This window comes from Saccharibacillus brassicae (assembly GCF_006542275.1).
GTDB classification, from domain to species: domain Bacteria; phylum Bacillota; class Bacilli; order Paenibacillales; family Paenibacillaceae; genus Saccharibacillus; species Saccharibacillus brassicae.
The window spans coordinates 1378927-1436597 of the sequence record NZ_CP041217.1 but is presented as its reverse complement, the minus strand read 5'-3'; the positions used below and the strand labels follow the sequence as shown (position 1 = coordinate 1436597).

Annotated in this window: 47 protein-coding genes (2 of these 47 only partly in view); 32 read left to right on the top strand and 15 right to left on the bottom strand. The window is 58.9% G+C overall.

Features of this window, described 5'->3' with window-relative positions; all coding sequences use genetic code 11:
- The 3 genes in view from cydD to FFV09_RS05915 are tightly spaced (at most 14 nt apart) and all read right to left on the bottom strand, a layout consistent with a single transcriptional unit that may run on beyond the window.
- Nucleotides 1-134: the start of a thiol reductant ABC exporter subunit CydD gene (gene cydD, locus FFV09_RS05925; protein WP_141446939.1), read on the bottom strand. 1729 nt of this gene lie to the left of the window's left edge; 134 of the gene's 1863 nt are visible here — the first part of the coding sequence; the start codon lies at nucleotides 132-134; its stop codon lies beyond the left edge, outside the window.
- 14 nt (nucleotides 135-148) lie between these two features.
- On the bottom strand, nucleotides 149-1162 hold the full coding sequence (locus FFV09_RS05920; RefSeq protein ID WP_170314953.1) for a cytochrome d ubiquinol oxidase subunit II: 1014 nt from the start codon (nucleotides 1160-1162) through the stop codon (nucleotides 149-151).
- Nucleotides 1159-2541 (bottom strand): cytochrome ubiquinol oxidase subunit I, encoded by a 1383-nt coding sequence (locus FFV09_RS05915; protein WP_141446937.1) that lies wholly within the window; start codon nucleotides 2539-2541, stop codon nucleotides 1159-1161. The genes FFV09_RS05920 and FFV09_RS05915 overlap by 4 nt, the downstream gene beginning before the upstream one ends.
- Before the next feature lie 422 nt (nucleotides 2542-2963).
- On the opposite strand from FFV09_RS05915, the gene FFV09_RS05910 reads away from it, so the two are divergent.
- Both FFV09_RS05910 and FFV09_RS05905 read left to right on the top strand, forming a co-directional pair.
- The gene (locus FFV09_RS05910) at nucleotides 2964-3935 is read left to right on the top strand and encodes a tyrosine-type recombinase/integrase (protein WP_141446936.1); all 972 of its coding nucleotides are present in this window, start codon (nucleotides 2964-2966) and stop codon (nucleotides 3933-3935) included.
- A gap of 43 nt (nucleotides 3936-3978) precedes the next feature.
- A complete protein-coding gene (locus tag FFV09_RS05905) occupies nucleotides 3979-4992 on the top strand; it encodes a hypothetical protein (RefSeq protein ID WP_141446935.1) in 1014 nt (337 codons plus the stop codon).
- A 38-nt stretch (nucleotides 4993-5030) separates the two neighbouring features.
- Here FFV09_RS05905 and FFV09_RS05900 read toward each other — a convergent pair whose 3' ends face one another.
- Both FFV09_RS05900 and FFV09_RS05895 read right to left on the bottom strand, forming a co-directional pair.
- On the bottom strand, nucleotides 5031-5753 hold the full coding sequence (locus FFV09_RS05900; protein WP_141446934.1) for a methyltransferase domain-containing protein: 723 nt from the start codon (nucleotides 5751-5753) through the stop codon (nucleotides 5031-5033).
- A gap of 683 nt (nucleotides 5754-6436) precedes the next feature.
- Nucleotides 6437-8569, bottom strand: coding sequence for a S9 family peptidase (locus tag FFV09_RS05895; protein ID WP_141446933.1), 2133 nt, complete (start codon nucleotides 8567-8569; stop codon nucleotides 6437-6439).
- 353 nt (nucleotides 8570-8922) lie between these two features.
- On the opposite strand from FFV09_RS05895, the gene FFV09_RS05890 reads away from it, so the two are divergent.
- On the top strand, nucleotides 8923-9636 hold the full coding sequence (locus tag FFV09_RS05890; RefSeq protein WP_141446932.1) for a hypothetical protein: 714 nt from the start codon (nucleotides 8923-8925) through the stop codon (nucleotides 9634-9636).
- A 715-nt stretch (nucleotides 9637-10351) separates the two neighbouring features.
- Here FFV09_RS05890 and FFV09_RS05885 read toward each other — a convergent pair.
- The 4 genes from FFV09_RS05885 to FFV09_RS05870 form a co-directional block, all read right to left on the bottom strand.
- Nucleotides 10352-10918, bottom strand: a complete 567-nt coding sequence (locus FFV09_RS05885; protein ID WP_141446931.1) for a GNAT family N-acetyltransferase — start codon at nucleotides 10916-10918, stop codon at nucleotides 10352-10354.
- Nucleotides 10919-11014: 96 nt separating this feature from the next.
- A complete protein-coding gene (locus FFV09_RS05880) occupies nucleotides 11015-11767 on the bottom strand; it encodes a GNAT family N-acetyltransferase (RefSeq protein ID WP_141446930.1) in 753 nt (250 codons plus the stop codon).
- 62 nt (nucleotides 11768-11829) lie between these two features.
- Entirely contained in the window at nucleotides 11830-12708 is an 879-nt protein-coding gene (locus tag FFV09_RS05875; RefSeq protein WP_141446929.1) for a phosphotransferase, read from the bottom strand.
- A gap of 30 nt (nucleotides 12709-12738) precedes the next feature.
- On the bottom strand, nucleotides 12739-13731 hold the full coding sequence (locus FFV09_RS05870) for a GNAT family N-acetyltransferase (protein WP_170314952.1): 993 nt from the start codon (nucleotides 13729-13731) through the stop codon (nucleotides 12739-12741).
- 269 nt (nucleotides 13732-14000) lie between these two features.
- Between FFV09_RS05870 and FFV09_RS05865 the strand changes: the two genes are divergently transcribed.
- From FFV09_RS05865 to FFV09_RS05835, 7 genes are all read left to right on the top strand, one after another.
- Complete coding sequence (locus FFV09_RS05865) at nucleotides 14001-15155, top strand: AraC family transcriptional regulator (protein WP_141446927.1); 1155 nt, start codon at nucleotides 14001-14003, stop codon at nucleotides 15153-15155.
- 222 nt (nucleotides 15156-15377) lie between these two features.
- A complete protein-coding gene (locus FFV09_RS05860) occupies nucleotides 15378-15821 on the top strand; it encodes a DUF6376 family protein (protein ID WP_141446925.1) in 444 nt (147 codons plus the stop codon).
- Nucleotides 15822-16177: 356 nt separating this feature from the next.
- Entirely contained in the window at nucleotides 16178-17446 is a 1269-nt protein-coding gene (locus FFV09_RS05855) for an MFS transporter (protein ID WP_170314951.1), read from the top strand.
- A 174-nt stretch (nucleotides 17447-17620) separates the two neighbouring features.
- A complete protein-coding gene (locus tag FFV09_RS05850; RefSeq protein WP_141446921.1) occupies nucleotides 17621-18418 on the top strand; it encodes a formate/nitrite transporter family protein in 798 nt (265 codons plus the stop codon).
- 122 nt (nucleotides 18419-18540) lie between these two features.
- The gene (locus tag FFV09_RS05845; RefSeq protein WP_141446919.1) at nucleotides 18541-20022 is read left to right on the top strand and encodes a sensor histidine kinase; all 1482 of its coding nucleotides are present in this window, start codon (nucleotides 18541-18543) and stop codon (nucleotides 20020-20022) included.
- Complete coding sequence (locus FFV09_RS05840; protein ID WP_141446917.1) at nucleotides 20000-20692, top strand: response regulator transcription factor; 693 nt, start codon at nucleotides 20000-20002, stop codon at nucleotides 20690-20692. Before FFV09_RS05845 ends, FFV09_RS05840 begins: the two co-directional genes overlap by 23 nt.
- 119 nt (nucleotides 20693-20811) lie before the next feature.
- Complete coding sequence (locus FFV09_RS05835) at nucleotides 20812-23232, top strand: ABC transporter ATP-binding protein/permease (protein ID WP_141446915.1); 2421 nt, start codon at nucleotides 20812-20814, stop codon at nucleotides 23230-23232.
- A gap of 166 nt (nucleotides 23233-23398) precedes the next feature.
- On the opposite strand, the gene FFV09_RS05830 is transcribed toward FFV09_RS05835, so the two are convergent.
- Nucleotides 23399-25717: a S8 family peptidase gene (locus tag FFV09_RS05830; protein ID WP_141446914.1), complete on the bottom strand. Its 2319-nt coding sequence runs from the start codon at nucleotides 25715-25717 to the stop codon at nucleotides 23399-23401.
- A gap of 293 nt (nucleotides 25718-26010) precedes the next feature.
- Here FFV09_RS05830 and iolE point away from each other — a divergent pair, with 293 nt between their 5' ends.
- Nucleotides 26011-26931 carry a myo-inosose-2 dehydratase gene (gene iolE, locus FFV09_RS05825; protein WP_141446912.1) on the top strand — a complete coding sequence of 307 codons (921 nt, stop codon included), beginning with the start codon at nucleotides 26011-26013 and terminating at the stop codon, nucleotides 26929-26931.
- Complete coding sequence (iolG, locus tag FFV09_RS05820) at nucleotides 26928-27959, top strand: bifunctional inositol 2-dehydrogenase/D-chiro-inositol 1-dehydrogenase (RefSeq protein ID WP_141446910.1); 1032 nt, start codon at nucleotides 26928-26930, stop codon at nucleotides 27957-27959. The genes iolE and iolG overlap by 4 nt, the downstream gene beginning before the upstream one ends.
- A gap of 148 nt (nucleotides 27960-28107) precedes the next feature.
- Here iolG and FFV09_RS05815 read toward each other — a convergent pair whose 3' ends face one another.
- Nucleotides 28108-28857, bottom strand: coding sequence for a DeoR/GlpR family DNA-binding transcription regulator (locus tag FFV09_RS05815; RefSeq protein ID WP_141446909.1), 750 nt, complete (start codon nucleotides 28855-28857; stop codon nucleotides 28108-28110).
- Between the two features lie 345 nt (nucleotides 28858-29202).
- Between FFV09_RS05815 and iolA the strand changes: the two genes are divergently transcribed.
- From iolA to iolD, 4 genes are all read left to right on the top strand, one after another.
- Nucleotides 29203-30678, top strand: a complete 1476-nt coding sequence (gene iolA / locus FFV09_RS05810; protein ID WP_141446907.1) for a methylmalonate-semialdehyde dehydrogenase — start codon at nucleotides 29203-29205, stop codon at nucleotides 30676-30678.
- A 55-nt stretch (nucleotides 30679-30733) separates the two neighbouring features.
- The gene (iolB, locus tag FFV09_RS05805) at nucleotides 30734-31552 is read left to right on the top strand and encodes a 5-deoxy-glucuronate isomerase (protein WP_141446905.1); all 819 of its coding nucleotides are present in this window, start codon (nucleotides 30734-30736) and stop codon (nucleotides 31550-31552) included.
- Nucleotides 31553-31606: 54 nt separating this feature from the next.
- The gene (gene iolC, locus FFV09_RS05800; RefSeq protein WP_141446903.1) at nucleotides 31607-32593 is read left to right on the top strand and encodes a 5-dehydro-2-deoxygluconokinase; all 987 of its coding nucleotides are present in this window, start codon (nucleotides 31607-31609) and stop codon (nucleotides 32591-32593) included.
- A gap of 236 nt (nucleotides 32594-32829) precedes the next feature.
- Nucleotides 32830-34743, top strand: coding sequence for a 3D-(3,5/4)-trihydroxycyclohexane-1,2-dione acylhydrolase (decyclizing) (iolD, locus tag FFV09_RS05795; protein ID WP_141446901.1), 1914 nt, complete (start codon nucleotides 32830-32832; stop codon nucleotides 34741-34743).
- Between the two features lie 608 nt (nucleotides 34744-35351).
- Here the strand turns inward: iolD and FFV09_RS05790 are convergent.
- Nucleotides 35352-36104, bottom strand: a complete 753-nt coding sequence (locus FFV09_RS05790; protein ID WP_141446899.1) for a DeoR/GlpR family DNA-binding transcription regulator — start codon at nucleotides 36102-36104, stop codon at nucleotides 35352-35354.
- A 246-nt stretch (nucleotides 36105-36350) separates the two neighbouring features.
- Between FFV09_RS05790 and FFV09_RS05785 the strand changes: the two genes are divergently transcribed.
- From FFV09_RS05785 to FFV09_RS05775, 3 genes are read left to right on the top strand one after another with little or no spacing between them, the layout of a single operon-like run.
- Nucleotides 36351-37454, top strand: coding sequence for a leucine-rich repeat domain-containing protein (locus FFV09_RS05785; protein WP_141446898.1), 1104 nt, complete (start codon nucleotides 36351-36353; stop codon nucleotides 37452-37454).
- A gap of 13 nt (nucleotides 37455-37467) precedes the next feature.
- Nucleotides 37468-38505: a leucine-rich repeat domain-containing protein gene (locus FFV09_RS05780; protein WP_141446896.1), complete on the top strand. Its 1038-nt coding sequence runs from the start codon at nucleotides 37468-37470 to the stop codon at nucleotides 38503-38505.
- A gap of 36 nt (nucleotides 38506-38541) precedes the next feature.
- Nucleotides 38542-39537, top strand: a complete 996-nt coding sequence (locus FFV09_RS05775; RefSeq protein ID WP_141446894.1) for an arsenic resistance protein — start codon at nucleotides 38542-38544, stop codon at nucleotides 39535-39537.
- A gap of 592 nt (nucleotides 39538-40129) precedes the next feature.
- Here FFV09_RS05775 and FFV09_RS24540 read toward each other — a convergent pair.
- Together FFV09_RS24540 and ytxJ are read right to left on the bottom strand one after the other, a co-directional pair.
- A complete protein-coding gene (locus FFV09_RS24540; protein WP_141446892.1) occupies nucleotides 40130-40831 on the bottom strand; it encodes an MGMT family protein in 702 nt (233 codons plus the stop codon).
- 47 nt (nucleotides 40832-40878) lie between these two features.
- A complete protein-coding gene (gene ytxJ, locus FFV09_RS05765; protein WP_141446890.1) occupies nucleotides 40879-41238 on the bottom strand; it encodes a bacillithiol system redox-active protein YtxJ in 360 nt (119 codons plus the stop codon).
- A gap of 223 nt (nucleotides 41239-41461) precedes the next feature.
- Here ytxJ and FFV09_RS05760 point away from each other — a divergent pair, with 223 nt between their 5' ends.
- The 5 genes from FFV09_RS05760 to FFV09_RS05740 all read left to right on the top strand — a co-directional run bounded on the left by FFV09_RS05760 (nucleotide 41462) and on the right by FFV09_RS05740 (nucleotide 46941).
- The gene (locus FFV09_RS05760) at nucleotides 41462-42349 is read left to right on the top strand and encodes an S-layer homology domain-containing protein (RefSeq protein ID WP_141446888.1); all 888 of its coding nucleotides are present in this window, start codon (nucleotides 41462-41464) and stop codon (nucleotides 42347-42349) included.
- 318 nt (nucleotides 42350-42667) lie between these two features.
- Nucleotides 42668-43825 carry a YhgE/Pip domain-containing protein gene (locus tag FFV09_RS05755; RefSeq protein WP_141446886.1) on the top strand — a complete coding sequence of 386 codons (1158 nt, stop codon included), beginning with the start codon at nucleotides 42668-42670 and terminating at the stop codon, nucleotides 43823-43825.
- A gap of 145 nt (nucleotides 43826-43970) precedes the next feature.
- Complete coding sequence (locus tag FFV09_RS05750) at nucleotides 43971-44834, top strand: TetR family transcriptional regulator (RefSeq protein WP_141446884.1); 864 nt, start codon at nucleotides 43971-43973, stop codon at nucleotides 44832-44834.
- Nucleotides 44835-44842: 8 nt separating this feature from the next.
- Nucleotides 44843-45439 (top strand): restriction endonuclease, encoded by a 597-nt coding sequence (locus FFV09_RS05745; protein ID WP_141446882.1) that lies wholly within the window; start codon nucleotides 44843-44845, stop codon nucleotides 45437-45439.
- 761 nt (nucleotides 45440-46200) lie between these two features.
- Nucleotides 46201-46941, top strand: a complete 741-nt coding sequence (locus FFV09_RS05740) for a sulfite exporter TauE/SafE family protein (RefSeq protein WP_141446880.1) — start codon at nucleotides 46201-46203, stop codon at nucleotides 46939-46941.
- A 163-nt stretch (nucleotides 46942-47104) separates the two neighbouring features.
- Here the strand turns inward: FFV09_RS05740 and FFV09_RS05735 are convergent, their stop codons facing one another.
- The gene (locus FFV09_RS05735) at nucleotides 47105-47923 is read right to left on the bottom strand and encodes a class I SAM-dependent methyltransferase (protein ID WP_141446879.1); all 819 of its coding nucleotides are present in this window, start codon (nucleotides 47921-47923) and stop codon (nucleotides 47105-47107) included.
- A 292-nt stretch (nucleotides 47924-48215) separates the two neighbouring features.
- On the opposite strand from FFV09_RS05735, the gene FFV09_RS05730 reads away from it, so the two are divergent.
- From FFV09_RS05730 to FFV09_RS05690, 8 genes are all read left to right on the top strand, one after another.
- A complete protein-coding gene (locus FFV09_RS05730; RefSeq protein WP_141446877.1) occupies nucleotides 48216-48797 on the top strand; it encodes a hypothetical protein in 582 nt (193 codons plus the stop codon).
- 97 nt (nucleotides 48798-48894) lie between these two features.
- Nucleotides 48895-49467, top strand: a complete 573-nt coding sequence (locus FFV09_RS05725; protein ID WP_141446875.1) for an AAA family ATPase — start codon at nucleotides 48895-48897, stop codon at nucleotides 49465-49467.
- Nucleotides 49464-50102, top strand: a complete 639-nt coding sequence (locus FFV09_RS05720) for a class I SAM-dependent methyltransferase (RefSeq protein WP_141446873.1) — start codon at nucleotides 49464-49466, stop codon at nucleotides 50100-50102. The genes FFV09_RS05725 and FFV09_RS05720 overlap by 4 nt, the downstream gene beginning before the upstream one ends.
- Nucleotides 50095-50712 carry a hypothetical protein gene (locus FFV09_RS05715; RefSeq protein WP_141446871.1) on the top strand — a complete coding sequence of 206 codons (618 nt, stop codon included), beginning with the start codon at nucleotides 50095-50097 and terminating at the stop codon, nucleotides 50710-50712. The genes FFV09_RS05720 and FFV09_RS05715 overlap by 8 nt, the downstream gene beginning before the upstream one ends.
- A 79-nt stretch (nucleotides 50713-50791) precedes the next feature.
- On the top strand, nucleotides 50792-51535 hold the full coding sequence (locus FFV09_RS05710) for a hypothetical protein (protein WP_141446869.1): 744 nt from the start codon (nucleotides 50792-50794) through the stop codon (nucleotides 51533-51535).
- Between the two features lie 159 nt (nucleotides 51536-51694).
- Nucleotides 51695-53425 carry a response regulator transcription factor gene (locus tag FFV09_RS24075; protein ID WP_246098488.1) on the top strand — a complete coding sequence of 577 codons (1731 nt, stop codon included), beginning with the start codon at nucleotides 51695-51697 and terminating at the stop codon, nucleotides 53423-53425.
- A gap of 64 nt (nucleotides 53426-53489) precedes the next feature.
- Complete coding sequence (locus FFV09_RS05695; RefSeq protein WP_141446867.1) at nucleotides 53490-55298, top strand: sensor histidine kinase; 1809 nt, start codon at nucleotides 53490-53492, stop codon at nucleotides 55296-55298.
- A gap of 1869 nt (nucleotides 55299-57167) precedes the next feature.
- Nucleotides 57168-57671: the start of an ABC transporter substrate-binding protein gene (locus FFV09_RS05690; protein ID WP_141446865.1), read on the top strand. It continues 798 nt past the right edge of the window; only the first 504 of its 1302 coding nucleotides appear in the window; the start codon lies at nucleotides 57168-57170; the stop codon falls past the right edge of the window.

Sequence of the window (57671 nt, the reverse complement as noted above, 5' to 3'; positions counted from 1 at the left end):
GCCTGCCCGATCGTCGCGGCGCCGAGCACAAGCGAGACCAGCCGGATGAGCAGCGTCCGCTTGCGATGCGCCGCCATCAATTCGGGCAGCAGTCCGCTTTTTGCGCGTCCGCGTCGGGGTTTGCTTGTTTTCATGGCCGATCGCCTCCTTATTTTTTCCCTTTGACGTAATCCGCATCGAACAGGAACAGCCGGAACACGAGCGCAAGCGACGGAATGAGCAGCAGCAGCCCGGCGACGAAGACGACCACGAGCGCAATGCCCATCGCTTCCTGCGTCGCCCCGCCCTGAATCGTGATGTACGGATCGAGGATGTACGGATAATGTCCGATCCCGTAGGCGAAAAACGCGCACAGAAACTGCAGCATCAGCCCGATAAACGCCCAGCCGTAAGCACGGCCTTTGAACAGCAGCCACAGCACGATGAGGAAAAAGACGACAGACAGCCCGAGCAGCCACCACAGGTCCATCATGTTCTGGAAATGCCGTTCGTTATGCTGGCTCAGATACAGCACCGACGTAAATGCGGCGATGATCGTCGGCGTGCTCCAGAACAGGGCGTAGCCGCGCATCAGTTCAAGCGCCGGCTTGTCGTCCGCCCGCGACGCGTAGAACGCGAGGAACGACGCGCTGATGAACAGGACGGACGTGAGCGCCAGGCCGACGATGCTCCATGCCAGCGGGCTCGTGAACAGCGCCAGATAGTCCAGCGTCACAATTCCGTTCGTTTCAGTAATAAAGCCGCCTTCGGACAGCACGAGCGCCACGGACAGCGAAGCCGGAATAAGCAGGCCGGTCGCGCCGTAGAGAAACAGGAAGACGATATTTTTCTTCGAGCCGTAGTTCTCGAACGCATAGAACGAACCGCGGATCGCGAGCAGAATAATGGCGATGCTGCCCGGTACGAGCAGGGCCGAACCGTAATAATGCGCCGCGTCCGGGAAAAATCCGATCAGACCGACGAAGAAGAAGACGAAGAACACATTCGTGATTTCCCATACCGGCGACAGATAACGCGAGATCAACCGGTTGATCAGATGATCGTTGCCTGTCAGGCGCGCATAGAAAGCGAAGAACCCGGCGCCGAAATCGATCGAAGCGACGATCAGATAGCCGTACAGAAAGATCCACAAGACGGAAATGCCGACAATTTCGTAGCTCATGATACAGGATCACCCGCTTTCTTCGCCTGTTCGTCTTGCAGCGCCTGCTGCTTGGCGTGCGCCGCTTTCTCCAATTCGACTTCGGCCGGATTGTCGTGGAACAGCCGGCGCAGAACGACGGCGCACATCGTGCCGAGCAGGATGTACAGCGTCAGGAACACGAAGAACAGCGCCACGATGATCGGCGAAGTCGTCGCGGCCTCTTCGACCCGCATATAGCCGCGGATCATCCACGGCTGCCGCCCGATCTCGGCGTAGAACCAGCCCAGCTCCACGCCGAGGAACGCAAGCGGCCCGCCGAACACGATCACGCGCAGCATCCAGCGGTTGAGCTCGCCGCTCTTTTTGCGCAGCCGAAGCAGAAGGAATACGGCCGAGACGGCCAGCAGGGTGAAGCCGACGCCGACCATGGCGTCGAACAGATAATGCACGAGCAGCGGAGGCTGTTCGTCGAGCGGGAACTCGTCGAGTCCCGTCACTTCCGCGTTGAAGTCGCTGAACGCGAGGAAGCTGAGCGCATTCGGAATATGCAGCGCACCCATAATCTCGCGTTCGGCGTTCAGCCAGCCGAGGAAGATCAGGTCGGCGCCTTGCTCCGTCTTGAAATGCCATTCCGCGGCCGCCAGCTTCTCCGGCTGGTGCTCCGCGAGGTACTTGGCCGATACGTCGCCCGCAAGCGCCGTCAGGAAGCTGAACAGCAGCAGCACGCCCATCATGAGCTTCAGCCCTTTTTTGGCATAATCCGTCGCGCCTTTTTTGAGGATCGAAAACGCGGCGATAGCGGCCAGCAGCGCGGCTCCGGTCATGTAGGCGGAAGCCAGCACGTGGAACACTTTGGACGGCGTCGCTTCGTTGAACATCGCCTGCAGCGGATGCACCGCCGTGAACTGGCCCGCTTCGTACAGGAACCCGGCGGGCTGGTTCATGAAGCCGTTGACCGACGTGATGAAGAACGCCGACATGGCCGCTCCGAGCACGACGGGCACCGTCAGCAGCCAGTGCAGGTACGGATTGCGGAAGCGATCCCAGGTGTACAAATAAATACCGAGAAAGATCGCTTCGAAAAAGAACGCGAACACTTCCATAAACAGCGGCAGCGCGATGACGTTGCCCGCCATCTGCATAAAGTTCGGCCAGACGAGCGCCAACTGCAGCGCGATCGCGGTGCCCGTAACGACCCCGACCGCGACGGAGATCACGAAGCCCCGCGTCCAGCGTTTGGCCATAAGCGTGTAATGATTGTCTTTTTTGCGGATACCCACGAATTCGGCGATGGAGACCATCAGCGGAATCGCGACTCCGATCGTAGCGAAAATGACGTGGAACGACAGCGTTAACCCTGTAACGAGCCGGCTCCACAGCACCGTATCGACCATCATGCGACATCTCCCCTTTCCCGATTTGGCTTCTTTCATTTTTGCGCCAATGAATTGAGTTCAGTATATCGGGGGGATCCACGCGAGCGGAGGGATCGGCGAACAGTTTCAAGAAAGGGTCAAAGCTTTGCGTCGATTCCGTGAAAAAGAGCACAATGACCCGTTCGAGCCATTGTTTGCCGGAGAGAGGTGTGGTATTCGTAACTTTTTAACATAATCGTATTTGGATGCGCTGGCTATGAGATTGATCACGGGAGGGGGGAGGAGGGTTATGTGCGAGCGGTGATTTTTTGCCCAGTATTCTTAATAAAAGGCAATCTTGAAAATTATGAAGAATAGCCATTTATATAGGTTTGAGTGGGCTTCCGATTTCCTTTAAGATATTAAAAGCGTGCGATACGCAAGAAGGAAGTGGAAGGAATACAATGGAAAAAGAAGCGAACCTACTTATGGCACCGCCCGGATTGGAACTGGACGCCTTCAAGCAGTACATACTGAAATATACGCAGAACCTGATCGTCGAGAGGAACCTGTCCGATCCGACCGTGCGCGCCTATCACTACGATCTCAATCTGATCACCGCCTGGTGCGAGCACAATCGGCATTTTCACGTGGATCATCAGGTGCTGCATCTCTACTTCGCGGAGCTGATCGGCAAAGGCACCATGAAAGACACGACGCTCAAGCGCAAATACATCTCGGTCAAAACCTTTTTCAAATTTTTGGGCGAGCAGGATCTGCTGAACGGCATGTCCGAGTTCTCCCTCGGAGCCAAATTCAAAAAAGCCAAACGTATCCCCAAAACGCTGCCGATCGAAGAAATCCAGCGACTGCTGAGAAGTATCGAATACGATACGATCATGCTCAAGTCCGACTATCGCAAACTGATCGCGACGCGCAACCTGGCCATCATCGAACTGCTGTTTTCTACAGGCATTCGTATCGGCGAACTCGTGAACATCGATCTCCGGGATTTGAACGTGGGGGAGCACACCCTGCTGATCTTCGGAAAAGGGCGCAAAGAGCGGAATCTCTACCTGTCCAGCAAAGAAGTGGTCGGCAGCCTGAAAAGCTGGATGAAAGTCAGGCCGCAGCTGGCTCCGCAAGACAACGCGCTGTTCGTCAACAAGTATGGCAATCGCCTGACCATTTATTCGATCGAAGATATCTTCTCCAAATACCGCGACTCCGCGCGCATCACCCCAACCGCGACGCCGCACTCCCTGCGCCATACGTTCGCCACGCATTTGCTCGATAACGGCGCCGATCTTCGTTCGGTCCAGGAGATTCTGGGCCACTCCAGCGTCAGCACGACGGAGATTTATACCGAAGTTTCGATCAAGCGCAAGAAGAATGTTTTGTCCAAGTTTAACCCGAGAAACAAGCTGAATATGTAGAAAAAAACCTCCAAATAACTATGAATTATTTGGAGGTAAAAATATGGTTTTAACACTAGAAAATAAATATAAAATTAAATGGATTGTTAAAAGCGAAGATGAAGATTTTTCAAAAGCTTTAAAGATATACAGTCAAGAAACTTCGCCAGAAATGAAAACCAACACAAACGAGATCACTTATTGGATTGATAACGCTGATAATTCTAAGAATTTTAGTTTTATGTTATTTGTAATATATCTAGATGAAGAAATTATTGGATACATACAAGCTTCTTACTTTAAAAAAAATAAATTCATGTTGATTGATTATATGACTTTTAAAGATCCCTTTAGAATAAACGCAGTATTTTTTCCTTCTTTAAGTTTATTAAAAGAACTTGCTAAAAAGAATGATTGGGACATAAATTATTGGATTACAGAAATAGGGAATCAAGAGGACGGAAAAGTCTTAGATAAAGAAAGCTTGTTTTTAAAACAGCTAATCTCTTTTGAAAACTTTGGGGAAGTGAATATTGATTACTATCAGCCTTATTTAGGAAGTGATAATTTTGAGAGTTCTTTGCAAGCAAAACTTTATGTAAAAGCAAACGATCAAATTAAAAAATTATCTAAAGATACTGTGATCAATATTGTCAAAACAATTTACTTTTCTTATTATTTTGAATGGTATAAACCATTTATGAATCAACAAGAACTTCAGAACTATAAATTACATTTGGATAGCTTACTTTTAAGTGTTGAGAAAGGTGTAGGAAACACAGATCCTATTGTTATCAACCATATTCCAAGTAAGGATATTCTTACTCAACCAGAATTCCATTCGACAGCAGGCTCAGTACCAGCTAAAAAAATCAGATCGAAATTTTTCTACCCTACACTTATTTTCGCGCCGTTTATAGGTCCGGTAGCTTTCTTGATTTTGTTCCAGTTTGTTTTATCTAAATTCGACATTATGATTGAAGGTGGTGCAGTAGGAGCAGTATTTGGTGCCTTGATAAGCTCCTTTGCTTCTGTTGCTGTAATCGTTTGGACTAATTCCAAAAGTAAAAAAGAGTGAAGTTGATAAATAATACTGATTACACTCTTTTTAACTATTTAATTTTTAACACAAGTTAATATTACGTTGTGACTCCTTTTTTTTAGAAAAGGAAATTTACTCATCACAGGGTCCAATAAGCTAAAAAAAGAAGATAAGTTCTCATTTTTTGTGAATTTATATATCAAACTACTGACTAGGTGAAAATGCTTTATGTGCTTAATCTCAAAACCATAAACATTTAATAAACTAATAATATGTTGAGGTGAATAAACCCAAAGCATATGTTCTTCATCAAAGTATCTTGTTTTAACTACAGCAGCCATCTGTTTATGAGCATTTGAGTTCGAAAACTCCATGCTCCAACTGTTTTCGAACTCCAAAAAAAAATACGAATTTGATTTTAAAACTCTTGCTATTTCTTCAATACACTTAGCAGCGTCGCAATAATTAATAACACTCCCTACACAAATTGCAGACTCAAAACTTTGAGTTTTGAATGGCAGTTCTTCTGCATTAGCAACGGTGAAATTCTTATATTTTGAAATAAATTTTTCTGTTAAATCAACATGATGCATGTCGTTTGATAATCCGTAATTGCTTCCTCCGGATCCTATATTTAAAATTGTATGTGTAGTCCTCAAAGTTTTAATGTTTTTGTATTTAAATTGAAGATATTTTTCAATACTCTCTTTTGTAAACTGATGCCATTTATCTTTAGATGGCCAGATAGTCTCTTGGTTTTCATAAAACTCTTTTACCTTTTTAGGATCAATCTGCATGCAAAAAAACCTCCAAATAATTCATAGTTATTAGTACCTGATCGTCTCTAATTCTTTGACCCAATAAAAAGCCTGCTTTTCCTAAACGTATGTAGAATCATCCAGTAATTACTATCGACCAAGTCGCCAAAAAAATGAAGAATAAACGGTAAAATAGCAAATTGATTCTTCGCTTGAATCACTTGAGCCACCGAAAAATTAATTTATTGAAAAAGTTTGCCGCTCAGAACTTCCTTGAACGTACTGTCATTACCGTTCGACGATCAAACTGAACTTCTCCGCTCGGCCAACCGTATATTCTTTAGAGTAGCGAATCAGGTTTGCACGAATTTTTAACTGAACAGAGCATCGTTAAACGTCCGATTCAACCTCTTTTTCGCTCAAAACAAAAAGGATTCCATTTAAGAGTCGCCTGTTTCCGTTACGATTTCCTGCCTTCAGCGATCAGTTCCTTTGAAGCCTCGACTGCCCTTTTTTCGCGTATTTCTCTTCTGGCCAATCCCGATCGTCGCACTCTACATGCCTGGCTGCCTGTCGATCTTCCTCGTCGGCGCAACTTCATGCCGCTTAGGTCCCACACCACGCCAAAAACCCCGACCCGCCTACCGGCGGATCGGGTCTCTCTGCATGCCGGGCTTGAGGACAGCCTTGCCCTCAAGCCGCGCTCTTATTTCCCCCAAAACCTACACCAAATGATCGTCCATCCACCCCGCGATATGCGACAGCCTTGCTACCCGCAGCGAAGGGTGGCCGCCGCGGGACAGGTCGTGGCTGGCGCCCGGGAAGCGGACCAGGCGCGTTTTGCGGCCGAGGCGCTTGAGCGCGATGAACAGCTGCTCGCCCTGTTCGATCGGGCAGCGCAGATCCTGCTCGCCGTGCAGGATGAGCAGCGGCGTGCGCATCTGCTGCACGTAGGCGAGCGGCGAGTGTTTCCACAGCAGCTCGGTATCCTGCCACGGATCGCCGCCGATCTGGTCTTCGGTAAAGTACGGCCCGATATCGCTCACGCCGTAGAACGAAATCCAGTTCGAGATCGAGCGCTGCGTCACGGCGGACTTGAAGCGGTCCGTGTGGCCGATGATCCAGTTCGTCATGAAGCCGCCGTAGCTGCCGCCGGTCACGCCGAGACGCTTCTCGTCGATATAGGCGTAGTTCGCCAGCGCATAATCGACGGTCTCCATGAGGTCGCGGTAGTCGCCGCCGCCGTAATCGCCGCGGCAGGCGTCGACGAATTCCTGGCCGTAGCCGTGGCCGCCGCGCGGATTCGCGAAGATGACGGCATAGCCTTTGGCGGCGAGCAGCTGGAATTCGTGCATGAACGTATGGCCGTACATCATATGCGGGCCGCCGTGGATCTCCAGGATCGTCGGCACTTTCGGCGCTCCGGCCGAAGCGGCAGCCGCCGCGTCGAAGCCGACCGGCTGCATGATCCAGCCCTGCACGTTCCAGCCGTCTTCGGTCTGCACCCAGAACGATTCCGGCGCGCTCAGCTCGCGTTCGCCCAGCCATTCGCCGTTGGCGTCGGTCAAGCGCGTCTCCTGCTTCGTGCCCGGCGAGAACCGGTACAGGTCGCCCGGATTCAGCGCATCGGCGATCGCGACGACGAAGCCGCCTTCATGGTCCGGCGCCAGCTGATACACGTCGCGGTCGCCGACGATGACCTCTTCGTGGCCGGAGCCGTCCGCCGCGAAGCGGGCCAGCCCCGCGCTGCCGTGACGGGTGAACAGCGCGTAGACGGAGCTGCCGTCTTCGGAGAACAGCGGCGCCGGCGAAGGCAGCATCGAGCGCATATCGCCCACGACGAGGTTGCCGACAAGCAGGTCGCGGTCGTCGGTCAGGCAGAGAATGTCGCCGCCTTCGGCCGCGATGCTGTACAGCCGGTTCAGCGTCGCGTTGTGGTACGAACGGTCGCTCGCGAAGAACGCGATCTTCGAGCCGTCCGGCGACCAGGCCGGCTGGCCGATGCTCCAGTTCGAATCGGTCAGCTTGCGGCGGCTGCCGCCGTAAGCGTCCGCGACGTACAGGTCGCTGACCAGCAGCAGGTCCGGATCGGTCTCGTCTTCGCTGTCTGCCGGAATGTAGGCGGTGAAGGCGATCGTCGAACCGTCCGGCGACCAGGCGAAGCTGCCGACGTCGAACTCGCCCGACGTGACGGCCTGCGCCTCGCCGTCTGCCGCGTCGACGACGAACAGATGGCTCCGCTTGCCGTTCCACAGGCCCGAGCCGTCGCCTCTGTAGCGGATCCGGTCGACGACGAGTTCTTTGAGCGGCTTGTCTTTGGAAGGTGCGCCTCCCTCGCCGGTCTTCGCTTGGCCGGCGTTTTCTTGGCCGACCTTCGTTTCGCCGTCGATGCCCTTCTTGCGTTCGCCGCCCGGTTCACGGCCGTCTTCGTCCGAACCGTCTTCGCTATGGCCGCTGTCGTCCGGGTCGACCTGCGACGAGACGAGCAGCTTCGATCCGTCCGGGGACCAGGCAAAAGCGCCGGCGCCTTCGCTCAGATGCGTCAGCATGCGCGCTTCGCCGCCGGATGCTGGCAGCAGCCAGATCTGGCGCTTGTCGCCATGCTTGCGGGCAAAAGCCAGGCGGGTGCCGTCGGGCGACCACGCCGGAGACGCGTCCTGTTCGCCCGACGTGAACAGAATGTCCTGCGCGCCGTCGGCCGACAAAGCCCGAATACGGGTCATATAGCCGTCTTTGGCTTCGTTGACGGTCCGTTCCGTGTACGCGATGCGTCCATCCGCTTTGGATACGTCGGGTGCGCCCACCCAGACGAAGCGGTACAGATCTTCCGCGGTCAATCCGCGTTGTTCGCTCATTGCTTACGCCTCCTGTGTCGTGACTGCTTGGGTTGCTGGCTTGAAGCTTTCTTTTACGATTCCATGATACGGCAAGCGTTCCCGATCGGCAAACCGGACACGCAAAAGCAGCCTCTTTTGACGAAAGGGGGGCTTTTTATTGAGAGAAAGCGTATTCTGCGACCAGCGATTCATTGGCTAGTGGTTAAATATACCGTAGAATCTATAGTAATCGGCGCTAGAGACGCGGAATGCTACGCTTTCGGAGGACGAACGGCCGAGATCGGCGATCCGAAAGGGAAGGGTGAATCAAAACGCAAATGAGGGCGATGGGGAAAATTTTGCAAGTGTGGCGACGATTTGACGAATTTCCGATGGAAACGATCACGAAAGCCTGGCTGCACGCCAGAGGCGAACGGTTCGCGCCGAGAAGCGTCGATTTGATGCGCGAACAGCGCGAACGGTACGGAACGTCCGGCAACTGTTTCGACCTGGCGATGTGGCTGATGGACGAGCTGCGCGGCGAAGGGATCGAGTGTTACCCGGTCGGCCGGAAGCTGGGCACCGAAGACGCGCACTGCGCCGTGATCGCGATCGGGGAAGACGGCAGCCGCTATTTGTGCGATCTGGGCGACCAGTGGATTCAGCCGGTTCTGATCGATCCGCGGGCGGAAGGGTATACGGAGCAGCCGCTGCCCGGCTTTTTCCCGGGTGCGCGCATCGCCGTACATTCGGATGCGGCGCAGGCGAGCATTCGCTACATGCGGCCCGGCGGCAAAGAAAGCTGTTCCGTGTACGATCTCAACGCGGTCGACGAAGCGGAGTTTGTGCATGCGGCGGCGTATTCGCAGAGCCTGCTGTCGATCCCGCTCGTCGAGCGGCGCCTGCGCACCTGTACCGACGGCAGCATCGTGCATTGGGAATATGAGAGCGGGCAGTCGCAGATCAGCAGCGATCGCGGTCTGTTCCACGAGAGCGATCCGTTCGGCGAGGACACCTGGGCCCGGCGCATCTCGCGCCGCTCCGGGATCGACGAACAGGTCGTGCAGGCCGCGCTGGATCTGTATGCGGCGGAAGGTCTGCTGTAGGCGGACAGGCATAATCGATTTTCGGGAAAAAGAAAGGACGGACCGCGGCGCCGAGCCGCGTGTCCGTCCTTTTTTGCGTAGGGAGCCGAGCGGCCTGCGCCGCGTCTGACCGGGTGATCGTAGGCAGCCGGCCAACGGTGAACCGTGAACTGCCAACGTTCAACGGTCAGCCGCCAAAGTTCCATAGCCAACAGCCAATAGCCAACAGCCAGCAGCCAACAGCCAAAGCTCAATAGGCAGCCTTAATCGCCAACCCCCGGCCGCTAACGAATCGTCGTAACGCTAATTGCGCGTTTTCGGCGCTTCTGGCGACCTAACGAATCGTCGTAACGCTAATTGCATGTTTTCGGCGTTTTTGGCAAACTAACGAATCGAGGTAACGCTATTCGCCGAATTTGCCGCTTTTTAGCCGCTTTTCAGCCCATTAGCGTGCTGACGATTCGTTAGAAATCGAAAACGGCTCAAAAAGCCCGAATAGCGTGCTAACGATTCGTTTCTCTCACCGCCGCGTCTGCCCGCGCTTCCGCCTCGCGCTTGAGCCCCCGAGTCTGCTCGTGCTTCCGCGTCCACCTGCGTCCCCGCGTCCGACCGCACCGCCGAGCCCGCTCACGCCCCCGAGCCCCGCAGCTTGAGCGAAGTCGCCCAAGCATTCGCTACCGTTCGCTCCGTGCCGCGCCCACTTTCCGAGCCCGCACGAAATCACTCTTTTCCCGGATTACAGTTTCCGTACCAGATGAATATCCAGCGGCTCGCGGGCGAACAGTTCCGGGTCGGGTTCCGCCGCGATTTCGCTGCCGAAACTGCGGTAGAAGCCGACCGCCGAGCGGCTCTCGGTCGACGAGATGTACAGCGCCTTTGCGCCGCGCAGAGAAGCTTCCCGGCTCAGCAGTTCCATCAGCCGCCGGCCGATGCCGCGTCTGCGATAAGGGCGGCCGACGTACAGCAGGTCAACCTGCAGCATATCCCCTTCGGAGCCGAGCGGCCGATGGCCCAGCACGCCGAACCCCGCAAGCATGCCGCCGGAGTAAGCGCCGATCGCCGCGCCGCCGCGCTCCAGCTCCCCGATATAGCGGAGCCGAAGCTCGGCCAGCTGCGCTTCGTTCCAGGTTGGACACTCGTGTCCGGCGGGCGTCCAGATTTCTTGTCCGTTTTCGATGCGGCAGATCTGTTCGATCTTTTCGGAACGGTCGAGCTGTCCGAGATGGTCGGCATCGTCGGGATTCATTTTGCGAAAAATGAAGGCCGGGCATTTGGGCCGGCCTTCGTTTCTTTTGAGTGTCATGTAGGGTCCTCCGCATGATTGCATTTGTCTGGCGGTAGTCAAAGCTTCCGCTTCCGCCTATGCGCCAAGTGCGCCAAGCCGCGCGTAGACTCGCGTCTATTCCGCTTCGTCTTCCGCAATCACGTCCCAGGCCGCGAACAGCGACAATCCCGCTGCCGCCGCGAGGGCGTTGGACGGCGCGTTATCCGGTTGGCAGCGGTACTGCGGTTCGTACCCGAGAGCCAGCGCATGGGCGCAGGCCGCCCGAACCGTCTGCCTGCCATAGCCGCGGCCGCGGAATTCCGGCAGCGTCAAAATGCCGAGATCGGCAAACTTCGTGCCGCTCCACGGGATCAGGCTGGCCGCGGCCGCAAGCCGTCCGTCGACGAAGCAGCCGAAGACGAGCCAATGGTCCAGCTCGACAAACGCTTCGTCGAGGTCGTCGGCCGGCGACTGCGCGGCAAAATCGGCAAATAGGTCGGCGTCTTCCGCCGTGAGCTGCCGAACCGAATCGGGCTCCGGTTGTTCGCGAAGCGCCGTTTGGCCGGGGATCGCGAAATAAAACAGATGATCCGCGCCGTTCAGTCCGATCCCGGCCTGCCGCAGCGCGGCGTCCAGTTCGGGTGCGCCGATCTCGGACGTATCCGCCAAGCCCAACAGCCGGGCCTGCTCCGGCGACAGCGACAGCCAGCCGCCCGTATCGGGGAAATCGAGCCGCATGACGCTTCGGGAGAGAGGCAGTTCGGCATCCACGACGATCGCGTAGCGGCCCGGCGTAGAGAGGCTTCGCGGCGGTTCTTCCGCCCGGCCCAGCCAGTATCCGGTCACCAGCGGGGAGAAGAGAGGCAAGGGTTCTTTGCGTGCCGTCATGGGGATCGCTCCTTTTTTAGAAGTGAAACAGTTAGAATACTAACAATTAGAAGCATAACTTTTTAGAGGGATAACGTGTTCCAATAGTTCCACGCCTCCAGATAACCAGGCAGGTCGTGCGGATGATGCTTGACGCTGAGCCCGATCCGGCAGTAGAGCTGAATCCGTGTTTCTTCGATCAATCTCGACCGTTCGACCTGAACACGTTCCAGCAGATCGAAGGCGGCGAGCAGCGTCTCAAGATTCAGTTCGTCGGGCGAGGAGCAGAACGCGTACAGAAAATCGTACAGAATCGGCCCCGCCATCGGCGACGGATCGATCACGCCGACCAGCGCTTCTTCGCGATACACGAAATTGTGGACGCCGGTGTCTCCGTGCAGCCGGTATTTTTCGGTCGGCTCCGCCCCGGATCGTACCGCATGGGGAGCGAAGAGGCGCTCGGCCGTTTGCTTGACGCAGCGGTAATCGTCGTCCGTCAGTACGCTGCCGAGATTGCCGCGCGCTTCTTCGATCCCGATCTCGTTGAAGTGCTGCCAGCTTGCTCTCGGATATTCGGGCCGCCCCCAGTAATCGGCGTCTTCGCAGCGTACGTACCGGTTGAGCAGCTCCTGCGTCAGCCGGCGCATCCAGTCTTTTTTGGCGCCGCGGTTGAAATGGGTCGTGCCTTCGATGAACGCGTACGCCAGATAAGAATCGTCCGCGGCCGCCAGCAGCACGCCGGGCAGCAGCGGAGAATCCGCGTAGGTTTCAAGCAGCTGCCGGGCGGGCCCAAGCGAAGCGGGATCGTCGAATTTTAACAGATAGACGTTCGATTCCCGGGATTCCACCTTCAGCGCAAGCCCTTCGGTCGTACCGGACAAGGTGTGCATATGCACAATTTCTTCGTGAACGCCGTGCGACTTGAACAGCGCGTTCACGTGAAGCAGGGTCGATTCGAACATGGTGAACGGGACTCCTTTTCGGCGGCGTTTCTACAATTCTACCGCGTAACGCTGTTCTTCGGTCTCGATCTCGAAGCCTGCCGCCCGGTAGACGCGCAGCGCGTCTTCGTTGAGCGCTTCGACGTCCAGTTCCGCATCGGCGCAGCCGCGCGAGCGAATCTCGTGCAGCGCCCGGTTCAGCAGAGCCGAAGCGAGGCCGCGTCTGCGATGCTTGGAGAGCGTCAGCACTTCTTCGATCTCGCCTGTCTCGCCGTCCGATACCCAGTACATGAGGCTTGCGGCCGCGGTACCGTCTGCGTGAATCTGGAGCATCCGCCAGCCGCTGCGCGACGCCAGATCGGCCAGGCGATCGGCTCCGATCGGCGTTTCCGGCCAGATCTCCATATCCAGCGCGAGATAATCGTCGGCTTGTTCGCCGCTCAACGCGTCGAATTCGCGCCAGGCGTAACCGTCCGGCAGAGGGAAAGCCGATGCAGCTGCCTCATTTTCAACAGGTTCAACAGTTTCGACGTGTTCGACGGCGTCCAGCAAGTGCCGATCCGCGAACGTATGGCACATCCGGTACTGCCGCTTCAGCGGCGAGAACTCCGGACGCGCGGTGAAAAAGCCGGTATTGGCCGCTTCTTCCGCATAGTTGCCGAAGCCCAGCAGCGTGCCGTGCGTATCGGGAAGAAGAGCTTTGAGCTCCAGCGCACGGGCATGAAGAACGTCGTACATCGCGCCGAGCAGCTCCGTGTCGGTTTCGCGTTCGGGCAGCATTTTTAAATTGAAAAAGATACGGTGTTGGCTCGACGGTTTCGCCGTAGGCGGCATCGTGCTGAACACGTCCACCTGGCCTTTGGCGATCATCTTGCCGTCTTCAAACGCGCAGTAGACGTTCGTCCAGTTGTCCGGTTCGCCGACCCACCAGAAGGTGACGCGCCGGCCTTCGGCCGCTTGATTGTAGAAGACACCGAGTGCCGGGAAGTCGCTTTCTTCAAAAGGTCGGATCGAATATACGGAAGTATGGGGTTGCATAGGCATTACGTCCTCCTTGGGAATATCGGAATTTGCAGAATGATGGGGCATAAAAATAAAATCCTCCTTTCCGGCGGGCAGCCCGCCTGCTTCCAGTATGCTTCAGCATCGCGGAGAGAAATGAACCGTTCTTGCGGAGATGCGGTCAGGCGCAGACAAACAAAAAGGCCGCACGCCCAAATGTCGAAGCTGACGCCTGCGGCATTTTTTGTTAGGATGGAAACCGTAAGGGAGCCCGGCATGCAGCGGGACAGCAACGGAAAAGAGAACCGGATATGAACAAGAGATCGCAGCGCCGCGAACCCGGCGAACTGAATAAGAAGCCGGATCACCTACCGGAGTACCGGCCGGACAACCGGCCGCCTGAAGAGGCGGTTTCCGGGCAGCCGGGCGACCCGGATCGTTCGGGCGGCCCGACACTGGCCGGCGTGCCTGCATCGTCCGGGCAGCCGGCGCCCGGGTCTGCGGCGCCCGAGCCGCCCGTTTCGCCTAGCCCGCCCGCGTCTCCGCCAAGCCGCGAGAACTTCGGCCGGCCCGAGACGCTGGGCACGATCGAACGGGTACTGGACGAAGTGGAGCGCCGGCTGACGGACAAGGTTGTTCTCGACGAGCTGGCCGAGCACGCCTATCTGTCGAAGTTCCATCTGCACCGGCTGATGCGGGCGGCGACCGGCCTGCCGCTGATGGAATACATCCGCGCCCGCAAGCTGTCGGCCAGCGCGCACGCCCTGCTGGATACGGGAAGTTCGGGCACGGTGCTCGGTACGGCGCTTGCGTTCGGCTTCGAGCACGAGCAGTCGTATATCCGCGCGTTCAAGCGGCAGTTCGGCGTGACGCCGGCGCAGTTTCGCCGGGGCACCGCACAGATCCGGCTGGTTGAGCGCTACGACACGTCGGCGCTCAAGGAAATCCGCCGCGGCGTCGTGTTCGAGCCGACGTTCGTGATCAAGCCGCGCAGTTTGTACGCCGGACGCCGGGCCACCATTCCGCTCGCCGAAAATTTCGAACGCCATACGGCGAACGCGCAGGGAGTGTCTTTTTTCTATGGAGAGCATGCCCAAATTCCGCGCAAGCTGAAGCCGAGCGTGTATATCGGGCTGACGCTGTATCCGCCGGAGTACGGAGCGGAAGCGACGGATTACCTGACCTCGGCCGAAGTGTCTTCGCTGGAAGGGCTGGAAGCGCAGTGGGACACGGCGGAACTTCCGGCCGGCAAGTACGCGGTGTTCACCTATATCGGACGCTTCCACCCGGAACATCTGACGATTCATGAACTTAACGATATCTGGAACTACATGGACGAATGGCTGCTCAGATCGCCGTACGAGCAGGCGCACGGCCACCATTTCGAATATATCGATGCCGCGTTGGCGCGGGAAGATTACTGCGAAGCGGATTTGTACATCCCGATCCGGGATCTGCGAACGTAAGCGATAGCGCCGCGCACCCTGCCGGTCTTCGGCGGTCCGTACGCTTGAGCCTGCTTTGGCGGAGCGGCTTCGCCGGCCTTCTCATCAATTTCTAATGTGCCGAACCGAAACCTCACCCATTCGCGCGGAGTATGTAACGCAAACAGACGCGGAAGTCCCGGCGAAGTGCCTCGCGCACGCGCGGTCCGGAGACGTTCGCGCTACGAGGAGAGTGCATGTTCCATGAAGAAGATCATTTTGGCTCTGACCCTGTTCGCCCTTTCGCTCGCCGGCTGCTCGGCTGTCGAGGAAGTGAACCGTTCCGTCGGCTACACGAGCGACGCGGTGTCTTATATCAACGACGCTTCGCAGTGGGCGGAGCAGCTGCCGCAGCTGGCGCAGGACGCGGCGAACGATCCGCAGGCGCAGGAGAAGCTGTCGCAGGAGCTGGATCGGGTGCAGCAGAGCATCGCCGATTTCGGCCAGGTGGAAGTGCCGGGATTCGCCCAGGGGCTGCACAGCCAGCTGACCGGCTACAACGAAAGCCTGAACGCCCAGGTCGACCAGCTTCAGCAGCGAATCGAAGCGGGCGAATTCACGCCGGAGCTGCTCCAGAACTCCGAAGTGATGCAGTCGATCCAGAACATCCGCGGACTGATGGACCAGTTCCAGCAGTTGGGGCAGTAAAGCCGGCGAGGCTGCGCAAGCGCAGAGACAGCATCCGCAAAGGTCGTTCCGCAATAAGCGGGACGGCCTTTTTTACGTGCAAAAAAGGAACCTTTTTCTCCAAAAAATGCCTTATTCAGAAAAACCCAAACTTTTTTGAACGGTTTTCTTGAAAACCTCTGTACCGTTCATGAATTTTCGGTATAATCTTTCATGAGAAGCGGCCGCTCCGGAGATCTCCGAGTCGGCCGCTTCGGCATACGGAAGCTATGAACCGTTCATTCGGCAGTATCTGCTGCGTTGAATATAAACCGTTTTCGGCCAAAAGGCGTGATAACCCCGGTGTCTACAAAAACCGAAGGAGGACTGAATACCGTTTGAAAAAGCTCGTCTGGATGGGCAGTCTGTTCTATCTGCTCATGGGATTTATCAAAGTTACCGTCGCTTCGATCATTACCGTGCTGCTGCCGCTGTACGACCGCGTCTATACGGACGCGGGCGCGCTGATCTTTATCGAGTTCGGCGCCTCGATCTTCGGCATGCTGATCCAGCCGTGGCTGGCGAACCGCATGTCCAAAAAGACGATGCTGCATATCGGCGCGTGGGGCGTGGCGGCTTCGTATCTGCTGATCGCGTTCCTGCCGCCGTGGCCGCTGCTGCTGGCCGGGTTCGCGCTCGCCGGATTCCTCGGCGGCATTATCGAATCGGTCATCGCCGCCGTCATTCTCGACGGCCTGCAGTCCAACGCCGCGATCGCCATGAGCCGGCTCGAAGTCGCGTTCGGCGTCGGCTCGCTGATTCTGCCGCTCACGATCGGCATGCTGATCGTAAGCGGGCTGTGGAACTACGCCCTGTTCGGCATCGCCGCCTACTGCGTGTTCCTGTCGCTGTTCGTACGCTTTACCCGCTTCGGCGACGCGGAGCCGCTGTTCGTTCCGGCGCACCGGGCCGAAGTGCCAAGCGCCGTTCCGGCGGGCGCCGCTTCGTCGGGCCCGGTCGGGGCGGTCGTGGCCGCCGCCGCGACGCATCACCCTTCGGCCGGCAAGAAGCGCCTGCTGCGCACGTCCGGCGCGCTCATGCTGCCGGCGTTTATCCTGCTGTTCTTTTTCTACGGCGCGACGGATATCGGCCTGGTCAACTACCTGCCTTCGCTGATGCTGGAGACCGGCATGGCCGATGCCGCTACCGCCCCGATCAGCGTTACCGTGTTCTGGGCCGCGATGATCGCGGGACGGATGTTCGCGGGCTACGAAGCCGAGAAACTGGGCTACCGCAAATACCTGTTCATCCACTGGGGCGGCATGATCGTGCTGCTGTCGCTGTTCGCGCTTAACCGCAGCGCCGCGGTCGGCTACGTCCTGATCGTGCTGCTCGGCCTGACGCTGTCCGGCCTGTACGTCGTCACGCTCGTCTATGCCAAGACGCTGATGCCGCGCAACGTGGCGCGCAACACCAGCATCCTGATGGCGGGCTGCGCCGTCGGCGGCGGATTGTTCTCCGTCACGGCGGGCCGCATGCTCGACGCGCTGCCGCCTTCCTACGTGCAGTGGACGATGGCCGGCATCGCGCTGCTGAGTCTGCTCACTTACGTCGTTTACGCCAAGGAACAGCGTTCGGAGCGGGCGTCGGACATGGTACGGGCTTAAAAGTTAAATAAAATTTGGGATATTTCGCTCTTTCCGTAGGCGCCGACTCCGCGCTCCGGTACAATAGGGAAATGATTCAAAGGCAAACGGGCGTGTTAAGCATACAACAATTGCATCGGTGGAAAATTTTCCCGGTCCGTACCTACAAAATTCTGGGCGATAGCGGAGGTCGACATGGAAACGGAAGCTCTCAAAAACGTAGAATTACTGGCACTCAAAAAGCACAAGATTTTCAAGCAAAGCATCATCCGCTACATGCTGCGTTCCATTCTGGCCAGCATGTTTATCGGTTTCGGCGTCATCGTGGCTTTCCGCGCGGGCAGCTTTTTCTACCTGGTGGAGTCGCCGATGGCCTATCCGATGGCGGCGATCACGTTCGGCGCGGCGATCATCCTGATCTCTTACGGCGGCGGCGACCTGTTCACGGGCAACACGTTCTATTACACGTACGCGGCGCTGCGCAAAAAAATGCGCTGGCCGGAAGTGTTCAAGCTGTGGATCACGAGCTATGGCGGCAACATGATCGGAGCGGCGCTGTTCGCGGGATTTATTTTCCTGACCGGCCTGTTCGCTTCCCCGGACATCAACGCCTTCCTGCTCAACGTGGTCCAGCATAAGATGGAAGCGCCGACGGGCCAACTGTTTTTCCGGGCGATTTTGTGTAACTGGCTCGTCTGTATGGCGTTTTTCGTTCCGATGTTCATGAAGGAAAACGGAGCCAAAATGTTCGCCATGATGTTATTCGTATTCTGCTTCTTCATCTCGGGCTACGAGCACAGTATCGCCAATATGTGCACGTTCGCGATCGCGCTCGTCGTCGAGCATCCGGCCGAGATCTCCATGGCGGGCGTCGTGCACAATCTGGTGCCGGTCACGCTCGGCAATCTGGTCGGCGGCGCAGGACTGATGGGCTTCATGTACTATTTCGTCAACAAGCCTTTTCTGAACGAAGAAGACGCGGGCAAGCCCTGATCCGGCGGCAAAAGAAAACCGAATACCCAGCAGCAAGACAGGCGGACCGTGCTGACCGGTTCGTCTTTTTGTTATGCCTGGTATACACTCTAACGTAACGAACCGGAAAGGAAACGATAACGATGAGCGTAAAACGCCGGCTCTACCTTTCGAATATTTTGATGCTCGTGCTGCCGATCGTGTTGGTGATCGCGACGAGCGCCTGCCTGCTGCTCATCTATCAGGGAGTGACGGGCGTGCGCGGGAAGCCGCAGCCTCCGATGAACAACGGGGAGACGATTCCGGCGCGTCTCGACCTGGCGCGGCAGCTGTCCGCCGACCTGACCGAAGCGGAAGGAGACGCGAGCCGGTTCTCGCGGCTGGACGACTTCAACGGCGAATACGCGGAGTCCGGCCTTCGGGCTTTTTGGTACCAAGGGAATCGCCGGATCTATCCCGCGCAGCTCCCGGCGCCGGTGCCGGACGGGATTGATATGCCGGGCGAAGGCTCGTCCGCCCTGCTGACCGAGAGCTACGCGATCTACCGGGTTCCGGCCGGAGCAGGGATGCTGGCCCTGATCGATACCGAGTCGAAGCTCGATCCGGGCGGGCGTTCGCGGCAGCAGCTCTACACGGGCCTGTTCCTGCTGGCGGTCTTGATCCTGATCGTCGTCGCGACGAACCGCCTGCTGACCCGATTCGTGTTCCGCAGCATCGTGAATCCGATCGAGATGCTCGCCGAAGGCGTCCACCAGCTGCGCGACGGCAATCTCACTTACCGGATTCGTTACGTCAAGCAGGACGAGTTCGCCGAAGTGTGCCGCGATTTCAACCGAATGGCGGAGCAGCTGTCCGACATGGTGGAAGAGCGCAGCCGCAACGAGCGCAGCCGCCGCGAACTGATCGCGGGCATCTCGCACGATCTGCGCACCCCGCTGACTTCGATCAAGGCTTATCTGGAAGGATTGGAAAAAGGGGTGGCGTCCACGCCCCGGATGCAGGCCAAATATTTCGCCACGATCAAAAGCAAAGTGGAACATCTGGAGCATGTCATCAGCCAGCTGTTTCTTTTTTCCAAGCTGGATGTCGGCGAATTTCCGCTGTATCTGGAACGCGTCGAACTGGGCGCCGAGCTGAAGCGGATGTCGGAAGCTTTTGCCGCCGAATACAAGCCCAAAGGTCTCGACCTGCGGCTCGAAGGAACGCTGCCGACCGCGATCGCGGTCGTCGATCCGGTCCAGTTCCGCAACGTGATCCAGAACGTGCTGGAGAACAGTCTCCGGTATACGGACCAAGACCGGGCGGAAGTCGTGCTCGAAGCAAGCGAGACAGACCGGACGGTCGAGATTCTGCTTGCGGATAACGGGCCGGGAGTCCGGGAAGACGAGCTGGCGCGGCTGTTCGACGTCTTCTACCGAAGCGACGACTCGCGCAAGCGGACAGAGCTTGGCAGCGGACTGGGCCTGGCGATTTCGTCCAAAGTGATCGAGAGGCTCGGCGGCCGCATTACGGCGGAACTCGTTCCTTCGGGCGGCCTGGGCATCCGGATCGTCCTGCCCACAGCCAAATCGACGGAGGGCCTGCCCTCCAAAGGAGCCGAATATGAAAAAGATACTGATTATTGAAGACGATCTGTCGATCGCCGAGATCGAACGGGATTTTCTGGAGATCGAAGGGTTTGCCGCGGATATCGCTTCCGACGGGATCGAAGGGCTGCGCCTGGCGCGCACGGGCGGCTACGACATGATCCTGCTGGACCTGATGCTGCCGGGCATGAACGGATACGAACTGTGCCGGGCCGTGCGGGAAAAGACGGACATTCCGATCCTGATGGTGACGGCGCGGGCCGAAGTGGCGGACAAAGTGCGCGGCCTGGGCCTTGGGGCGGACGATTATATCGCCAAGCCGTTTTCGCCGACGGAACTGATCGCCCGGGTCAAATCGAATCTCGCCCAGTACGGGCGGCTGACGCGAAGCAGCGAATCCGGCGGCGACCGGGAAGTGGAAGCGGGACCGATCCGTATCAACCCGCGGTCTCGCCGGGCGTTCGTGCGGGAAGCCGAAACGGAATTCAAGAACAAGGAGTTCGAACTGCTGCTGCTGCTCGTATCGAATCCGTACATCGTGTTCAGCAAAGAGCAAATTTACGAGCAGATCTGGGGCATGGACGCGATCGGCGATCTGAAGACGGTCGCGGTACATATCAACCGGCTGCGCGAGAAAGTCGAGACTGATCCGCAGAACCCCGATTATATCCAGACCGTCTGGGGCGCGGGCTACCGATTCCGGCTGTAGCGCTGCTGCGCATTGTTTACCCCCGGTTTACCTTTTGTTTACCTGCGGGTTCCTTGCCGTTTACCTCTTCTTGTTAAGCTGAACGCAGAAGCTTTTAGCAGGAAAGGGGAGGAAGACCGTTGTCGAAGTTGAAGTTGACGGATATCAGGAAATCGTATCACAGCGGCGAGGTCGTCCATGCTTTAAAAGGGGTGTCGCTGGAGTTCAGGGAGAGCGAGTTCGTCTCGATTCTCGGCCCGTCGGGCTGCGGCAAAACGACGCTGCTCAATATCGTGGGAGGTCTGGACCGGTATGACGAAGGGGATCTGATGCTGGGCGGAAAATCGACCAAGCATTTCAAAGACAAAGACTGGGACGCGTACCGCAACCGTTCGATCGGGTTCGTGTTCCAGAACTATAACCTGATCGGCCATCAGACCATTTTGCAGAATGTCGAGATTGCCATGACGCTGTCGGGGATCTCCGTGAACGAACGCCGGGCCAAAGCCAAGTCGGCGCTGCAATCGGTCGGACTCGGCGATAAGCTGAACAAGCGGCCGAACCAGCTGTCCGGCGGACAGATGCAGCGGGTGGCGATCGCCCGGGCGATCGTGACCGATCCCGACATCATTTTGGCCGACGAGCCGACCGGAGCGCTCGACAGCCAGACGAGCTTGCAGGTCATGGAGATCCTCAAAGACATTTCCAAGACGAAGCTTGTCATCATGGTGACGCATAACGCCGATCTGGCCGAAGAATACAGCAGCCGGATCATCCATCTGCGCGACGGCGAAGTGCTGTCGGACAGCCGCCCGATTCTGCAGGATGCGCAGGAAGCGGAACATGCCGAACGTCCGTCTTCGAAGCCGCAGTCCGCGGGCGCCAGATTGGACGTAGGCAAAACGTCCATGTCGCCCGCGACGGCCGCCGCGCTGTCGTTCCGCAATCTGCTCACCAAAAAAGGACGCACGCTTATTACCGCGTTCGCCGGCAGCATCGGCATTATCGGCGTCGCGCTCGTGCTGGCGCTGTCGAACGGCTTGTCCAATTACATCGGGAACCTGCAGGCGGAGACGCTGTCCGGCTTACCGCTGACCGTGTCGGAGAACGCGCAGCAGGTGCAGGCGCCTTCCGGACCGCCGGATGCCCTGACGGGCGGAAGCGGCGGCGGAGCCGGCGAATTCCCGACCGGCGACGTCCTGAACGTGACCGAAGATCCCGCGGAAGCGGAGCAGCATGTGAACGTGCTGACGCCGGCCTATTTCGACTATGTGGACAAGCTGCCGGTCGAACTGCCGGATGCCGTCAATGCGATCTCGTATGCCAACGGTATCGAGATGAACGTGCTGGCCAAAGGCGGAGACGACGTCGTCAAATTCGGCACTTCGGAGACGGCCGCCGGAGGAGGAGCCGCCCTGCCTCCGGGCATGGGCAGCGCCGCGCCGAGCTATTGGTCCGAACTGCCGGGCGACGAAGACTACGTACGGTCGATGTACGACCTGATCGGCGAAGGCAGCCGGTATCCTTCCGGCGCCGGCGAAGTGGCGATCGTCGTCAATTCGTATAACGAAGTCGACAAAGCCTTTTTGGACAAGCTCGGCCTGAACGGCGCGGACGGCGAGCGGAAGCTGACCGATTTTATCGGCCGGCCGCTGCTCAAAGCCGTTCCGAACGACGCCTATTACGCCGAAAGCGCCGGCGGGCTGTTCGCTCCGGCCGGGGCGGACCGCTACGCCGACTTGTATAGCGGCAGCGAAGGCACGACCCTGACGGTCGCCGGCATCCTGCGGCTCAAAGACACCGGCTCTTCGTCGAGCGGCTTCCTGACGCCGGGCCTGGTCTATACGCCGGAGCTGACGCAGGCCGTCACCGACGACGCTTCCGGCTCGGCGATTGCCGCGGCGCAGCGGTCTTCGGACCGCGACGTGGTCTCCGGCGCTCCGTTTGCCGAAGAGACGCTCAAGGAAGCGCGCCTGCAGGCGCTGGGCGCGAAGACCGAACCGACGAGCCTCAACATCTACCCGACAGACTTCGCGGGCAAGGAAGAAGTCAAAGCTTATCTGGATGCCTATAACGAAGGCAAACCGGAGGCGGAGCGGATCTTGTATACCGATCTGTCCGACGTCATCGGCTCGGTCGTGCAGACGATGATCGATACGGTCTCGTACGTCCTGACAGGCTTCGCCGCGATCTCGCTCGTCGTGTCCACGATCATGATCGGGATCATCACGTACGTGTCCGTGCTGGAGCGGACCAAAGAGATCGGTATTCTGCGCAGTATCGGCGCGCGCAAAAAAGACATTTCCCGCCTGTTCAACGCCGAGACGCTGATCGTCGGATTCACGGCGGGCGCTCTCGGGATCGGGATCGCGTATCTGCTGACGCTTGCGATCAACGCCGTGCTGAATAACGTGCTCGACCTGCGCAATCTGGCCGAGCTGTCGCCGATCCAGGCGCTGATCCTCGTGCTGGGCAGCATGCTGCTGACGCTGGTCGCCGGCTTGATTCCGGCCCGGGCGGCCACGCAAAAAGATCCGGTGACCGCGCTGCGCTCGGAATGAGTACGCTCCGATAAACGGGGCCGGGGCGATAAGCCTTATGTACCCAGAGATCGACCTTATATACGGAGATCGAACAGCAAAAAAGGCGAACCGATAAGTATCGGTTCGCCTTTTTGGGCTGTGCGGAGGAGCGGCATACGCCGGAAGCGAAGATCCGCTTCAAGCGTTATTTCAGGCTGCCGCCGCCTTTTTCTGTCAGGTTCTTGATGAATTGCAGCGCTTCGGCCCGCGTCAGCGTGCCGCTGCCTTTGAACGAAGCGACCGTTTTTTGCGTTTTGCTGCTGCCGCTGGCGATGCCGGAAGAGAGCACGTAACGGATTGCGTCGCTGCCGGTACGCTCCACGCCGTTGGCGGAAGAGAGCAGTTCGGCGACTTGAACGCGTGTCAGCTTCTGGGCGCGCGCCGTTTTGGACGCGTAGCCTTTGAGCGGCAGGTTCAGCTGCTTGGCGCGCACGTAATACGTATTCGACCATGTACCGGAGACGGCGTTTTTCACCTGCGGTTCAAAAGCGCGGATCAGCATGGCCAGGAATTCGGATTCGGTCACCGTGCTGCCGGGTTTGAACTGTCCGTCGGCATAGCCTTTGACCAGGCCGCGTTCAAAGCCCCAAATAATCGTCTCGCGGCCCCAGAACGTAGGCTTGATGTCCGGGAAAGGAAGTACAACCGTAGTTGGGACCGGTTCGGAGACGGTCGGCGCGGGCACGGTCGGTGCCGGCGTTACTGCGACCGGCGTCGTCGGAGTCACGGCCGGTTTGGCCGGTACGACGACGGCAGGTGCTGCGGGAGCTGGAGCAGCCGGAGCGGGAGCCGCAGGGGCCGGAGCGGCTCCGCCGCCACCGCCGCCGCCAAATCCACCGCCACCGCCGCCGCCACCGCCGGAAGGAATCTGCGCGCTGCCGCCGGAAGGCGCAGGCGTAGGCACGACCGGCAGATTCACGACGTCCGGAGCTGTCTGCGTCGGAGTTGGCGTAACAACCGGCGGCGTAACAACCGGGCTGCCGGCATTGTTCGAAGCGGCCAGCGTACGGCCGTTCACTTTGACGCCCGCCGATTCGTTACCGGCGGTGTCGACCGTCGTGAGGCGGAATTGGTAATCCGTATCGGCCGTCAGGTTCGAAGCTGTATAGACGTTCTGCGTTACCGTCGTGAACGAAGTGTCGGTGCCGCCGTAGACGCGGACTTCCTTGAAGTCGGAATCGGCCGGAGCGTTCCAGCCGAGCGTCAGGCTGTCAACCTTAGCCTGGGTCACGGCCGCGCCGTTCACTTCGCCCGGTGCGGCGAGATCCTGCTTCGACTTGAATGTCACGAAGCCTTCGCCGTACAGATTGTCGCGTCCCGGCGTTCCCAGATCAACGGCGTAGCTTTTGAGCAGCGTGCGCAGGGTAGAGGCGGAAGCGGACGGATTTTTCTCCTTGAGCAGAGCGAGTTCGCCCGCGATATGCGGAGCGGCCTGGGACGTGCCGTCCATGCCCGCGTACGAAGGATTGCCGTTGCTGTTGGGCAGGTTGCTCGGGTACGTCGATACGATCGACACGCCCGGAGCGGAGAAGTCCACTTTCGGACCGGCGGAGGAGAAGACCGCATGCTGACGGTTCTCGTCGACCGCGGCTACCGAGATGACGCTTGCGTATTTCGCCGGATAATTGACCGTGTCGGTGTTCACGTTGTTGACCGTTCCGCTGTTGCCGGCGGAAGCGACGACGATAATGCCCTGTTCGTACGCTTTGTCGACCATGTCGTGCAGCGCCTGGGAATCGTCTTCGCTGCCGAGCGACAGATTGATGATATCCATCTTGTTCTGGATCGCCCAGTCCAGACCTTCCAGCACGTCCTGCAGCGATCCTTTGCCGTTGGCACCGAGCGATTTGATGCCGTAGAGCGAGACGTTCGGCGCGACGCCGGTCACCTGCGCGCTGCCGGTGTCGGCGGCGATGATGCCGGCGACGTGGGTGCCGTGACCGTTATCGTCCGCGAAATTGCTCGTCATGTCCGGACCTACCGTGGACACGCCGCCCGCGATTTTCAGTTCGGGGTGAGCCGAGATGCCGGAATCGATAACCGCGACTTTGACGCCCTGGCCGGTAAAGCCCTGGTTCCACATCGTGTCGGGCGCGACTTCCTGGAAGTTCCATCTGCTCTTCTCCGCGGTATTCGGTTTGGGCGTCGAGCTGTAGCCTTCGACGTCCGCGTCCGTAATGCCGAACGAGATGTTGCGTTCGACGTAAGCGATATCGGGGTTGTTGACGAGGTCGCGCAGTTCGGTCGGGCTGACCGCAGCCGATACGGCCGGCACCGTCTCGAATTCGTGCCGGACTTCCGTCGTTTGTTGAAGCGCGGCTTCTTTGCCTTCTTCGTTTTTGTAGACGATTACGACTTCCTGGTCCGCACCTTCGGCCGTCGCGAAATTCGCGGGCCCGGCCTGGGCGAGCAGGGGCAGAACGAGCAGGGAAGACAGGGCGACGGACAAATGCTTTTTATTCATGAATGGATTTCCTCCCGTAGTCTTGGATGCGGACGCTGTGACAGTGTTAATTACTTTTATGTATCGGCGTAGGGAAACAAGGAATTAAGAGAACATTCTGATTTTGCGCAAAAATATTTTGGGAAATGTAAATAAAGGGAGTCCGCCGGATTTTATGCGTTTGCACAAGATATTTATAGAAACAAGTTGACTGAAAGCGCTTTTAACCTTAATGTAGAATCACATATGATCAAAAGTTAATCAATACATCACAGTAAAGAGTACATACTCTAGCAGAGCAAAGGAGAACGACCATGAGCGGACCAAACATCGCCTGGGGCATCGCGCCTATCGGCTGGCGCAACGATGACATGCCGGAGATCGGGGCGGGCAACACGCTTCAGCATCTGCTGAGCGATATTGTCGTCGCCGGCTTCGAAGGAACGGAAGTCGGCGGCTTTTTCCCGGAAGCTTCCGTATTGAACAAGGAATTGGAACTGCGCCGTCTACGGATCGCGGGCCAATGGTTCAGCAGCTATCTGATCCGCGACGGCCTGCCGGGCGTAATCGATTCGTTTCGTACCCAGTGCGAGTATCTGCGGCAGGTGAAGGCCGACGTCATCGTCGTGTCCGAGCAGACGCGAAGCATTCAGGGCACCGACCGCGACGTGTTTGCGGAGAAGCCTTATTTTGACGACGCCGAATGGGACGCGCTGTGCCGGGGACTGAACGAGCTGGGCGCAGCCGCCGCGGAGTACGGGCTGCGCCTCGTCTACCATCACCATATGGGTACGGGCGTGCAGACGGCGGAAGAGATCGACCGGCTCATGGACGGCACCGACGCTTCCAGAGTGTCGCTGCTGTACGATACCGGCCATATTTTCGTATCGGACGGCGGCTGCCTGCCGCTGCTGCGCAAGCATATCGGCCGGATCGGCCACGTGCACTTCAAGGACGCGCGCCGGACGGTGCTCGACGACTGCCGCCGGGATGGCCGGTCGTTTATGCAGTCGTTCCTGAGCGGCATGTTTACCGTGCCCGGCGACGGCTGCATCGACTTCAGGGACGTGTACGCCGAGCTGATCGGGAGCGGATACCGCGGCTGGATCGTGATCGAAGCGGAGCAGGACCCCGACGTGGCGCATCCGCTGGAATACGCGCTGATCGCGCGGCGCTATATCGACGAACATCTGCTGGGCGGAGCACAGACGAATACGAGGAGGACACAGGCATGACATTGAACATCGGGGTGATCGGCACGGGAGCGATCGGCAAAGACCACATTCGGCGCATCTCTTCCAACTTGTCCGGCGCGCGGATCACGGCCGTCACGGACGTCAATCAGGAAGCGGCGCAGGTCGTCGTGGAGCAGTACGGCTTGGACGCGGTCGTCTATCCGGACGACAAGGCGCTGCTGGCGCAGGCGGACGTCGGCGCGGTGCTGGTCACCAGTTGGGGACCGGCGCACGAGCAGAGCGTGCTCGCCGCGATCGAAGCGGGCAAATACGTCTTCTGCGAGAAGCCGCTGGCCACGACGGCCGAAGGCTGCCGCCGGATCGTCGACGCGGAGATCCGCCACGGCAAGCGGCTCGTGCAGGTCGGCTTCATGCGCCGTTACGACAGCGGCTACGTGCAACTCAAGCAGGCGATCGACGAGCGCCTGATCGGCGAGCCGCTGATGATTCGCTGCGCCCACCGCAATCCGGAATCCGGTCCGAACTACACGTCGGACATGGCGATCACCGATACGCTTATTCACGAGATCGACGTGCTGCGCTGGCTGATCGACGACGATTACAAGTCCGTGCAGGTGACGTATCCGCGCAAGACGCGGCACGCGCTCAGCCATATGCGCGATCCGCAGGTCGTCATGATCGAGACGCGGGGCGGCGTGCTGATCACGGCCGAGATCTTCGTCAACTGCCGCTACGGCTACGATATCCAGTGCGAAGTGATCGGGGAAGACGGCATCGCGAAGCTGCCCGAACCGTCTTCGATTTCGCTGCGCAAAGAAGGGATGTACGGCACGCGCATCCTGATGGACTGGAAAGACCGCTTTATCGAAGCGTACGACCGCGAGATCCAGGACTTTATCGATTCCGTCAAGCGGGGCGACGTGCAGGGGCCGACCGCGTGGGACGGCTACGTGGCGGCGGTCACGGCGGACGCCTGCGTCAAAGCGCAGGAAAGCGGAGAGTGGGAAGACATCTCGCTGGACGAAAAGCCGGATCTGTACGAGAGCCGTACGCTCAGCGAGGCTTGATCCGATCGCCGCGAAGGGAAGTGTGTTCGACGCGGCTTGATCTTCTTGTCGACGAACTTGCGACGCAAAAAGGCCGGTTTCCTGTTCGATCAGGAAACCGGCCTTTTCGTGTGTCATTCGATTTTTCGCCCGCCTTTAAGACGGCTGTTCAAGCCCGCCGCAGCGCAATGCCGTGGCTGCGGCACGCTTCGGCGTACTCGTCCGGCAGGCCTTCGGACGTGACGAGTACGTCGAGATCCGAGAACGCGGCGTAGGTCAGCAGCGTCGAGCGGCCGAATTTGCTCGGATCGGCCAGCAGGATGCGCTGCTGGGCGCGGCTTGCGATCGACTTTTTGATCTCGTGTTCCAGCAGGTCGGAATTGGTCAGGCCGTGGGCGAGACTGACGCCGGTCGCGGACAGGAACGCTTTGTTCACGTTGTATTTGGCGAGCGTCCGCGCGTCGTCCACGCCGACGAACGAGCGGGTCTTGCGCTTGTACGTGCTGCCGAGCACGAGCAAATCGACGTTCGGCATGCCGGAGGCTCCGTTGATGACGTCGAGGCTGTTCGTCAGGATGGTGAGCGGCTTGTCCGGATCGAGAAATTCGATCATCGTGCACGTCGTCGTGCCCGAGTCGATAAAGATCAGGTCGTGATCTTCGACGTAGGTGGCGGCAAGTCGTCCGATGTCCGCTTTCTGGTCGCGGTATTCGACGTTGCGGTTCTCGAACGGAATCAGTTCCGTGACCGATACGACGCCGCCGTACACTTTTTCGATCGAGCCGCTTTGCAGAATTTGGTTGATGTCGCGCCGAATCGTGTTTTTGGACACGTCGAAGATCAGGCACAGTTCGTCCAGCGTCACGTTTTTACGGGTATGGATATAGTGTTCGATTTCCTGAAGCCGTCGAACTTTCATAGGCATTCTCCTGTTGGGTTGATACGCCGAATTATAAATAATGTCCAAAACATAATCAATAGTTAATTAAAAAAGGTCCAAACGTTGTCTTTTCACAGGGAGGAGAGGTCTATAGATTTGTGTTGGAAACGGATACAAGTTAGAATCGAGACACAAAAACCCGCTTCTATTCTTTTCGTCACCGCAGTCTTTCCGCCATAATCGTACTCTCCGAGCCAGTATTTGCTCTTGACGGGCAAGTTTGGTTTATATATCATACAAATATAATCAAAACATGATCAAAAGTGACAGCGGTTTTGGCGAACAGCGTTGCGCGCCGGACACGACTGCGAGAGGAGCCACACCATGTCCACCACCCCGACTGCCCCGAGAAAGCTCAAGAACTATATTGGCGGCCAATGGATCGAGAGCCGGACGACCCAATATGAAGACGTTTACAATCCGGCTACCAAAGAAGTGATCTGCCGGGTTCCCCTGTCCACCAAAGAGGATACGGATCATGCGGCGGAAGTCGCGCAGGCGGCTTTTGAGAAATGGAAAAAAGTTCCGGTGCCCCGGCGCGCCCGCATCCTGTTCAATTACCAGCAGCTCCTCAGCACGCACAAAGACGAACTGGCCCGGCTGATCACGCTCGAGAACGGCAAAAGCCTGAGCGAAGCGAGCGGCGAAGTGCAGCGCGGCATCGAGAACGTCGAATTCGCGGCCGGCACGCCTTCGCTCATGATGGGCGATTCGCTCGCGACGATCGCGACGGACGTCGAAGCGGCGAACTACCGCTATCCGCTCGGCGTGGTCGGCGGGATCGCCCCGTTCAACTTCCCGATGATGGTGCCGTGCTGGATGTTCCCGATGGCGATCTCGCTCGGCAACGCTTTTATCCTCAAGCCGTCCGAGCGCACGCCGCTGCTGACGGAGAGACTGGCCGAGCTGTTTACCGAAGCGGGCCTGCCGGACGGCGTGTTCAATATCGTCTACGGCGCGCATGACGTAGTCAACGGCATTCTGGAGCATCCGGAGATCAAGGCGATCTCGTTCGTCGGGTCCAAGCCGGTCGGCGAATACGTGTTCAAAAAAGGCAGCGAGAACCTCAAGCGCGTCCAGGCGCTCACCGGAGCGAAGAACCACACGATCGTGCTGAACGATGCCCATATCGAAGACACGATCACGAACGTCGTCTCCGCGGCGTTCGGCTCGGCGGGCGAACGCTGCATGGCGTGCGCGGTACTGACCGTCGAAGAAGGCATCGCGGACGAGTTCATCGCCCGGCTCAAAGAGAAGACGCTCGGCGTCACGATGGGCAACGGACTGGACGACGGCGTGTTTCTCGGCCCGGTCATCCGCGAAGAGAACAAGACGCGCACCCTGTCCTATATCGACAAAGGACTCGAAGAAGGCGCGACGCTGCTGACCGACGGACGGGAGCGGATGTCGGACGACGGCTACTTTATCGGACCGACGATCTTCGAAGGCGTAACGCCGGACATGACGATCTGGAAAGACGAGATTTTCGCGCCGGTCCTGTCCGTCATCCGCGTCAAAAATCTCAAGGAAGCCGTACAGATCGCCAATAAATCGGAATTCGCCAACGGCGCCTGCCTGTTCACCGGCAACGCGCACGCGATCCGCTACTTCCGCGAAAATATCGACGCCGGCATGCTCGGGATCAATCTCGGCGTCCCCGCCCCGATGGCGTTCTTCCCGTTCTCGGGCTGGAAATCGTCGTTCTACGGAACGCTGCACGCCAACGGAAAAGACAGCGTCGACTTCTATACCCGCAAAAAAGTCGTAACGGCGCGTTACACGGAACCGACTTTCGATTAAGCAGCATACAAACCGTTCAATCCGCAGAAAGAGCGCGGGAAAAGGAGGCCTGTACGTGGTCAGTCATCTACAGCGCAAACCGCTTAACGAACAGCGCGGGGAAGCGAAGATCGTTCAGGAAGTGATGAAACAGGATTCTGGCCTGCAGTACGTCGGGTTCCGGCTGATCGGGCTGGAACCGGGCGCGGCGTACGAAGAGACGCTCGCCGGCGACGAATGCTGCATCGTGGCGCTGACCGGCCGCATTACGGTAACCGAAGGGGAACATGTTTTTGCCGGGATCGGAACCCGGGAGAGCGTGTTCGAACGCAAAGCGACCGACAGCGTGTTCGTGTCCGGGGGCAAGACGATTCGGGTGGAAAGCGTAACGGCGGCGCAGGTGGCGCTGTGCTACTCGCCGTCGCTGCATCCGCTGCCGACGAAGCTTATCGCGGCGCGGGACGTCGGGAGCGAGCAGCGCGGCAAATACCAGAACCGGCGCACGGTACACAATATTTTACCGGATTCCGATCCTTCGGCCAGCAGCCTGCTCGTCGTCGAGGTGTACACGGACAGCGGCAACTTCTCCAGCTATCCGCCGCACAAGCACGACCGCGACAACCTGCCGGACGAATCGTTTCTGGAAGAAACGTATTACCACGAACTCGATCCGAAGCAGGGCTTCGTGTTCCAGCGCGTGTACACGGACGACCGCAGCCTGGACGAGACGATGGCGGTGGAACACGGCGACGTCGTGATCGTGCCGGCCGGCTACCATCCGGTGGGCGTGCCCGACGGCTATACGTCCTACTACCTGAATGTAATGGCCGGACCGACGCGCGTGTGGAAATTCCACAATGACCCGGACCATGCCTGGATTCTCGACCGCGACTGACGCGGCGCACGCCGGATAAGGAAATAAGCGACAAGCCAAAGGGGCTGTGAACCAATGACCAGTGAAGCAAGCGGCGGCAAGTTCGACCTGATCGCGATCGGGCGGGCGTGCATCGACCTGAACGCGACCGAATACAACCGCCCGATGGAAGAGACGATGACGTTTACGAAATACGTCGGCGGCTCGCCCGCGAATATCGCGATCGGCTCGGCCAAGCTCGGACTCCGGGCCGGCTTCGTCGGCAAGATTGCGGACGACCAGCACGGACGCTTTATCCGCGGCTACATGGAGCGGGCGGGCATCGACGTGTCGGGCCTGACCGTCGATACCGAAGGACACAAGACGGGGCTCGCTTTTACCGAAATCAAAAGTCCCGACGAATGCAGCATTCTCATGTACCGCGACGACGTGGCAGATCTGTACCTGAGACCGGACGAAGTGGACGAAGACTATATCCGGCGCGCCGGCATGCTGGTCGTGTCCGGCACGGCGCTGGCGCAGAGTCCGTCGCGCGAAGCGGTGCTCGCCGCGGTGCAGGCAGCCAAAAAGCACGGCGTGAAGATCGTGTTCGAGCTGGATTACCGGCCGTACACGTGGAAGACGCCGGAAGAGACGGCCGTCTATTATTCGCTCGTCGCCGAGCAGGCCCACATCGTCATCGGCACGCGCGACGAATACGACATTATGGAGAACGCCGTCGGCGGCGCCAACGAAGTCACGACGGCGAATCTGTTCAAGCACGCGCCAGAGATCGTCGTGATCAAGCACGGCGTCGAAGGTTCGTACGCGTATACGCGCGAAGGCGGCACGTTCCGGGCGCATGCCTACCGGACGCAGGTGCTCAAGACGTTCGGCGCGGGCGATTCGTACGCTTCGGCATTTCTCTACGCGCTGATCCGCGGCAAAGACCTGGAGACGGCGCTCCGCTACGGCAGCGCTTCGGCTTCGATCGTCGTCAGCCGGCACAGCTCGTCGGACGCGATGCCTGCCGTCGAAGAGATCGAAGCGCTGATCGCGGGGCAGCCCGTGCCGCACGCCTGAGTCGCGCTGAGTCGGCACAAGTCGGTATGAGTCGGCATGAGCTGCGCGGCCGGCTTTCTTTTCCGGCATAAGACGATTACAAGACCGGTACGTCAAGACCGCCAATACCATCAAGACCAGCAGCACCATCAAGACCATAAATACTTTTCGTCCCGCACACGTTCCGACAGGCGGCTCCTTCTCTGAGCGGAAGGCGCCGCCTGTTTCCAATCCAAGAAGCAGAGGTGGATATCCCTATGGGCCAGACCGTACGATTGACGACAGCGCAGGCGCTGATCAAATTTCTGAACCAGCAGTACATTTCCTTCGACGGGGAAGAGACGCCGTTCGTCGAAGGCGTGTTTACCGTGTTCGGGCACGGCAACGTGCTCGGGATCGGCCAGGCGCTGGAGCAGGACCCCGGCCATCTGAAAGTGTTTCAGGGCAAAAACGAGCAGGGCATGGCGCATTCCGCGATCGCCTATGCCAAAGAAAAGCTGCGCCGCAGCATCTACGCCGTGACCGCGTCTTCCGGCCCCGGTTCGGCCAATCTGGTCACGGCGGCCGCGACGGCGCTTGCCAACAATCTGCCCGTGCTGCTGCTGCCGGCAGACACGTTCGCTTCGCGCCAGCCCGATCCGGTGCTGCAGCAGTTCGAGCAGGAATACAGCTTCGCCGTCACGACCAACGACGCGCTGAAGCCGGTATCCCGCTACTGGGACCGGATCACGCGCCCCGAGCAGCTGATGAGCAGCCTGCTGCGGGCGTTCGAAGTGCTGACCGATCCGGCCCGCAGCGGTCCGGCGACGATCTGCATCTGCCAGGACACCGAAGGGGAAGCGTTCGATTACGACGAAGGCTTTTTCCGCAAAAGAGTGCATTACATGGACCGCCTCCAGCCGAGCGAACGCGAACTGGATGCGGCGGCGCAGTTGATCCGGGCCAGCCGCAAACCGCTGCTGCTCGTCGGCGGCGGCGCGAAATATTCCGGCGCCCGCGAAGAGCTGATCGCGTTCTCGCAGGCGTACAACATTCCGCTCGTCGAGACGCATGCCGGCAAATCGACGGTCGAGTACACGTTCGCCAACCATCTCGGCGGCACGGGCGTGCTCGGGACGTCGGCCGCAAACGCCGCGGCGCGCGAAGCGGATCTCGTGATTGGCATCGGCACCCGGTACACCGACTTTACGACTTCGTCCAAAACGGCGTTCGACTTCGACAAGACGTCGTTCCTGAACATCAACGTCAGCCGGATGCAGACGTACAAGCTGGAAGGGCTGTCCGTCGTCGCGGACGCCAAAGCATCGATCGCGGCGCTGCACGAACGGCTCGGCGGCTACGAGAGCGAGTTCGGCGCGCGCATCGCGGAACTGAAATCGGCGTGGGACGCCGAACGGAATCGCCTGGGCGGCATCTCGTTCGAGCGCGAAGGCTTCGATCCGGAGATCAAAGGCCATTTCGCCCAGGAGACGCTGAACGAATACGCCGACGCGCTCGGCACGGAACTTGCGCAGACGACCGCGCTGATCGCGATCAACGAAGCGGTGAGTCCGGACAGCATCGTCATCTCGTCGGCCGGCTCTCTGCCCGGCGACCTGCAGCGGCTGTGGAATGTGAAGGTGCCGAATACGTACCATCTGGAATACGGGTATTCGTGCATGGGCTACGAAGTGGCCGGCGCGCTCGGCGCGCGTCTGGCCAAGCCGGACCGCGAAGTGTACGCGATCGTCGGCGACGGCAGCTTCCTGATGCTGCATTCCGAGCTGGTGACGGCGCTTCAGACCGGCAATAAGATCAACATTATGCTGTTCGACAACTCCGGCTTCGGCTGCATTAACAACTTGCAGATGGGCAACGGCGGCGGCAGCTTCCAGTGCGAGTTCCGCGACCACCGGGGCGCGATCATGAATATCGATTATGCCAAAATCGCCGAAGGTTACGGAGCCAAAGTCTACCGCGCGAACACGGCCGAAGAAGTGCAAGCCGCGATCGAAGACGCCAAACGTCAGGACGTCTCGACGCTGATCGAGATGAAAGTGCTGCCCAAGACGATGAGCGAAGGCTACGACAACTGGTGGAACGTCGGCGTCGCCGAAGTATCGGGCAGCGAAGCCGTCCAGGCCGCATACGCGCGCCGGGCGGAGATGCTCAAGACGGCGAAGCAGTATTGACGGGTGGGAGTTGGCGGTTTGAAGGGTTGAGCTTGGAGCGCCGAGTGGAGTGGGCCGCTTGAGGCGAAATGTTGACTTTTCGACCACATTTCAGGCGGGAAAAGACCGAATCGGCGAAAATGTGATCATTTCGATCACTTTTTCGCCGTTTTTGCCGGAATGAGGCCCTTTTTAAGTAAAAAAGTGATCATATAGGCAGCATTTTCGGCAGCAGAGCCGTTTTGACGTGAAAATGTGAGCGAAATGATCACATTTAGCTCGGTATAGCTCGGTCTAGATAGGTATATCTAGTTCTAGCTAGTTCTAGCTAGGTCTAGCTCGATCTAGCTCGTCCTATGCCGCACTCGCTCGCAAATTCGTGCTGCGCTGCGGTAATCGGGCCGGTCTATGCAAAAAGAAGCCTCTGCGCGAAGGACACTCCTTCCGCAGAGGCTTTTTTTATACCTACAAGCACAACAAAGATATTTTCCCGTAACTCTGCCGTACCTCGCATCCGACCGGCACCGGAAGACGGCCAGCCGGACCGGAAGCAGAAAACTGCCCGACCCCGCACCGTTTTCCCGTTCTTATTTTCCCCCGTACCGGGTTCAGCCCTCCTGTTCAAGGATTCAAGGCGTCACGATCCGCACCTGATGTTCCCGCGCATACTGCACGTAAGCTTCGTCCGGCACGCTGTTCGTCACGAGCACGTCGATGTCGCTCAGCATGCAGAACGTGGTCAGCGCGTATTTGTCGAATTTGCTGTCGTCGATCAGGAGGAACACGTTCAGGCTTTTCTGGACCACGGTCGCTTTGAGATCCGTCTCGAGCGGAGAGGAATTGGTGACGCCGTTCGTCAGCGAGACGCCGGTGGAGGCGACGAACGCTTTGGTGATATTGTACTTTTTGAGCAGTTCGATGCTCTGGAAGCCGACGAACGAGTCCGTTTTGCGCTCGAACATGCCGCCGGTGGAGAAGATCGTCAGTCCCGGGTACGGCTTGGCCTGATGGATAAAATCGAAATTGTTGGTGACGACGGTGAGCTGTTTGTGGCTGATGTAAGGCAGCATTTCAAGCGTCGTCGTGCCGGAATCGACAAAGATCACGTCGCCGTCTTCGACATGCTGCGCGGCCAGCCGGCCGATCTCCTGCTTTTTGCTCAGATTGCGGTCTTTGCGTTCGTCGAACACGACCAACGCGGAATGGTTGACCGACACGCCTCCGTACACTTTGCGAAACACACCGGCGTCCACCAGGTCTTTGACGTCCCGGCGGATCGTATTCATCGACACGCCGAAGTGCTGCACCAGCTCTTCGAGCGAGACGGATTGATGTTCGAACACGTATTCCTTGATTTGGTTAAGGCGCTGCGATTTGATCATCTATAGGTCTCCTAGGTTGAAAATTCGTGGAATAGGCTTGAGCCCTCTGGGCGAAACTCATTATCTTTTATTGTATAGGCAAAAGAGTGAAACCAAAAGGAACCCCGGCGAAATTGTTTGCGGATGCGTCGGGGGATGAGGCGGTTGGAGCTTTTTTGGCGAATTCGTAACTTGCCGGTTGGAGCGGGCGTTTGTCCATATAATCGGTCCATATCATAGATTAGGTAAAAGGAGGCGAAGGCATCGATGCTGATCTACAACGATCCCAAAGGCGAAGCTTACCGCAAGTTGATCGATTATATGAGCGCCCGTGCCGCTACGTTTTCGCTGAAAGGACCGCGCATCCTCAAAGTGAAAGACCCGAGAGATCCCCCGCTGCCGGAATGGTCAATTCTGGAGCAAATCCAACCTTACTTCGCACATGAAGAAGTCTATCACTGCGAGAACGGCTACGAAGACGACGAGGGCATCTATCAAGACTGCTCGTACGACGACTTGTTCTGGCATTACCGGTGCTGCCGGGAAACGGCCGATTTTTTGAAGGCGACAACTTCGCATCTGTTCGGGTGGATTCATCCGGAGCTGCCGGAAGATTTGTGCTTCTGGGACGACGACGGGAACTGTCTGATGCACAGCATGTCACACGAAGACATAGCCGGCATGAATGCGACACCCGAAGAAGCCGAACGATTGTATCACGAAATCCCGGGCGTGTTCCTGATTCCGCATACGCCTTTTCGCGATCCGCTCCAAATGCTCGAGTTGACCCGGCATCATCGTCACGATCAACTGGAATTGATGGGACCGGGAGCAGCCGAAGCGCTGGAGCGAGTCGACGAGCTGCCGTGGCTGCGGACTCTTGAGGTGCATGACGAGACGTTGGAATATCTGCCGGACGCCCTGTTCGAGGTTGAGCGGCTTCGAAGTCTGATCTTATGCATGCGCAATTTGAACAGCATCCCCGCGGGTATCGGCCGTTTACGCAACTTACGCGGCCTTGAAATTTCTAATGTGCCTCTGCTGCCGGACGGCGTGCGAAGCCATAAATCGACAGGGTGTCCTCCAGCATGGAAGCTGATCCCCAAAGAGCAGTTGGCTTTGCGGTCGCTCCCGCCGGAGATTGGCCAGCTGAAGCGTCTGCGTTCGTTGAGTATCCATTATACGGGGCTGCGGGAACTGCCGGCGGAATTTGCGGATCTGCGCAATCTGCGCACGCTGAATCTGTCGGACAATCTGCTGATCGACGAAAGGCCGGAGCTGCTGCGCAGCATGCCGAAGCTGAAGTCCGTATATACGGTGCGCGACAGCGGAATCTACAGCGGACCGTACAGCTCGCACTATTTTGACTAAAAAGGAGCCATCCATGCACATTGCCAACGACCCTTACGGAGAAGCTTATACACGTCTGATCGACTACGCGATGGAACGCTGCGAGACGTTTTCGCTGATGGACACGCGCGGGCCGGAAGGCCCTGAATACGATATTCCGCCTGCGTTTGCGCTGCCGATCGTAGAAGAGTTGAAGCCTTTTTTGGCAGGGGAAAAGTGGGTAGAGACAAAATACGGGACCCACAAAAAAAGTTTTCCTTACGATCTCACGGTCTATGTATGGAAATGCGGACCCGAGGCGGCAGCCATTCTCAAAAAGCACACGGATCACCTGCTCGGTTGGCTCGGCGGGAAGCTGCCCGAAGATCTTTGTTTTCAGACGGCGGACGGCGAAGACTGGCTGTGGACGGTCACGCACGAAGGCTATCGGGAACTGCGCGTGACGAAGGAAGAAGCGGAGTCGCTCAAGGAAACGCTGCGCGGCACGATGCTGGTCGATCCCGAATCGCCGCCGTCCGCGGAAGAACTGTTCGAGGCGGCCCTCTACCACGGGGCGGATCGCCTCGAATTTACGGGTATCGGCATGGCCAAGCTGCTGCCTCGCCTGCACGAACTTCAAGACCTGCGCATCCTTAATCTGTTCGATCCCGATATTGACGTACTGCCGGACGAGCTGTTCGATCTGCCGCTGCTGACGGAAGTGAGCATCATGACGAGCAATCTGCACGGCATTCCGGCATCGATCGGGCGCGCGCTCAAGCTGGAAGAGTTGAGTATCTACAATGGCAGTCATCCGCAGCCGAGTCAATATCCCGAATGGACCGTGCCGGCCCCCGAACAATTGAAACTGACTTTTTTGCCAAAAGAGATCGGACAGCTGGAACGGCTGCGAGCGCTGCATATCACCTACAGCGGCTTGAGAGATCTGCCCGGCGAGCTGGCCAATCTCAAGCGGCTGCAGTATCTTAGTGTAGACAATCATCGAATCGAGAGCAGGCCGTCTGTCCTGAACAAGCTGCGGCATGCCCGAAACATCGCGTTCAGGCCGAACGGATCGCCGCGAGAGATGTGAGTATTACGGTCGGTAGGGAAAAGGGGTAGAGCGGGGATGGTAAAAAGGGAAGCGTTGGAGCGGCATCAGATTGCGGTGTATTTGGTCGCGATTGTGCTGGGGATTGCGGCCGGGCTGCTCGGCGAGCCGCTTGGCCGGGGGATGCAGCCGCTGATCTCCCCGCTGCTTGCGGTGCTGCTGTACGGGATGTTCACGCTGATTCCGTTTCTGAAGCTGCGCGAAGCGCTCGCGAACGGACGGTTCATGGGCGCGCTGCTGCTGACGAACTTCGTCGTCGTGCCGCTGATCGTCTGGGGGCTGCTGACGCTGTTCCCGCAGACGGAAGCGGCCCTGATCGGCGTCTGCCTCGTGCTGCTGACGCCTTGCATCGATTACGTGATCGTCTTCACGGCGCTCGGCAAAGGCGACGAGAAAGCGATAACCGCGGCCACGCCGGTGCTGTTCGTGCTTCAACTGGCGCTGCTGCCGCTGTACTTGAATCTTTTTGCCGGAAAAGAAGCCGCCGCCCTGGTCGAAGCCGGCCCGTTCGTCGAAGCGTTCCTGACGCTGATCGTGCTGCCGCTCGCCGCGGCCGTGCTGACGCAGCTGTGGGCGAAGCATGGGGAGCGTGCAGGCCAAGCCAATCGCGCGGGCGCCCGCGTACTGGACGCGGCGGCCTGGCTTCCGGTGCCTGCGATGGCACTGGTGCTAATCGCCGTGACGGCGTCGCAGATCGGCCGGATCGTGTCCGATCCGGTGCCGGTGCTGCGCGTGCTGCCGATCTATATCGGCTTTCTGCTGCTTGCGCCGATTGCGGCCGCCTTGGTCGGCCGGCTGCTGAAGCTGGAAGACGGCAGCGGCCGGGCTCTGATCTTCAGCGCTTTCACGCGCAATTCGCTCGTCGTGCTGCCGCTTGCGCTTGCGCTGCCGGGCGAAGCGGCCGGAGCCGCCGCGGCCGTCATTGTCGCGCAGACGCTGATCGAGCTGCTCGGCGAGCTGATCTATGTGCGCGCCGTGCCGGGCCTGCTCTGGCGGGGCAAGCGAGGGAGTTGAGCGAATCGGAACCGGGTGAATTGGAACTGAATGAATCGGGCGAACGGGGTAGAACGGGGTACGTCGATTCAGCCGTTTTTTGGGGAAAAGGCGCTCGTATAACAAAAAGCCGCTACACGGCAAGATACCCGTGAGCGGCTAGAGCAGGCGGGAGCAGGCGGAAGTGGGCGGAGAAGCTGGGATTCTTAACCCAATCCTTGCGTCTTAAACTGAGGACGATCCGTGAGAAGCTCGGGCCTTGAAGAGGCACGTCCCAAGCGTATGAAACTGCCGCCAAAAGCGTCAGCCAAAAAGATCTCGGATCGGACACTGGCCAATCTGCCGATCAGACTCGTCCGGTATTGGCAGGAGCGACAGGAACGACAAGCTACGCTGCTACAAAAGCAATGTAACTGCCGGAAACGTCCATAAACGCGTTCTACGCTGCTTTTTTGGCAGTGTAGCTTCTTGTTGGGACGGATGAAGCCGGTTCGCAGCTGGCAGCTGGCAGGTTGCAATCTGCCACTCAACAACACGCCTGTAGCGAAGCGGCGCCTGTTCGGGCGATCGCGGCACCCGCCGGCCCACTCCAGCCTTATCGCTGGTCTGAGCGCTATCGCTTGCCGCTGCCCGCCTGCTGCTCGCCGCCTCTGCTATCGCTTACGCCTCCGCTTGCGCTGTCATCGCCCGGCTTTTTCGCGCCGCTCTCTTCCCGGACGCCCGGGTCGGCTTCATGCCGATACCGGCTCAGGTCGATCCGGCCGGCCAAGCCGAACTCGACGCCTTCGGCTTCGAGCCGAAGCTGCTGCTCGCTGCCGCCGCCGTCTTCGTCCAGCGCGATTTCGCCGCGGATATTGACGACCCGGTGCCAGGGGAGCGCGTATTTGCGGCTCAGCGTATGCAGGATGCGCACGACCTGCCGCGCTCCGCGGGGACTGCCGGACGCGGCGGCCACCTGGCCGTAGCTCATGACCCGCCCTGCGGGGATGGCGCGGATCGTCGCGACGACCGCGCGGGTAAACGGAGCCAGCCCCGCCAGTTCGTCCTCTTCGGACGACTGGCTTTTTTCTCCTGCTGCTGCGCCGCGGTCTTCGCCTGCCGTTTCGGCTTGAGCTGCGGCGCCGCCATCTTCGCCTCCATCGCCAGTCGCCGCCGCCGTTTCGGCTGCCGCTCTCTGCCTTGTCGGCTTCTCGGCCGCCGGCCGGCTCGCCTTGCCCGCCTGCTGCCGCTCGGCTTCCTGCCGCGCTTCCGCCGCCGCCAAATCTCTCAGAAACTCCGCGTCGAACTCGGCGCGGAGCTTTTCCCTATCGTTCATGTCCGACGTTCCTTTCCCGACTCGTTCGATTCGTCCTTTTTTCGCCGTCACCCTTTGGCAATCTGCGCGTTTACCTGCTGTTCGATCCGCTCGTAGGTGATATCCCAGTGGGAGGCATGCCACAGCACTTTGCCACCGTGGATCAACAGCGCCTGCGGCGATTCGTGTTTGATGCCGAGCGCTTCTTCGATATCGTTGGAGACGGCGCGACATTCGATCACTTTGACCAGCGCGCAGACGATCGGACGTTTCAGTTTGCGGGTGTAGACTTTGAATTCTTTGAAAGCCGCCCCGCTGATCGGGCAGGCGGTGCTGTGCTTGAGCAGCAGAACGGCCTGTTCGCCGGACTGCGCCAGCAGCGATTCCCATTGTTCGGACAGATCGATCTCCACGTAATTCGGTTTCATGGCGGTAAGGCTCCCTCGGGTGCGTGATTTTGCCGGCTGCGCGGCGATTTGGGCCGGCAGCGGCCTGCTTTCTTAGTATACCCGTTTTGGCGAGGGAGAGCGGGGTTGGCGTGACGTCGAACGATTTTGCGGAAAAGAGTGCGGAATCGGCGAACGAACGCCGTTTGGGATGGTATGATACGAAAGAGCACGATCAACCACAGAACGACCGGGGGGAATCACCATGCGAAGCCATACAGTAACCCGCATGCTGGCGGCGGCCGTCGCGACCGGCCTGCTGCTCGGGGTTACGCCGGCCTATGCTTTTTCGGACATTACGGACAAAGGGCAGGCGGCGATTATCCAATCGTTGCAGGACAAAGGACTTATTCAGGGCGTAACCGCCGACAAGTTCGCTCCGAACGCCAAGCTGACGAATGCGCAGGCCGTGCAGCTGATCGTCGACGCGATCGGACTGGACGCCGCGAAGAAAAAAACGGATGCGCCCGGATGGTTTGTGTCCGTGCCGCAAACCGCGTGGTATGTACCGGCGCTCAAAACGGCGTTGGAGCGCGGAGTTACGATCGACGGGACCTGGAACGCAAACGCCAACCCGACGCGCCAGCAGTTCGCCAAGCTGCTGTATCTCGGCCTGCTGCAAAAAGGCAATTACGCGAAAGTCAGCAAATATACGCCGATTGCGGATGCCAAGCAGATCGCGTCCAAAAATCGGGTAGCGGTGGAATATTTGCTGCTGACGAAGATCGCGACGCTCGACGGCAAGAAAAACTTCCGGCCGACGAACGCGATCACCCGCATGGAAGCGGCGCAGATGATCTATGCCGCCGAGCGCATGGTGAACAAAAGCTACGCGTCTTCCGGTACGGCAACCGTCACTTACAAAGTGGAGAACGTCGATCCCGAGTTCAACAAAGTGACGCTGACGCGCACGAACCTGCCGGGAAACGGCTACGGATTGAAGATTCGCCGGGTCGACTTCGTGTCGGATTCGGAAGCCGTCGTTATCTACGAAGCGATCGATCCCAAGCCGGGCAGCGCGAATATCGTCTATCCGGCCACGGCGGTCGTGTATGTGCCGGTCGTGTACGACGTGACGGTCAAAGCCCAATAGAAGGCGCCGGCGAAGCCGATGCCCGGCTGCCGTGAACGTCCCGCTTAATCGTGCGCGAAGTAATCGGCAGGACATGAAAATGAAAGCAAATCGGCAGCACGGCTGAAAAGAAGTCCGCGGATTCGGGTCCGCCGGGCTTTTTTTGTTGTCTGAAAAGGCTTAACCGCGCGGTTCGGACCGTATTATTTTAAATTGAAAATAAAGGTTGACCCGTGTATATTTTTTCATATATAATTCGGGAGCGTAGTTTAAAACAAATGTTTTAAACACAAGTTTAAGCGGGATCCGCAGAGCGGAACCGGGAAAAGGAGAATCACAATGGGACAGGTATTCAAAGCGTTTTTCAAACTGCCTACAACCAAGGTGGGCATCATTACCGCCGTGCTGTTCCAGTTGATTTTTACCGTCATCTGGATGACGGGGTACCAGGGCATCACCGATCGGATCGACCGTCTGAACGTGGCGATCGTCAATCAGGACGAGAAGATGGGCGCCGCGATCGTGCAGAACCTGCAGGATAATCTGCCGGTAGGCGTCAAGACGGGCATGGATCTGGCGCAAGCGCAGGACATGCTGCAAAAGCGCGAAGTGCAGATGGTCGTCGAGATTCCGGCGGACTTCGCATCCGCGACGCAGACGCAGCAGCCGGCCGTGCTGAACTATTTCGTCAACGAATCGAATCCGATCATGATCAAGAATATGATGACGTCGGTCGCGGACACGATTACGGCGGGCGTCAACAAGCAGGCGATCGCGGGCGGCCTGACCGCTATCTTGTCCACGCAGGGCAACCTGCCGGCGGAAGCGGCGCAGAGCGCGGCGGGCGTCATGTCCGAACGCGTCGTGTCCAATATCGAATCGGTCAACGTCGTACAGGGCATGAATAACCAAATGGTGCCGATGATGATGGTACTCGCTTCGTACGTCGGCGCGATGATCATGGGGCAGAACTTCCAGGTGTCGTCGATGGCGCTGGGTGCCCGCTTCGGGCGCTGGCAGCGCATGGCAGTCCGCCTGATCGTGACGGCTGCCGCATCGGTCGTCGTCTCGCTCGTCGGCACGTCGCTCGTCGCGGCGTTCGGCGGACAGATGGAACACGGCTTCCTCGCGCTGTGGGGCTTCCAGGCACTGTTCCTGCTGACCTTCATGTTCGTGGCCCAAATGTTCCTGTTCCTGTTCGGTATGGCAGGCATGCTGTTCAACATCCTCGTGCTGTCGGTACAGCTCGTCTCGTCCGGCGCGATGATGCCGCGCGAGCTGCTGCCCGACTTTTACCAGGGGCTTGGCAGCATTTTCCCGGCCACTTACGCGGTCGACGGACTGATGAACACGCTGTTCGGCGGCACGGGCACCGGCGGAGACGTCGCGGGGCTGCTGATCATCTTCGCGGTGGCTTTGGTGCTGATCGTCGGAGCGACGGCGCTGCGCCGCGACAAGGCTCCGGTTCCTCCCGTTGTGGCGGCGGCCGAAGCTTAATGGTAGGATTGAGTCAGAAGCGTACGCAATAGAAAAACGGAGTACGCAAGGCCGCCGCGGAAGCGGCGGTCTTTTTTTTGGTAAAAAGCGGGGTTCGACAGGGGAAAGGTTACAAGAGCAGCGGATTCGGGCGGGGGGAAGCGGCATGGGCATCAAAGAAGATCACGTGAAAAAAAGAATCGTGCAGGCGGCGAAAAAGCTGACGGCACAAAAAGGCTTCGAAGCGACGACGGTGCGGGAGATCTGCGCGGAAGCCGGCGCCAATCTGTCGCTCGTCTCCTACTATTACGGAGGCAAGGAGCATGTCTACGAAGCGGTGCTCGACGCGTTTATTCCGATCGCCGAAGCGAGCCGGGTCCTGGGCGAAATGGACCTGGACCCGGTCGAAGGGCTCTGCACGATGGTGCGGGAGATTGTGCTGTTTCGCAGCGCCGATCCCGAAATTTCGCGCATCATCCATCAGGAGATGGTGCTTCAGACGCCCCGCACCGCTCTCGTGCAGCAGCGCGTTCTGCCGGCCTGGAAGCTGATTCGCGGGTTTCTGGAACAAGGCCGGGAGCAGGGCGATTTTCATTTTCGTTCGCTCGACATGACGATGGTGCAGCTGCTCGGCAGCGTACTGTTCGGCGATAACAGAAGCGGCCTGTCCGCGATCATGCAGGAAGAATTTCCGGACGCGCAGAGCCAGGTCGAAGATATGCTGACTTTTATTCTGCGGGGCATCGGCTACGCCGGCGAAGTTCGCTTCGCGGCCGGACCGATCCTGAATCGGCTGCCGTCCGAAGAAGATTCGTGCGAGGGAGCGGACCCGGGGGAAGCGAATCGGGGAGAAGGAGAAGCCGATCCGGGAAAAGCGAAAGCCGACAGGGGTGGGAACACGGAATCGGAATCGGAATCGGATAAGCATACCGGCATGGAAGCGGACAAGGAAGCGAACACGGCAGCGCAAGTGCAGTCCGTGTCAAAAGAAGAACGGCGACCGGCAGCGAAGCCGAAGCGGGAGGAGTGAGCGGCAGCATGACTACGTGGGATCAACTATCCGCGGCGCTGCCGGGCGGGCCGCTGCCGTGGATCGCGCTGGGCGCGCTTGGGCTGCTGCTTCTGCTGGCGCTGCGGCTGGCCGCTCTGCGCCGCCGCCGGATTTTGCGCCAGCTCGATCCGCGCCGGATTACGCTCAAGGACATCGACGGCATGCTGGACGGCTCGGACTTCGAGCGCTACCTGCACCGCCTGTTCGAGGCACTCGGCTATGCGGAAGTGCACCGGACGAGCGCAAGCGGCGATTTCGGCGCGGATCTGGTGTACGAAGACCGGTACGGGGCGCGAACCGTCCTGCAGGCCAAGCGCTACGCGATGAGCAATCCGGTCGGCCTGTCCGCGGTGCAGGAAGTGTACGGCTCGATGCGCGTATACGGCGCGCAGCGCGCCGTCGTGCTGACGTCCGGCCGGTACACCGCTGCCTGCCGCAAGCTCGCCGCCTATAACGGCGTCGTGCTGCTCGATCGCGAAGATCTCGACGGAATCATCGCGTCGTTCAAGTCCAAGCGGCCGGAAGACGCGATGGAGATCATCGAGCGCGAAGCGGAAGAAACGCCGGGCGAACTGCGGATTTGAGCCGGCACGCGCAGGCGGTACGCGGCGGGGCGGGACCCAGCGAGGAGGAACCGAGCCGGCGCTGGACCCGGGGCCGATGGCCCGCCGAATGAAGCAAAAAGGCTTGCCGAGGCGGACACAGCCGCCGAACCGTAGCCGCCGACCGCGCACAAGATCGCCGGATGTATACGATCCGGCATGAACCTGAAAGGCTGTTTTCCGATACCTAATCGGGAAACAGCCTTTTTGAGCGCCGCGGCGCCGCATACCACTGATCTCGCGCATCCGCCGCGCACCCAAACGCCGCATTCCGCTCGCCTCGCGCATCCGCCGCACGTCCAAGCGCCGCGTACCGCTCGCCTCGCGCATCCGCCGCTTGTCCAAACACCGCGTACCGCTCGCCTTGCGTATTCGCTGCGCACCCAAACATCGCATTCCGCTCACCTTGCGTACCCCGCACGCCCACGCCCACACAAATAAGTGCGAGCAAGCAGTTATTTCAGCGCAAAAAGGCCGTTTTTCCAAAATAACTGCGCAGCGGCAGCTATTTGCCCGCAAAACGTCCAATCTCGCCACAAACACGCAAAATAAGTGTCCGTGCGCAATTATTTTTCAAACGGAACAAATAGGCGCGAAATAAATGCCTTCAGGCCGTTATTTTAACAAACTCCGGCGCCGGCCGTGTGCGAAAGCGGAAGCTTATGCGCTATGATGGACGGAAAAGAGGGCAGCGGTTTTGCCCGATAGGCTCAACGCCAAAAGCCCAGGAAAGAAGGACCTTCATGACCGGATTCGGCGTTATCGCCTGTGCCATGCTTATTATTTTCGCCGCAAGCTTCGCCCAAAGCCTGACCAGTTTCGGCTTCGCGCTGATCGCGCTGCCGCTGCTGAGTTTGTTTATGCCGCTGCATCAGGCCGTGCCGATCATCGTCATCTTCAGTTTGTTTATCTGTTTGACGGTCGTGATCCCGAATCGCCGCGACGTTAACGTGCGTCAGGTCTGGCTGCTGATCGCGGCCGGCGTCGTCGCGGCGCCGTTCGGCACGTATCTGCTGCTCGCCGTGGACGCGGCCGTCCTCAAGACCGCCACCGGCATCCTGATCGCCGTTTTCGCCGCCTTGATGCTGCTCGGGCGTTCGCTGCCGATCCGCAGCGAGCGGACCGCTTTCGTGACCGCCGGCCTGCTCAGCGGGCTGCTGAACGGCAGCATCTCGGTCAGCGGTCCGCCGATTGCGCTTATTCTGTCCAATCAAGGCATGAGCAAACAGGCGTTTCGCGCGAATCTCGCGCTGAACGGCGTCGCCCTGAATATCGTCAGCGTGCTCTCGTTCGCGGCAAGCGGACTGCTGGATCAAGGCACGGGCGGGTTTCTGCTCTGGACGATTCCCGCGATGCTGCTCGGCGCCTGGGCCGGAGCGAACGCGGTCACCCGGCTCGACGAAGCCCGGTTCAAACGCTTCTCGCTGTGGCTGATCCTCGTGTCCGGCCTGTGGACGGCGCTCAGCGGGCTGGGCTTGGTATAAAAAAGTCCGTCCTGACGCTCGAAGCAGCTCCAGTCTCGCACCGCGGTCTTCCTTTTGAGCGGGAACCGAACTTTTCGGCCTTACCCGGCGTTTACTTCATATAGAGAGAGTCCGCCCGAAAAGGCGCTCTGGACCGCGCCGCCCTTCGTTGCGGTGTCTTCGCTCACTTCACGCCAAGCCGCATCCGGTAGCCGAACAGCACTTCTTTTTCTTTTCCGTCAAAAAAACGCTCGACCCGCTGCCTGAACACGTCCGCCGCGGCTTCGACGTCCTGCGCGCCGCGCTTGATCGCGTTTTGCGTGCCGCCCTGGCTCAGCGCGAGGTTCACGTACCGCTGCGCGTCGCAGGACTCCCGGTGGTGGAACACGATCTCCCGGCTGTAACGGAACAGGCCGGACGCTTCGATCTCGGCAAGATGCCGGTCTTTCGGCCATTTGTGCGCCTGTTCGCCTCGCGGTGCCAGTTCGGACGAGCGGCGGTCGGCCAGCGCGGCAAAATCCGCGTACGCGGCTTCGACGTCCGCGTTCAGCGCCGGCGGCCAGTCGCAGTCGTAAGCGGCGAACACGCCGCCGGGGCGCAGGACGCGGGCAAACTCGGCCAGCGACGGCTGCGGATTCATCCAATGGAACGACTGCGAGCAGGTGAGCAGGTCGGCCCAGCCGTCTTCGAGGGCCAGCGCGTCGGAGTAGCCTGCGCGGAAGTAGAGCCGCGCCGGCTGTCCGGCCGCTTCCCATTTGGCTTCGGCGACGGCGCGCATGTCCGCGCCCGGTTCGATGCCGACGATCTCGTCGGCGCGGTCGAGCCACAGAAACGTCGACAGTCCCGTGCCGCAGCCGACATCGACGACCCGGCGCGGGGAACGGCCCAGATACGATTCGAGAATGCGCACGACTTCCGGCGGCGCGGCGGGACGGCTGCGGTCGTACAGCTCGCCGAATCCGGCGAAGCGGTCCACGTTGTTTTTACGGATCGACTCCAGCATGGCAAGTTCACTCCTTGGGTTGGGATTATAGGGTGGGGGTTATAGGGTTGGGATTATAGGGTCGGGATCGTAGGGTTAGAGTCGGATCGGCGGGACCCGGATCGGACCCATTCGGAATTTCGGGCGACGTCTTCCGGTACATTATGGCATAATTTGTGAGACGGATCATCTTTGCGGCAGGGGCGGAGTCGCCCGGCGCGTGTATAACAAATCTGTATGTATAAGCAATCTGCATGGAAAAAAGCCTTTTTGCATAAAAAGCTTATATATGCGAACCGGAGGAGGGATGGTCATGGTCGGGTTGGTGCTGCCGGTCGTTGCGGTCTTGTTCGTGCTTGGTCTTGCGGCGGCCGCGCTCGGCAGCCGATTGAAGCATCCCGCTGCCGTCGCGGTCAATCTGCTGCTGATCGGTTTCCTGTTCTACCTGTTGAACGCGGGGGGAGCCGAGCCCGGCGATTCGGCAGGCAACGGCAATCCGGGCCTGCTGCTCTGGATTCCGCTGCTGGTGCTTGGCCTGCTGCTGCCGGTGCAGCTGCATTTCACGAACGGTCTGCTGATGCGGCTTGGCCCTGCGCCGCTTGCGGCCGTGCTGCTCGGGCTGGCCGCGCATCAGGCCGCCGGCTTCGAAATTCAGCGTATCCGCTACCGGGTGCTGCGCGAAGAGATGCTGGAAGTCATGGCGCGACCCGATACCGAGCCGAACCGGAGAGCGGCCGAAGACATGCTGGGCGGGCTGGATTCGATTCGAATGAGCAGCCATTTTTTCCATATGAATACGTATCTGCTGTTCGTGGGCTGGGTAGTGATCGCGGTCATTGTGCTGCGGCTGGCCCGGGAACTGCGGGAGCGAAAAGACCGAACCGAAAAAGCTTAGAAAGCATTTTGGACAATAGACAATAGAAAACAGAGAATGAATGATGGGTGACAGTCTGGAGAGAAGCTTGGCAAAATTGCTGCAAAGGAGCCTTTCAATGAACCTGATAACCCCGTACCGCCGCTTGCATATTTTCGGCGCGTCCGGTTCCGGCGCGACGACGCTCGGCCGGGCACTGTCGGCGCATCTGCCGCATGCCGTACTGGACGGCGACGATTACTTTTGGAGCCACAAATTCGACGAGGCCCGGCCGCCGCAGGAGCGGGCGAGGCTGCTGCGGGAAGAGACGGAGCGGCATGAACGGTGGATACTGACCGGCGCCGTGTGCGGCTGGGGCGACGAATTCAAGTCCCGCTTCGACTTCGTCGTGTTCCTGCACGTGCCGCCCGAAGAACGATTGAATCGGCTGCGGGCGAGAGAAGTTCAGCGCTACGGCGAAGAAGCGCTGCCGGGAGGCGCAGGTTACGAAGCGTCGCAGGCTTTCCTGGAATGGGCGTCGCTGTATGACCATGCCGGCGAAGAAGTGCGCAGCCGCAAACAGCAGGAGAGCTGGATGGAAGAGCTGACGTGCCCGATCCTGCGGCTTGAAGGCGCCGGCAGCGTGGAAGAGCGGGTCGCGCAGGTGCTGAAGCGGCTCGATCCGCGCGATCCGCGGGAGGCACGCCCATGACGCGGCCCGACGAGCGCTATTGGAATGCCGCCTACGCCGATCTGACGTTTTGCAGCGATCACGACGGTTGGCTGGAGCGCTACGCCGCCCTGCTCCGTCCGGACCGGGGCGTGATCGTCGATCTCGGCTGCGGGCTCGGCCACAACGCGCGCGTGCTGCATGCGGCGGGGTACGACGTGCTTGCCTGCGACCTGTCGGAGCAGGCGCTGGAACGGCTGCGCCGGGAAGAACCAGGCATTCGCACGCGGCAGCTGGATATGGAGATCGGGCTGCCGTTCGAAGACGGCACGCTGCAGGCGATCGTGGCGGACCTCAGCCTGCACTATTTTACGCGCGACGTTACGCACCGCCTGATCGGGGACATTCATCGGTCGCTCCGGCCGGGCGGCCTGCTGCTCTGCCGCGTGAATGCCGTGGGTGAACGCGACGGCAAGCGGGATCGGGCATTGGCGGACGATCCTTATTTGTACGCCAGCGAAGGCATTCTCCGGCGCTTTTTTGACGAATCCGAGATCGAAGCCTTTTTCCCGCCTGCGGACTGGGAACGTCTGGAATGCCGGCAGAATGAATCGAATCGATACGGCAAGACGAAAAGACTGTGGGAAGTCGGCTTGAGGAGGAGATGCAATGAATAAAATCGGTGGACGCCGAAAAGGTGGAGTGGCGCTGCTGGCGGGACTTTTGCTGCTCAGCGCTATTTTTAACCTGATTCTTTTTACACAGATTAGAGAAAATGCTGTGACTGCCCATCGGACGATCGGTAAAGCGATGTCCTTGATCCAAAGCGCCGATTCGCAGCTAATGAGCGTCATTCGCATGCTGGAGGACGGAGAAGGGGCGGCCATGTCCCTGTATGCGCTCGGTGAAGTGCGCAGCAGATTGGGTGAGGCCACGGGACTGCTGGTCGGTCTGCGCCAGGAAGCTTCGCGGAGCGTAGACGAAACGGCCTATTTTGCGCTGCCCGAGACGCTGCGGACGTTCGATTCTTTTCTCGGCAATGAAGTGGGGTTGGTCTGGAAAGAAGGCGATGCGGAGCAGGCCGCTTCGCGCGAATCGCTGCAAGTCGAACTGCAAAGTCTCAAAAAAGACTTGTCGGAGTTATCCAACCTTTCGAAAGATCCCGTGCATGACCGCTATGAAATCTCCGGGTTTGTCGAACAGTGGGGCAGCGTCATGAAGCGGCGAATCGCGGAGGAGCCGGGTACGCAGGTGCATCAAGCCGTCTCTTGGCAGTACGGGATGTAGAACGCAAGCCCCGCATGCTATAATGGGCGACGACTGTCCGGCAGAGGGCCGGAAATAGGCATACGGAGGAGAACCGAATATGGACGATCGATCAACATACCGGCACGGGGATTACGGACATGAACGAAATCAAGCGGTTCTAACCGGATACTGGGATTTTCTGAAATACCATCTGCTGTTCTTCCTGCTGCCTGCGGCCGCGGCGATCGGACTGCTGCTGCTCACGCAGAGAGACAATGTCATCAAGCTGTTTTCTTTGTTCGCGCTGACGCTGCAATTCATGGCGGGGGCGGGCGATGAAGCGGCGCAAACGGACTGGATCGACGGATTGTTCGCCCTGCTGCAGCTGCTGGCGTTCAGCGCGCTGGCCGGACTTGCGGTGCGTCTGCTCTCGGCCGGGCTCTTTTTCCTGCCGGGGCTAGCGCTGCGGGGACGGATGAACGCGGGCACGATTTTGAAAACGGGACTCCGGCACTTTTTTGCTACCTTTTTCGTGACACTGCTGCTCGGGTTTGCGCTCGGTCTCGTCAATTCGGTGCTGTCGGCTATCCCGGTGATCAACGTGGTCGCCGTGCTGCTTGCGCTCTACGCGCAGTCAATGTTCAGCATCTATTACGATTACTGGTTCTCGTACAACGAAGCTTCGGGGCAGCCGATCTACAGCGGGCCGAAGGAACGCTTTGGCGTTCTGTACGGCAAGGAAGGCACGTTCTGGCTGTATGCGCTGCTGCTCTCGGCCTCTTACCTGGTGCTGCTGTCGGCGTTCGCCAAACCGTATATCCAACTGAAGATTGCGCAGCGGATGGGAATGACGATAAAATAACGCAGTTGGCTCACACGCAGCAAAATTGAAAGGCTGCCGCAAGCCGTCCGGGCCTCGCTGCCCGCAGACGGCTTGTTTCGTGATCCGTGGAGATTCGGCGAACAAGTGTGATACGATGTTGTAAACGGTACCAAACGGACATCCAGAGGGGGCTCGGGAATGGAAAACATATGCAGGATTCTGATCGTGGACGATGAAGTGCTGGTCCGCCAGGGCATCAAACATTATCTGGACTGGGAGCAGTACGGATTCCGGATCGTGGGCGAAGCGTCCAACGGCCGGGAAGGCCTCGAAGCGATCGAGCGCGTGCGGCCCCATATCGTGCTGACCGACATCGTGATGCCGATCATGGAAGGCGAAGAATTTACCCGTTTGATCAAAAAACACCATCCGGATATCGAAGTCATCGTGCTGAGCAGCTACGGCGAATTCGATTACGTGCGGTCCACGTTCCAGAACGGCGTGGCCGATTATATTCTCAAGCCCAAGCTTGAGACGCAGGAGCTGCTGCGCGTGCTGCAAAATACGGCCCGGCGGATCGCTTCGATCCGCTATACGGGCGAAGGCAGCGGCGAAGGCCCCGACGCCGAGACGGTGCTGGAGAAGTTGGCGTCGGGCTACGGCGCCGACGAATCCGCTCCGCCCGCCGTGCTGGCGGAGCTGTTCCCGCACGAACAATTCGTGCTGGTCGGCCGGCTGCGCCCGGCCGGCCGCAGCGGCGCCGGCAAGCGGGCCGGCGAGAACGGGCCGCCGCTCGCGGAGCGGCTGCGGCAGGCGCTTGCGCCGAACGCTTTTCTCGCGGCCGCCCTCGGCCCGGCGCGCGTCTACGGGCTGCCGGCCCCGGCCTCCGGCGCCGCGGCCGGCAGCGAAGCCGTGCTGGTCGGCCTCGGCACGGGCCGGCGCACGGCGCTGCTCGCCGCGCTGCGCGAGTGCGCGGCCGCCGAAGCCGGCGGCAGCCCGGCGGCGCCCGCGTCTTCGGCGGGCGCCCCGCCCCTGGCTGTGCCCGGCGCGCCCGAAGCCGGTGCGTCTGCGCCGCCGGCCGGTCTTGCGCCGACTTCGTCCGGCGCCGCCGAAGCCCCGCCCGAATTTTGGGCCGCGGGCACGGCGTTTGCCGCGCTCGGCGAGCTGAGCGCCGCGTACCGGCAGCTGCGCGAGCTGCTGGAGAGCCGCTTCTATTTCTCGGACCGGACGCTGATGCTGCCGGAAGAGCTGCCGGAAGTCGGCGAACCGCTCCCGGCGTTCAATCTGCGCCTGTTCACGGAAGAGATCAAGCGGGAACATTTCGCGGAAGCGTTCCGGGACCTGCGCGAATATACGGCGCGCATGGCGGCCGATTACCGGTCGACGCCGGTCGGGCTGAAGTCTTTTCTCGGTAATATCGTGTTTAACCTGATCACGCTGCTCGGCAATATGGATTACGACGCCGCGGATCTGGACGAAGCCAAATACGGCTTTTTCCGCGAGATCGAAGAAGCGCAGGATGCGCGGGCCGCCCTGTTTTTGCTCGAAAGTTTCCTGCTCAAAGCAGAGGCCAAAATCGCCGAACACGCCGGCCAGACGGGCGGCGCCAATATGAAGAAGCTGCTCGCGTACATCGACGAGCATTATGCCGAACCGCTGAGCCTGACCGGCTTGGGCCGGTATTTCCATTTTAATCCGTCGTATCTGTCCAGCTATTTCGCGACGCACAACAAAGAAGGCTTCAGCGAGTACCTGAACAAGATTCGCGTCTCGCGGGCCGAAGAACTGCTGCGCGAAGGCGAGATCAGCATCTCGGAGATCAGCGGCCGGGTCGGTTACTCGGACCCCGGCTATTTTACCAAAGTATTCAAGAAGCAGACCGGCCTCTCGCCGAGCCAGTACCGCCGTCAGCACGGGGCCGGTCGATAAGGCAAGATGACCGGGAAGTCAGAAATGACCGGCTGCGGGTTCATCCGAAGGAGGATTTACTACCATGAGAGCATACTGGAGCCGGTTCCACGCACAGCGCTTGTTCGTCAAACTGTTCTTCGTCATGGTCGTCGCGACGGTGACGGTCTGCGTCGTGACGTCGCTCGTGACGATCCGCATGTCCGAGCGCCTGTTCACCGAGACGTTCGGCATTACCAATTCCAAAGTGTTGAACCAGATCCGCACGGGGATGGAGTCGTTCAACGATTCCGTCGTCAACGCCGCTTCGCACGCTTCGCTCAACGGAACGATCAAAGCGTATTTGAGCGGGGGAGAAGGCAGCGCTATCCGCATGGCGGAGACGTATTTCGGCATGAACCAGCAGATGAAGCAGACCAAATCGAACGTCGACGCGTATAACGTGGGCGTGACCGCGGTCGGGATCAACGGACGCAATTATTCGACCGACCGCAACTATTGGCCCGTGCCCGAGCGTCGGCTGCTCAAGCATCCGCTGGCGCAGCGCACCGAAGCCGAACCGAGGCGGCTGATCTATCAGTACGATTCGGAAGCGGCGGGCGAAGGCGGCACGTACATTCCGTACATCATCGCGTCCAAAGCGCTGATGGAACGCACCAGCGGCTACATCTACGGGACGCTGTACATCTCGATCCGCGAAGACGAGTTCCGCCGCTTCTACGGCAACTTCACGAGCGCCGGCAACGACGTCGTTATCCTCGATGCCGAAGGCCGCATCGTATCGAGCAACCGCGAAGAGCTGATCGGCACCGTCTCGAAGCCGCTGCTCGGCTACGCCAGGCCGGCGGCAGAAGGCGACGAAGTGTCGCGGCGCAACGTGGACGTGTTCGGACGGAATTCCATTTTGCTGTCCAGCTACATCCCGGAGTACGATTTTTACCTCGTTAACCTGATCGACCGGGACTACGCGGCGGGCCGGGTCGTCAACCTGCGCGATCTCGTGCTGGTCGGCGGCCTGATCGTCGGCGCGGCGCTGCTGCTCGTGTTCCTGATCACGCGCCGGCAGACCCGCTCGCTGACCGTGCTCGTCCGGCAAATGTCGACGGTCACGGAGAAAAACTTCGACAATTACGTGCGCGTCACCGGAGCCGGCGGCTACGAAGTGCAGGAGCTCGGCCGTGCGTACAACTATATGCTAGACGAGCTCAACGACTATATCGCCAAGCTGCTGCAGACGCAGAAAGAGCGGCGCAACGCGGAACTGGCCGCGCTTCAGCGGCAAATCAATCCCCATTTCCTGTACAACACGCTCGCTTCGATCAAGATTCTCGTCCAAAAAGGCGACAAAGAAGCCGCGGCGGAGACAATCAACGCGCTGATCTCCCTGCTGCAAAATACGATCAGCAACGTCAGCGAGACGGTCACGATCGAGCAGGAACTCGAAAACATGCACAATTACGTCTTTATTAACCATGCCCGCTACGGCGACCGGATTCGCGTCAACGTGTTCGCTTCGCCGGACTGCATGCACTACCGGATGCCCAAGCTCATCATTCAGCCGTTTATCGAAAATGCGTTTTTCCATGCGTTTAACGAAAAACAAAGCGGCATGATCTACGTGCTCGTCTCGCAGGCGGACGGCAGGCTCGTCTGCGAAGTGAGCGACAACGGCGACGGCATGGACGACGGCGGCGAATGGAGCGCCGCGGCCGACGGCACCGCGCTGCCGAATCCGAAAAGCAAACGCCAACTCTTCACCGGCATCGGCGTCCGCAACGTGCACAACCGCATCACGCTGCTCTACGGCGAGGAATACGGCATCACGATCGACAGCCGCAAAGGCGAAGGCACCAAAGTCCGCATCACGCTCCCTCTGTTGACGGAAGAGAAGTAGACGTAGACGTAGCGGCCCAAAGGGGCAGAGGAGGCGATTCGCGGCGGCGCAGTCTGCGAGCCCAGTCCAATCAGGACGAGTCGTCACATCCGGCCCAGTCGAACCCGATCGTCCGGCCCAGTCGAGCTTAACCGAGCGTAGTCGCCGAGCCTGGCCCGGTCGATCCCGGTCTTCGATCCTGGTAAAACCCAGTCGAGTCCGGTCCGAAGCGCACGACTAATCCCTAAACGCCCGACTCGAAATTAACGTCCTGACGACAACTATTTGGCGGAAAAAGAGGGCTAACGAGCCAATAACTGCGAGAACGCACTTATTTTCGTCCCAAGCGACCTCCGACAGTCCGAAATGACGAAATAGATGTTCTCTCGCAGTTATTCTGCAAGCAGCTCGTCCCCGTGTGCAAATAAGTGTTCTCTTGCAACTATTTCAGTGTTCTCTCGCAATTGTTTCGCCATCAGACCGGTGCAGCGAGCGAATAAGTGCTTTCTCGCAACTATTCCGCCGACAGTTTGGCCTACGAGCAAATAGCTGCTCTCCCGCACTTATTCCGCCTACAAGCCGGCCCAGCGAGCCAATAACTGCGAGAACGCACTTATTTTCGCTCCCAAGCGACCTCCGATAGCCCAAAACGACGAAATAACTGCTCTCTCGCAACTATTCCGTCCAAGTGGCAGTTCTGCGAGCAAATAAGTGCTTTCTCGCAACTATTCCGCCGACAGTTTGGCCTACGAGCAAATAGCTGCTCTACCGCACTTATTCCGCCCACAAGCCGGCCCAGCGAGCCAATAAGTGCGAGAACGCACTTATTTTCGCCCCAAGCGCCCTCCGATAGCCCAAAACGACGAAATAAGTGTTCTCTCGCACCTATTCCGCCAAAAAGCCGGTTCTGCGAGCAAATAAGTGTTCTCTCGCAACTATTCCGCCGACAGTTTGGCCTAAGAGCAAATAGCTGCTCTACCGCACTTATTCCGCCCACAATCCGGCCCAGCGAGCCAATAAGTGCGAGAACGCACTTATTTTCGCCCCAAGCGACCTCCGACAGTCCGAAATGACGAAATAGCTGTTCTCTTGCAGTTATTCTGCAAGCAGCTCGTCCCCGTGTGCAAATAAGTGTTCTCTCGCAACTATTCCGCTATCAGACCGGTGCAGCGAGTGAATAAGTGCTTTCTCGCAACTATTCCGCCGACAGTTTGGCCTACGAGCAAATAGCTGCTTTACCGCACTTATTCCGCCCACAAGCCGGCCCAGCGAGCCAATAAGTGCGAGAACGCACTTATTTTCGCCCCAAGCGCCCTCCGATAGCCCAAAACGACGAAATAAGTGTTCTCTCGCAACTATTGCGTCCAAATGGCAGTTCTGCGAGCAAATAACTGCTCTCCCGCAGTTATTCCACATTTATCACCCCGGCCCCCGTCGCGCCGCCGTACTCCCGCCGCCTCTCGGCTCGCCGCGCCCTGCTGCCCCCCGGCCCGCCGTCATTCCGCACCGGCCTGCCTTGCCCCCGGCCCCCGGCCCCGCCGCCGCACTCCCGCCGTCGCGTACCCCACCCCGATTTCCCGCCTCAAAAACTTATCTCATTTTCATTTACGGCTTCATTTTTGGCGTCCGTGCGATTCGGCAGGCGCTTTTTTTCACGCTCGAACGCCGCAGTCAAACTGTAAATTTTACTCATATCCAAATTTATTACCATTGGTAACGTTACCAAAATCGCGACACACAATGATTTCCCTATTCCGTGCAAAGATATTCCTAACCTTAAACGAAGCGGCAATGCTAAGATTGATCTCGTAAAGCAACCGCTTACATCACCGATTTTCACGAATTAAAAGGGTGTCAGACCATCATGATAAACAGGGGAGATGAACGAAAATGAAAAACTGGAAAAAAGTTTTACTGCCGCTCGCGGCTTCGGCACTGATGTTGTCGGCATGCTCGGGAGGCGGCGGAGGTACAACCGCTTCGAGCTCGGACCCGGAGAAAAAAGAGATTACGATCTGGGCTTGGGACCCGAACTTCAACATCGCCGCGCTGAACCTGGCCAAAGAGAAATACGCCAAGGATCACCCGGACGTAACGATCAACATCATCGAGAACGCGCAGGCCGATATCGTGCAGAAGCTGAACACCGGCCTCAACTCGGGCACGACCAAAGGACTGCCTAACGTCGTCCTGATCGAAGATTACCGGGCGCAAAACTTCCTGCAAGCGTATCCGGATTCGTTCCGCGACATGTCCGCCACGATCAAAGCCGAAGATTTCGCCGATTACAAAGCGGGCCCGACAAGCGTCGACGGCAAGCAGTACGGCATTCCTTTCGACTCCGGCGTAACCGGCCTGTACGTGCGTACCGATTACCTGGAACAAGCCGGCTAC

Excerpts from the sequence above, each read along its gene's own strand:
- FFV09_RS05920 (WP_170314953.1), bottom strand. The coding sequence starts at position 1,162 with ATGAGCTACGAAATTGTCGGCATTTCCGTCTTGTGGATCTTTCTGTAC.
- FFV09_RS05915 (WP_141446937.1), bottom strand. The coding sequence starts at position 2,541 with ATGATGGTCGATACGGTGCTGTGGAGCCGGCTCGTTACAGGGTTAACG.
- FFV09_RS05910 (WP_141446936.1), top strand. The coding sequence starts at position 2,964 with ATGGAAAAAGAAGCGAACCTACTTATGGCACCGCCCGGATTGGAACTG.
- FFV09_RS05905 (WP_141446935.1), top strand. The coding sequence starts at position 3,979 with ATGGTTTTAACACTAGAAAATAAATATAAAATTAAATGGATTGTTAAA.
- FFV09_RS05900 (WP_141446934.1), bottom strand. The coding sequence starts at position 5,753 with ATGCAGATTGATCCTAAAAAGGTAAAAGAGTTTTATGAAAACCAAGAG.
- FFV09_RS05895 (WP_141446933.1), bottom strand. The coding sequence starts at position 8,569 with ATGAGCGAACAACGCGGATTGACCGCGGAAGATCTGTACCGCTTCGTC.
- FFV09_RS05890 (WP_141446932.1), top strand. The coding sequence starts at position 8,923 with ATGGAAACGATCACGAAAGCCTGGCTGCACGCCAGAGGCGAACGGTTC.
- FFV09_RS05885 (WP_141446931.1), bottom strand. The coding sequence starts at position 10,918 with ATGACACTCAAAAGAAACGAAGGCCGGCCCAAATGCCCGGCCTTCATT.
- FFV09_RS05880 (WP_141446930.1), bottom strand. The coding sequence starts at position 11,767 with ATGACGGCACGCAAAGAACCCTTGCCTCTCTTCTCCCCGCTGGTGACC.
- FFV09_RS05875 (WP_141446929.1), bottom strand. The coding sequence starts at position 12,708 with ATGTTCGAATCGACCCTGCTTCACGTGAACGCGCTGTTCAAGTCGCAC.
- FFV09_RS05870 (WP_170314952.1), bottom strand. The coding sequence starts at position 13,731 with ATGCCTATGCAACCCCATACTTCCGTATATTCGATCCGACCTTTTGAA.
- FFV09_RS05865 (WP_141446927.1), top strand. The coding sequence starts at position 14,001 with ATGAACAAGAGATCGCAGCGCCGCGAACCCGGCGAACTGAATAAGAAG.
- FFV09_RS05860 (WP_141446925.1), top strand. The coding sequence starts at position 15,378 with ATGAAGAAGATCATTTTGGCTCTGACCCTGTTCGCCCTTTCGCTCGCC.
- FFV09_RS05850 (WP_141446921.1), top strand. The coding sequence starts at position 17,621 with ATGGAAACGGAAGCTCTCAAAAACGTAGAATTACTGGCACTCAAAAAG.
- FFV09_RS05845 (WP_141446919.1), top strand. The coding sequence starts at position 18,541 with ATGAGCGTAAAACGCCGGCTCTACCTTTCGAATATTTTGATGCTCGTG.
- FFV09_RS05840 (WP_141446917.1), top strand. The coding sequence starts at position 20,000 with ATGAAAAAGATACTGATTATTGAAGACGATCTGTCGATCGCCGAGATC.
- FFV09_RS05830 (WP_141446914.1), bottom strand. The coding sequence starts at position 25,717 with ATGAATAAAAAGCATTTGTCCGTCGCCCTGTCTTCCCTGCTCGTTCTG.
- iolE (WP_141446912.1), top strand. The coding sequence starts at position 26,011 with ATGAGCGGACCAAACATCGCCTGGGGCATCGCGCCTATCGGCTGGCGC.
- iolG (WP_141446910.1), top strand. The coding sequence starts at position 26,928 with ATGACATTGAACATCGGGGTGATCGGCACGGGAGCGATCGGCAAAGAC.
- FFV09_RS05815 (WP_141446909.1), bottom strand. The coding sequence starts at position 28,857 with ATGAAAGTTCGACGGCTTCAGGAAATCGAACACTATATCCATACCCGT.
- iolA (WP_141446907.1), top strand. The coding sequence starts at position 29,203 with ATGTCCACCACCCCGACTGCCCCGAGAAAGCTCAAGAACTATATTGGC.
- iolC (WP_141446903.1), top strand. The coding sequence starts at position 31,607 with ATGACCAGTGAAGCAAGCGGCGGCAAGTTCGACCTGATCGCGATCGGG.
- iolD (WP_141446901.1), top strand. The coding sequence starts at position 32,830 with ATGGGCCAGACCGTACGATTGACGACAGCGCAGGCGCTGATCAAATTT.
- FFV09_RS05790 (WP_141446899.1), bottom strand. The coding sequence starts at position 36,104 with ATGATCAAATCGCAGCGCCTTAACCAAATCAAGGAATACGTGTTCGAA.
- FFV09_RS05785 (WP_141446898.1), top strand. The coding sequence starts at position 36,351 with ATGCTGATCTACAACGATCCCAAAGGCGAAGCTTACCGCAAGTTGATC.
- FFV09_RS05780 (WP_141446896.1), top strand. The coding sequence starts at position 37,468 with ATGCACATTGCCAACGACCCTTACGGAGAAGCTTATACACGTCTGATC.
- FFV09_RS05775 (WP_141446894.1), top strand. The coding sequence starts at position 38,542 with ATGGTAAAAAGGGAAGCGTTGGAGCGGCATCAGATTGCGGTGTATTTG.
- FFV09_RS24540 (WP_141446892.1), bottom strand. The coding sequence starts at position 40,831 with ATGAACGATAGGGAAAAGCTCCGCGCCGAGTTCGACGCGGAGTTTCTG.
- ytxJ (WP_141446890.1), bottom strand. The coding sequence starts at position 41,238 with ATGAAACCGAATTACGTGGAGATCGATCTGTCCGAACAATGGGAATCG.
- FFV09_RS05760 (WP_141446888.1), top strand. The coding sequence starts at position 41,462 with ATGCGAAGCCATACAGTAACCCGCATGCTGGCGGCGGCCGTCGCGACC.
- FFV09_RS05755 (WP_141446886.1), top strand. The coding sequence starts at position 42,668 with ATGGGACAGGTATTCAAAGCGTTTTTCAAACTGCCTACAACCAAGGTG.
- FFV09_RS05750 (WP_141446884.1), top strand. The coding sequence starts at position 43,971 with ATGGGCATCAAAGAAGATCACGTGAAAAAAAGAATCGTGCAGGCGGCG.
- FFV09_RS05745 (WP_141446882.1), top strand. The coding sequence starts at position 44,843 with ATGACTACGTGGGATCAACTATCCGCGGCGCTGCCGGGCGGGCCGCTG.
- FFV09_RS05740 (WP_141446880.1), top strand. The coding sequence starts at position 46,201 with ATGACCGGATTCGGCGTTATCGCCTGTGCCATGCTTATTATTTTCGCC.
- FFV09_RS05735 (WP_141446879.1), bottom strand. The coding sequence starts at position 47,923 with ATGCTGGAGTCGATCCGTAAAAACAACGTGGACCGCTTCGCCGGATTC.
- FFV09_RS05730 (WP_141446877.1), top strand. The coding sequence starts at position 48,216 with ATGGTCGGGTTGGTGCTGCCGGTCGTTGCGGTCTTGTTCGTGCTTGGT.
- FFV09_RS05725 (WP_141446875.1), top strand. The coding sequence starts at position 48,895 with ATGAACCTGATAACCCCGTACCGCCGCTTGCATATTTTCGGCGCGTCC.
- FFV09_RS05720 (WP_141446873.1), top strand. The coding sequence starts at position 49,464 with ATGACGCGGCCCGACGAGCGCTATTGGAATGCCGCCTACGCCGATCTG.
- FFV09_RS05715 (WP_141446871.1), top strand. The coding sequence starts at position 50,095 with ATGAATAAAATCGGTGGACGCCGAAAAGGTGGAGTGGCGCTGCTGGCG.
- FFV09_RS05710 (WP_141446869.1), top strand. The coding sequence starts at position 50,792 with ATGGACGATCGATCAACATACCGGCACGGGGATTACGGACATGAACGA.
- FFV09_RS24075 (WP_246098488.1), top strand. The coding sequence starts at position 51,695 with ATGGAAAACATATGCAGGATTCTGATCGTGGACGATGAAGTGCTGGTC.
- FFV09_RS05695 (WP_141446867.1), top strand. The coding sequence starts at position 53,490 with ATGAGAGCATACTGGAGCCGGTTCCACGCACAGCGCTTGTTCGTCAAA.